This window comes from Enterococcus sp. XAF26B05_ASV22 (assembly GCF_056727285.1).
Genome location: NZ_CM161538.1, coordinates 2649257 through 2706662, shown reverse-complemented (window position 1 = coordinate 2706662; position 57406 = coordinate 2649257). Strand labels below are relative to the sequence as shown.

The 57406-nt window shown below is 36.4% G+C and carries 60 protein-coding genes, 1 tRNA gene, 5 pseudogenes and 1 other annotated feature (2 of these 67 cut by a window edge); of the genes and pseudogenes, 57 read left to right on the top strand and 9 right to left on the bottom strand.

Annotated features, from left to right (window positions below; all coding sequences use genetic code 11):
* The 3 genes from AC1PU0_RS13445 to AC1PU0_RS13435 all read left to right on the top strand — a co-directional run.
* Nucleotides 1–821, top strand: partial view of a putative ABC transporter permease gene (locus AC1PU0_RS13445; RefSeq protein WP_206849631.1) — the 3' portion only. Its footprint begins 25 nt before the window's first position; 821 of the gene's 846 nt are visible here — the last part of the coding sequence; its start codon lies off the left edge, out of view; the stop codon is at nt 819–821.
* Between the two features lie 228 nt (nt 822–1049).
* Complete coding sequence (locus tag AC1PU0_RS13440; protein ID WP_422851507.1) at nt 1050–2213, top strand: 3D domain-containing protein; 1164 nt, start codon at nt 1050–1052, stop codon at nt 2211–2213.
* A gap of 123 nt (nt 2214–2336) precedes the next feature.
* Nucleotides 2337–2906: a GNAT family N-acetyltransferase gene (locus tag AC1PU0_RS13435; protein WP_069654441.1), complete on the top strand. Its 570-nt coding sequence runs from the start codon at nt 2337–2339 to the stop codon at nt 2904–2906.
* A 23-nt stretch (nt 2907–2929) separates the two neighbouring features.
* On the opposite strand, the gene AC1PU0_RS13430 is transcribed toward AC1PU0_RS13435, so the two are convergent.
* Together AC1PU0_RS13430 and AC1PU0_RS13425 are read right to left on the bottom strand one after the other, a co-directional pair.
* Complete coding sequence (locus AC1PU0_RS13430) at nt 2930–3445, bottom strand: LURP-one-related/scramblase family protein (RefSeq protein WP_069654440.1); 516 nt, start codon at nt 3443–3445, stop codon at nt 2930–2932.
* 39 nt (nt 3446–3484) lie between these two features.
* On the bottom strand, nt 3485–4354 hold the full coding sequence (locus AC1PU0_RS13425; RefSeq protein WP_111248590.1) for a Cof-type HAD-IIB family hydrolase: 870 nt from the start codon (nt 4352–4354) through the stop codon (nt 3485–3487).
* A 197-nt stretch (nt 4355–4551) separates the two neighbouring features.
* Here AC1PU0_RS13425 and AC1PU0_RS13420 point away from each other — a divergent pair, with 197 nt between their 5' ends.
* The 5 genes from AC1PU0_RS13420 to AC1PU0_RS13400 all read left to right on the top strand — a co-directional run bounded on the left by AC1PU0_RS13420 (nt 4552) and on the right by AC1PU0_RS13400 (nt 9177).
* Nucleotides 4552–5235: a uracil-DNA glycosylase gene (locus tag AC1PU0_RS13420; protein WP_206849632.1), complete on the top strand. Its 684-nt coding sequence runs from the start codon at nt 4552–4554 to the stop codon at nt 5233–5235.
* 153 nt (nt 5236–5388) lie between these two features.
* Entirely contained in the window at nt 5389–6369 is a 981-nt protein-coding gene (gene pta, locus AC1PU0_RS13415; protein WP_069654437.1) for a phosphate acetyltransferase, read from the top strand.
* Between the two features lie 122 nt (nt 6370–6491).
* A complete protein-coding gene (tsaE, locus tag AC1PU0_RS13410; RefSeq protein ID WP_111248592.1) occupies nt 6492–6965 on the top strand; it encodes a tRNA (adenosine(37)-N6)-threonylcarbamoyltransferase complex ATPase subunit type 1 TsaE in 474 nt (157 codons plus the stop codon).
* On the top strand, nt 6962–7483 hold the full coding sequence (locus AC1PU0_RS13405) for a GNAT family N-acetyltransferase (RefSeq protein WP_206835765.1): 522 nt from the start codon (nt 6962–6964) through the stop codon (nt 7481–7483). Before tsaE ends, AC1PU0_RS13405 begins: the two co-directional genes overlap by 4 nt.
* A 374-nt stretch (nt 7484–7857) precedes the next feature.
* A complete protein-coding gene (locus AC1PU0_RS13400) occupies nt 7858–9177 on the top strand; it encodes a 6-phospho-beta-glucosidase (RefSeq protein ID WP_206849633.1) in 1320 nt (439 codons plus the stop codon).
* Nucleotides 9178–9200: 23 nt separating this feature from the next.
* Here AC1PU0_RS13400 and AC1PU0_RS13395 read toward each other — a convergent pair whose 3' ends face one another.
* Both AC1PU0_RS13395 and AC1PU0_RS13390 read right to left on the bottom strand, forming a co-directional pair.
* A complete protein-coding gene (locus tag AC1PU0_RS13395) occupies nt 9201–9953 on the bottom strand; it encodes a MurR/RpiR family transcriptional regulator (protein WP_479998482.1) in 753 nt (250 codons plus the stop codon).
* 8 nt (nt 9954–9961) lie between these two features.
* Nucleotides 9962–10504 carry a GNAT family N-acetyltransferase gene (locus tag AC1PU0_RS13390; protein WP_206849634.1) on the bottom strand — a complete coding sequence of 181 codons (543 nt, stop codon included), beginning with the start codon at nt 10502–10504 and terminating at the stop codon, nt 9962–9964.
* 410 nt (nt 10505–10914) lie between these two features.
* On the opposite strand from AC1PU0_RS13390, the gene AC1PU0_RS13385 reads away from it, so the two are divergent.
* From AC1PU0_RS13385 to AC1PU0_RS13320, 14 genes are all read left to right on the top strand, one after another.
* Nucleotides 10915–11109 (top strand): hypothetical protein, encoded by a 195-nt coding sequence (locus AC1PU0_RS13385; protein ID WP_069655424.1) that lies wholly within the window; start codon nt 10915–10917, stop codon nt 11107–11109.
* On the top strand, nt 11106–11615 hold the full coding sequence (locus tag AC1PU0_RS13380; RefSeq protein ID WP_069655256.1) for a phage major tail protein, TP901-1 family: 510 nt from the start codon (nt 11106–11108) through the stop codon (nt 11613–11615). The genes AC1PU0_RS13385 and AC1PU0_RS13380 overlap by 4 nt, the downstream gene beginning before the upstream one ends.
* A 98-nt stretch (nt 11616–11713) precedes the next feature.
* The gene (locus tag AC1PU0_RS13375; protein ID WP_069655257.1) at nt 11714–12055 is read left to right on the top strand and encodes a tail assembly chaperone; all 342 of its coding nucleotides are present in this window, start codon (nt 11714–11716) and stop codon (nt 12053–12055) included.
* A gap of 56 nt (nt 12056–12111) precedes the next feature.
* Nucleotides 12112–12396 (top strand): hypothetical protein, encoded by a 285-nt coding sequence (locus tag AC1PU0_RS13370; RefSeq protein WP_206835774.1) that lies wholly within the window; start codon nt 12112–12114, stop codon nt 12394–12396.
* A gap of 15 nt (nt 12397–12411) precedes the next feature.
* On the top strand, nt 12412–14712 hold the full coding sequence (locus AC1PU0_RS13365) for a phage tail protein (protein WP_206849635.1): 2301 nt from the start codon (nt 12412–12414) through the stop codon (nt 14710–14712).
* Nucleotides 14713–14725: 13 nt separating this feature from the next.
* Nucleotides 14726–15493 carry a distal tail protein Dit gene (locus AC1PU0_RS13360; protein ID WP_206849637.1) on the top strand — a complete coding sequence of 256 codons (768 nt, stop codon included), beginning with the start codon at nt 14726–14728 and terminating at the stop codon, nt 15491–15493.
* Nucleotides 15490–18249: a phage tail spike protein gene (locus AC1PU0_RS13355; RefSeq protein WP_206849639.1), complete on the top strand. Its 2760-nt coding sequence runs from the start codon at nt 15490–15492 to the stop codon at nt 18247–18249. Before AC1PU0_RS13360 ends, AC1PU0_RS13355 begins: the two co-directional genes overlap by 4 nt.
* Nucleotides 18250–18274: 25 nt before the next feature.
* A complete protein-coding gene (locus tag AC1PU0_RS13350; RefSeq protein ID WP_069655261.1) occupies nt 18275–19150 on the top strand; it encodes a phage baseplate upper protein in 876 nt (291 codons plus the stop codon).
* On the top strand, nt 19150–19380 hold the full coding sequence (locus tag AC1PU0_RS13345) for a hypothetical protein (RefSeq protein ID WP_111248601.1): 231 nt from the start codon (nt 19150–19152) through the stop codon (nt 19378–19380). The genes AC1PU0_RS13350 and AC1PU0_RS13345 overlap by 1 nt, the downstream gene beginning before the upstream one ends.
* Nucleotides 19377–19643, top strand: coding sequence for a collagen-like protein (locus AC1PU0_RS13340; protein WP_111248602.1), 267 nt, complete (start codon nt 19377–19379; stop codon nt 19641–19643). Before AC1PU0_RS13345 ends, AC1PU0_RS13340 begins: the two co-directional genes overlap by 4 nt.
* On the top strand, nt 19643–20161 hold the full coding sequence (locus AC1PU0_RS13335; RefSeq protein ID WP_111248603.1) for a hypothetical protein: 519 nt from the start codon (nt 19643–19645) through the stop codon (nt 20159–20161). Before AC1PU0_RS13340 ends, AC1PU0_RS13335 begins: the two co-directional genes overlap by 1 nt.
* A gap of 165 nt (nt 20162–20326) precedes the next feature.
* Nucleotides 20327–20791: a MarR family winged helix-turn-helix transcriptional regulator gene (locus tag AC1PU0_RS13330; RefSeq protein WP_111248604.1), complete on the top strand. Its 465-nt coding sequence runs from the start codon at nt 20327–20329 to the stop codon at nt 20789–20791.
* On the top strand, nt 20788–22524 hold the full coding sequence (locus tag AC1PU0_RS13325; protein WP_206849641.1) for an ABC transporter ATP-binding protein: 1737 nt from the start codon (nt 20788–20790) through the stop codon (nt 22522–22524). Before AC1PU0_RS13330 ends, AC1PU0_RS13325 begins: the two co-directional genes overlap by 4 nt.
* On the top strand, nt 22517–24406 hold the full coding sequence (locus AC1PU0_RS13320; protein ID WP_069655268.1) for an ABC transporter ATP-binding protein: 1890 nt from the start codon (nt 22517–22519) through the stop codon (nt 24404–24406). Before AC1PU0_RS13325 ends, AC1PU0_RS13320 begins: the two co-directional genes overlap by 8 nt.
* 62 nt (nt 24407–24468) lie before the next feature.
* On the opposite strand, the gene AC1PU0_RS13315 is transcribed toward AC1PU0_RS13320, so the two are convergent.
* Nucleotides 24469–24542: transfer RNA gene (locus AC1PU0_RS13315), tRNA-Arg, on the bottom strand.
* A 171-nt stretch (nt 24543–24713) separates the two neighbouring features.
* Nucleotides 24714–24791: a sequence feature (ribosomal protein L21 leader region), on the top strand.
* Nucleotides 24792–24810: 19 nt separating this feature from the next.
* On the opposite strand from AC1PU0_RS13315, the gene rplU reads away from it, so the two are divergent.
* The 5 genes from rplU (at nt 24811) to AC1PU0_RS13290 (ending at nt 26977) form a co-directional block, all read left to right on the top strand.
* The gene (rplU, locus tag AC1PU0_RS13310) at nt 24811–25119 is read left to right on the top strand and encodes a 50S ribosomal protein L21 (RefSeq protein WP_010762829.1); all 309 of its coding nucleotides are present in this window, start codon (nt 24811–24813) and stop codon (nt 25117–25119) included.
* A 34-nt stretch (nt 25120–25153) separates the two neighbouring features.
* Nucleotides 25154–25498 carry a ribosomal-processing cysteine protease Prp gene (locus AC1PU0_RS13305; RefSeq protein WP_025873320.1) on the top strand — a complete coding sequence of 115 codons (345 nt, stop codon included), beginning with the start codon at nt 25154–25156 and terminating at the stop codon, nt 25496–25498.
* A 12-nt stretch (nt 25499–25510) separates the two neighbouring features.
* Nucleotides 25511–25798 carry a 50S ribosomal protein L27 gene (rpmA, locus tag AC1PU0_RS13300; protein ID WP_010762831.1) on the top strand — a complete coding sequence of 96 codons (288 nt, stop codon included), beginning with the start codon at nt 25511–25513 and terminating at the stop codon, nt 25796–25798.
* Nucleotides 25799–26107: 309 nt separating this feature from the next.
* Entirely contained in the window at nt 26108–26746 is a 639-nt protein-coding gene (locus AC1PU0_RS13295; protein ID WP_206835800.1) for a hypothetical protein, read from the top strand.
* A 12-nt stretch (nt 26747–26758) separates the two neighbouring features.
* Nucleotides 26759–26977, top strand: a complete 219-nt coding sequence (locus AC1PU0_RS13290) for a hypothetical protein (protein WP_240485888.1) — start codon at nt 26759–26761, stop codon at nt 26975–26977.
* 453 nt (nt 26978–27430) lie between these two features.
* Here the strand turns inward: AC1PU0_RS13290 and AC1PU0_RS13285 are convergent, their stop codons facing one another.
* Entirely contained in the window at nt 27431–28024 is a 594-nt protein-coding gene (locus tag AC1PU0_RS13285; RefSeq protein ID WP_206849643.1) for a DUF5067 domain-containing protein, read from the bottom strand.
* Nucleotides 28025–28251: 227 nt separating this feature from the next.
* Between AC1PU0_RS13285 and AC1PU0_RS13280 the strand changes: the two genes are divergently transcribed.
* The 3 genes from AC1PU0_RS13280 to AC1PU0_RS13270 all read left to right on the top strand — a co-directional run bounded on the left by AC1PU0_RS13280 (nt 28252) and on the right by AC1PU0_RS13270 (nt 29694).
* A complete protein-coding gene (locus AC1PU0_RS13280) occupies nt 28252–28719 on the top strand; it encodes a DUF2798 domain-containing protein (protein WP_206835804.1) in 468 nt (155 codons plus the stop codon).
* A gap of 160 nt (nt 28720–28879) precedes the next feature.
* Nucleotides 28880–29284: a pyridoxamine 5'-phosphate oxidase family protein gene (locus tag AC1PU0_RS13275; RefSeq protein ID WP_069655271.1), complete on the top strand. Its 405-nt coding sequence runs from the start codon at nt 28880–28882 to the stop codon at nt 29282–29284.
* Nucleotides 29285–29547: 263 nt separating this feature from the next.
* A complete protein-coding gene (locus tag AC1PU0_RS13270; RefSeq protein ID WP_167351535.1) occupies nt 29548–29694 on the top strand; it encodes a hypothetical protein in 147 nt (48 codons plus the stop codon).
* A gap of 68 nt (nt 29695–29762) precedes the next feature.
* Here the strand turns inward: AC1PU0_RS13270 and AC1PU0_RS13265 are convergent, their stop codons facing one another.
* The gene (locus tag AC1PU0_RS13265; RefSeq protein ID WP_069655272.1) at nt 29763–30572 is read right to left on the bottom strand and encodes a metallophosphoesterase; all 810 of its coding nucleotides are present in this window, start codon (nt 30570–30572) and stop codon (nt 29763–29765) included.
* Between the two features lie 171 nt (nt 30573–30743).
* Between AC1PU0_RS13265 and AC1PU0_RS13260 the strand changes: the two genes are divergently transcribed.
* The 10 genes and pseudogenes from AC1PU0_RS13260 (at nt 30744) to recN (ending at nt 39689) form a co-directional block, all read left to right on the top strand.
* The gene (locus AC1PU0_RS13260) at nt 30744–31808 is read left to right on the top strand and encodes a M24 family metallopeptidase (RefSeq protein WP_111248610.1); all 1065 of its coding nucleotides are present in this window, start codon (nt 30744–30746) and stop codon (nt 31806–31808) included.
* A 315-nt stretch (nt 31809–32123) separates the two neighbouring features.
* On the top strand, nt 32124–32549 hold the full coding sequence (locus tag AC1PU0_RS13255; protein ID WP_010771224.1) for an Asp23/Gls24 family envelope stress response protein: 426 nt from the start codon (nt 32124–32126) through the stop codon (nt 32547–32549).
* The gene (gene nusB, locus AC1PU0_RS13250) at nt 32542–32991 is read left to right on the top strand and encodes a transcription antitermination factor NusB (RefSeq protein ID WP_069655274.1); all 450 of its coding nucleotides are present in this window, start codon (nt 32542–32544) and stop codon (nt 32989–32991) included. Before AC1PU0_RS13255 ends, nusB begins: the two co-directional genes overlap by 8 nt.
* 99 nt (nt 32992–33090) lie before the next feature.
* Nucleotides 33091–33936 (top strand): bifunctional methylenetetrahydrofolate dehydrogenase/methenyltetrahydrofolate cyclohydrolase, encoded by an 846-nt coding sequence (locus AC1PU0_RS13245; protein ID WP_111248612.1) that lies wholly within the window; start codon nt 33091–33093, stop codon nt 33934–33936.
* 9 nt (nt 33937–33945) lie between these two features.
* Nucleotides 33946–35289 (top strand): exodeoxyribonuclease VII large subunit, encoded by a 1344-nt coding sequence (xseA, locus tag AC1PU0_RS13240; RefSeq protein WP_479998481.1) that lies wholly within the window; start codon nt 33946–33948, stop codon nt 35287–35289.
* Between the two features lie 4 nt (nt 35290–35293).
* Nucleotides 35294–35533 carry an exodeoxyribonuclease VII small subunit gene (locus tag AC1PU0_RS13235; protein ID WP_069655277.1) on the top strand — a complete coding sequence of 80 codons (240 nt, stop codon included), beginning with the start codon at nt 35294–35296 and terminating at the stop codon, nt 35531–35533.
* Nucleotides 35533–36420: a polyprenyl synthetase family protein gene (locus AC1PU0_RS13230; RefSeq protein WP_069655278.1), complete on the top strand. Its 888-nt coding sequence runs from the start codon at nt 35533–35535 to the stop codon at nt 36418–36420. The genes AC1PU0_RS13235 and AC1PU0_RS13230 overlap by 1 nt, the downstream gene beginning before the upstream one ends.
* A gap of 16 nt (nt 36421–36436) precedes the next feature.
* A complete protein-coding gene (locus AC1PU0_RS13225) occupies nt 36437–37252 on the top strand; it encodes a TlyA family RNA methyltransferase (RefSeq protein WP_206835815.1) in 816 nt (271 codons plus the stop codon).
* A gap of 277 nt (nt 37253–37529) precedes the next feature.
* A pseudogene (locus AC1PU0_RS13220) lies at nt 37530–37979 on the top strand (arginine repressor).
* A gap of 17 nt (nt 37980–37996) precedes the next feature.
* A pseudogene (gene recN, locus AC1PU0_RS13215) lies at nt 37997–39689 on the top strand (DNA repair protein RecN).
* 228 nt (nt 39690–39917) lie between these two features.
* On the opposite strand, the gene AC1PU0_RS13210 reads toward recN, so the two are convergent.
* Both AC1PU0_RS13210 and AC1PU0_RS13205 read right to left on the bottom strand, forming a co-directional pair.
* Nucleotides 39918–40031, bottom strand: coding sequence for a DUF4044 domain-containing protein (locus tag AC1PU0_RS13210; RefSeq protein WP_071868151.1), 114 nt, complete (start codon nt 40029–40031; stop codon nt 39918–39920).
* Nucleotides 40032–40101: 70 nt separating this feature from the next.
* Nucleotides 40102–41059 (bottom strand): annotated as a pseudogene (locus tag AC1PU0_RS13205) (magnesium transporter CorA family protein).
* A 184-nt stretch (nt 41060–41243) separates the two neighbouring features.
* Between AC1PU0_RS13205 and AC1PU0_RS13200 the strand changes: the two are divergent.
* The 17 genes and pseudogenes from AC1PU0_RS13200 to ileS all read left to right on the top strand — a co-directional run.
* Nucleotides 41244–41615, top strand: coding sequence for a DUF3397 domain-containing protein (locus AC1PU0_RS13200; protein WP_069655283.1), 372 nt, complete (start codon nt 41244–41246; stop codon nt 41613–41615).
* Between the two features lie 278 nt (nt 41616–41893).
* Nucleotides 41894–42325, top strand: a complete 432-nt coding sequence (gene mraZ, locus AC1PU0_RS13195; RefSeq protein ID WP_069655284.1) for a division/cell wall cluster transcriptional repressor MraZ — start codon at nt 41894–41896, stop codon at nt 42323–42325.
* A 13-nt stretch (nt 42326–42338) separates the two neighbouring features.
* A complete protein-coding gene (gene rsmH / locus AC1PU0_RS13190; RefSeq protein ID WP_069655285.1) occupies nt 42339–43298 on the top strand; it encodes a 16S rRNA (cytosine(1402)-N(4))-methyltransferase RsmH in 960 nt (319 codons plus the stop codon).
* A gap of 16 nt (nt 43299–43314) precedes the next feature.
* The gene (gene ftsL, locus AC1PU0_RS13185; protein ID WP_069655286.1) at nt 43315–43716 is read left to right on the top strand and encodes a cell division protein FtsL; all 402 of its coding nucleotides are present in this window, start codon (nt 43315–43317) and stop codon (nt 43714–43716) included.
* Between the two features lie 24 nt (nt 43717–43740).
* Entirely contained in the window at nt 43741–45606 is a 1866-nt protein-coding gene (locus tag AC1PU0_RS13180) for a peptidoglycan D,D-transpeptidase FtsI family protein (RefSeq protein WP_069655287.1), read from the top strand.
* 45 nt (nt 45607–45651) lie between these two features.
* Nucleotides 45652–46617 carry a phospho-N-acetylmuramoyl-pentapeptide-transferase gene (gene mraY, locus AC1PU0_RS13175; protein WP_069655288.1) on the top strand — a complete coding sequence of 322 codons (966 nt, stop codon included), beginning with the start codon at nt 45652–45654 and terminating at the stop codon, nt 46615–46617.
* 76 nt (nt 46618–46693) lie between these two features.
* Nucleotides 46694–48064 (top strand): UDP-N-acetylmuramoyl-L-alanine--D-glutamate ligase, encoded by a 1371-nt coding sequence (murD, locus tag AC1PU0_RS13170; RefSeq protein WP_206849648.1) that lies wholly within the window; start codon nt 46694–46696, stop codon nt 48062–48064.
* Between the two features lie 7 nt (nt 48065–48071).
* Nucleotides 48072–49165: pseudogene (gene murG, locus AC1PU0_RS13165) on the top strand (undecaprenyldiphospho-muramoylpentapeptide beta-N-acetylglucosaminyltransferase).
* Between the two features lie 93 nt (nt 49166–49258).
* A complete protein-coding gene (locus AC1PU0_RS13160; RefSeq protein WP_069655291.1) occupies nt 49259–50212 on the top strand; it encodes a cell division protein FtsQ/DivIB in 954 nt (317 codons plus the stop codon).
* Between the two features lie 161 nt (nt 50213–50373).
* Nucleotides 50374–51696 (top strand): cell division protein FtsA, encoded by a 1323-nt coding sequence (ftsA, locus tag AC1PU0_RS13155; RefSeq protein ID WP_111248622.1) that lies wholly within the window; start codon nt 50374–50376, stop codon nt 51694–51696.
* Between the two features lie 26 nt (nt 51697–51722).
* Nucleotides 51723–52973 carry a cell division protein FtsZ gene (gene ftsZ, locus AC1PU0_RS13150; protein WP_069655293.1) on the top strand — a complete coding sequence of 417 codons (1251 nt, stop codon included), beginning with the start codon at nt 51723–51725 and terminating at the stop codon, nt 52971–52973.
* 15 nt (nt 52974–52988) lie between these two features.
* Nucleotides 52989–53666: a YggS family pyridoxal phosphate-dependent enzyme gene (locus tag AC1PU0_RS13145; RefSeq protein ID WP_069655294.1), complete on the top strand. Its 678-nt coding sequence runs from the start codon at nt 52989–52991 to the stop codon at nt 53664–53666.
* A gap of 13 nt (nt 53667–53679) precedes the next feature.
* Entirely contained in the window at nt 53680–54291 is a 612-nt protein-coding gene (locus AC1PU0_RS13140; RefSeq protein ID WP_206849650.1) for a cell division protein SepF, read from the top strand.
* Nucleotides 54292–54301: 10 nt separating this feature from the next.
* Nucleotides 54302–54574, top strand: coding sequence for a YggT family protein (locus AC1PU0_RS13135; protein ID WP_069655296.1), 273 nt, complete (start codon nt 54302–54304; stop codon nt 54572–54574).
* Between the two features lie 22 nt (nt 54575–54596).
* On the top strand, nt 54597–55379 hold the full coding sequence (locus tag AC1PU0_RS13130) for a YlmH family RNA-binding protein (protein WP_111248623.1): 783 nt from the start codon (nt 54597–54599) through the stop codon (nt 55377–55379).
* 19 nt (nt 55380–55398) lie between these two features.
* A complete protein-coding gene (locus tag AC1PU0_RS13125) occupies nt 55399–56103 on the top strand; it encodes a DivIVA domain-containing protein (protein ID WP_206849652.1) in 705 nt (234 codons plus the stop codon).
* A gap of 420 nt (nt 56104–56523) precedes the next feature.
* A pseudogene (gene ileS / locus AC1PU0_RS13120) lies at nt 56524–57406 on the top strand (isoleucine--tRNA ligase); it runs 1906 nt beyond the window's last position.

The window sequence follows — 57406 nt, the reverse complement described above, 5'->3', positions numbered from 1 at the left end:
TATTATTTTTCATCTACTCATTTATCGGTTGGCTGTGGGAGACAGTTTACTGTTCATTGAAAGCTAGAAAATTTGTATATCGAGGATTTTTAGTAGGCCCTTATTGTCCCATTTATGGTTTTGGTATTTTGGGGGTTCTCTACTTTTTAGAGCCGCTCAAACAAAATATCGTTATTTTGTACTTATTATCGACAGTTTTAGTAACGATTCTTGAATACATCACAAGTTATGGCCTAGAAAAAATGTTCCATGCTTCTTGGTGGGACTATAAAGATGTACCGCTGAATATAAATGGTCGGGTCGCTTTACCTGTTTCTCTCTTTTGGGGAATTAGTTGTGTCCTGATTGTACGCGTCATTCATCCCAAGGTAATGCTATTCGAAGACTTTTTATCTGAAAAATTTGGTATCCTATTGCCAATAATCTTATTGCTTCTGATCATGACAGATTTGATTTACACATTGGGTAACATGCAGGCATTCAAAAAAGTTACAGCTCAAATCAGTACAGCTATTGAAGAACGCAAACAAGAACTAGAAACTGTATTGACTGAAAAACGTGATGAGCTTTCTTCCAACCTTTCTGAACTAAAAGAGACTGTTTCAGAAGGAATTAATGAACGAAAACAAGCAAAAACGACGGAAAGAAATTCTTTGATGGAAGAGTTTAAAGAAACACCAGCAATTAAAAAATTAGTAACACATCTGAACTACAATCAAAAACGCTGGGTGAGAAATTATCCCAAGTTAAAGCTGAAAAATGTGAAAAATCCTTCTGAAGTCCAACAAGTTATTAATAAAAACAAAAAAAAGTCTAAATAATTTTTCTTTAGTATAACAGTCTATTTTTGTGTTTCATACTTAAGGGAAATGCTGATAGATAGAGGTTTTAACAGGGGGACTAGCACTAAAACAAGTAAGAGAAAAAGGCTTAATGTTACAGAAAAACGGGCATTTTCGCAAAAATGTAATAAATTGTAACGATACTGCAACAAAATAACCCTTATAGATTAGTATAATAGGTGGAGTTGGATTTAGTTAGGAAAGGTGTTGGATTCAGTGAAAGTAAAAAAATTGATACCATTTTTAGCTGCTATCATGCTAGTAAATGTTGCTCTTCCAATCGGTGCCGCAGCAGAGTCATTAGATGAGCTGAAGGATAAAGAAGCACAAGCCGCACAAACGGGAGAATCACTTAGCCAAGATATCAATACAGCTTTAAATGATGTTAATGAAAAATACGCTGAAATTGAAAAACTTAAAGCAGATATTTCAAAAGCTGAAGAAACAATCAAGAACTCTGAAGCCGAAATAGCAGCAACAGAGCAAAGTATTGCACGCCGTAAAGAAGTCGTTGGAAATCGTATGAAAGATGTCCAGCTAAGTGGGGAACAGCGTACATGGCAAGTATTATTAGATGCTGAAAGTGTATCTGATTTCTTTAATAAAGCGTATGCGATGACTATCTTACAAAACGCAGAAAAAGAAAAGATTGATCGTCTATCTAAAGATAAAGAGAAATTGTCTGAACTTCAAGAAACTGTAAAAAACAAACAAAACGAATTACAAACCAACGAATCAAAATTACAGGACGAAGCCTCTGCAATGGACGAACAAGTTGTCACATTAAAAGAGCAATTATCTAATAATCAAGCAGCGTTACAACAAATCGCCAGCGAAAAACAGACAGAACAAAAACGTATCACAGATGAAAAGAAAGCTAGCGAAGCTCGTCAAAAGCAAGCTGCATTAGAAGAAGCAAAAAGAAAAACTAATGCTAGTTCTCAAGAAAGCTCAAGTAGCAGTTCATCATCAAGCATTGATTCAAGTAGCAGTAGCTCAAGCAGTGAAGAACAACCTGTTGTTACACCACCAATACCACCGGTAGAGGTACCAAGCACTGGTGAAGAAAATAACGGTGAATCAAACGGTCGAGTACTGTACATGCAATCAACAGCTTATTCATGGAAAGAAGCTGGTTCAGGATTCATTACTGCAACTGGAATTGATTTACGTTCACAAAGCAATGTGATCGCAGTTGACCCAAGTGTGATTCCATTAGGCTCTTTTGTTGAAGTCGAAGGATATGGTTTTGCTGTTGCTGGAGATACTGGTGGCGCAATTAACGGCAACATTATTGATGTACATTTCCCATCTGTTGAACAATGTTTAAACTGGGGTCGTAGAAATAACGTTAAAGTGACAATTCAATAAAAATAGGCACTCGTTTGAGTGTCTTTTTTTTGAGCAATTATTAAAACAAATTAAAAAACAATTGAATGTAATGCGTGAACAAAAAATAAATGATACACTCAATAAAGAAAGTGAGGAATAACAATGATTCGTTTTGCCACAAAAGAAGACGGAGAGGCTATTGCTCCGTTAATATTAGTTATTTTAAAAGATATGGAATTGCCTTTATTAGAGATTGTTCCAGAAGAAACACTGTTAGCAGTTTTAGCTGAGGCAGTGGCAGACCCAACATATCGTTATGGTTACCAACGAGGTTTAGTCTACGAAGAAGACGGCCGAGTAGCTGGAATAGCATTTGGTTATCCTAATGAAGATGAGCCGATAATTGATGAACCACTAAAAAAAATCCTAAAAAATTATAATTTGGATGAAGAAATAAGACTATTTATTGATCCAGAGACCTTACCAGGTGAGTGGTATTTAGATTCAATTTCTGTTGATGAAAAGCATCGTGGATCAGGAATCGGATCCGCGTTATTGGATGCTCTGCCAAAGATGGCTAAAAGAGATGGAAAAGACATTATTGGACTAAGCGTGGATAAAGGAAATCCTAATGCTAAAAAGCTGTATAGTCGTAAAGGGTTTAAAGATGTTTCGGAGATGATGATCAGCGGCCATTTATACGATCATATGCAAAAAAAAATCAGCGAATAATTTTCGCTGATTTTTTAGTTATCTTAACAAGTTCCCCAACCGATGATTGGTTTACGAGTGGCATTCTTTTTTTTATTGTACAACCAATAATCTAGTACTGCTGCTACGCATATACATAACGGAGCATCTTCGTCATTTGAGACATTTAAGCTAAAATAGTCACCTGAAAAAAGAGTCGCTTTGTTCATGTCCATAACTTTATGGTTGACTTGATAAATGGAGTATTGGTGGTTTTTAATGTCGCCTAAAACAGTCCAATGCAAATGTTGGATGTAATAAAAGTCAGCATTTAAATGTAAAATTTTTCGTAATACCCCAACTTTTTCAAACCCTTTATAGAGTTCAAATCTTGTACCAAAGGCAAATGAGGTTTGTTTGATGCTAGCGACCAATTCACCACTCATCGCGTATAGAGTAAGTGCATCACCACGAGTTCCCCAACGTCCAACAAGTAAGAAAAGAGACTTGCCATCTTCATCTTTGACAATGGTTCTTGTGATATTGCTTAATTGTTGTTCTTGAATAAAAAACTCAGACACCTTATCTCACCTCTTTTCTTTGTTGGTTCGCTTGTTCTATTATAAATTTTCTCGAATTGCTCGTAAGATTGCTTCGCCTACCCCATTTTCTAAGTTAGTAGAAGTGAGGTATTTTGCATGGTCTTTGACTTCTAATTCAGCATTTCCCATGGCAAAGCTAACATCAGCCCATTGAAGCATACTAACATCGTTGAAATTATCCCCAATCGTCATAACGTCTTTTGCAGAAATGCCACGGTCTTTTGCAACATGAGCGACTGCGATTCCTTTTTGTGCATTTTTATGATTGACTTCAATATTATTTTGAGCAGATGAAGTGACTGCTAAATCATTCAATTGGCGAATTTGACTACTTGCAGGGCCTAACACTTTTGGACCGTCCATACTAAAACCGATTATTTTGAGCACTTCGATATCATTTTGAGCAATCAAAGCGCGCATATCGTTTATATAGGTAATATCGAGTAAAGACAAGTGAGCTGCGGCCATGGCAATCGCTACTTTGTATGTCAAATGTGGCATTGTTGTTGCGATATGAGAAGCGAAGTTCTCGATTCTTTTTTCTTGTTGTTCAGAATAAATGCCTTTGTTGGTAGAGACTTCAAAATAGATATTGTGTGCATCTAAAATGTCTAAGATTTCAGCTGTCGTCTTCTTGTCTATTCCAGCAGTAAAAAGTGAATTTCCAGCTTTATCAAATACTTGAGCACCATTTAGAGTAATCATTGCACATTTAATACCGGCTTCATCTAGAGCTGGTTTTGCCTCTGTATAAGCTCGGCCTGTAGCAACCATAAACTCAATACCTAAACGCTCAGCTTCTCTAATAGCAGAAGCATTGTCTTTTGAAATACCCATTTTTGAATCTAATAATGTTCCATCCATGTCTGAAGCAATCAATTTAATCATGAAATTTTCTACACCTCGTTTATTTAACTTATCTATAGTTTACCATGTTTTTTCTTTTTCAGTGTAGAAAAAATTTCCTTGTCACCTCATACAAAATCAGATATCCTTAAAGTGTAAAAGAAAGCATCCAGAATAGAAGTTTTAATTAGTAAGAATAGAAAAATACCGTACTGCAAAAAAATGAAGGAGGCTGGCAAATGAAAGCAATCATTCATAATAGTTGGCAAGATATTTTAGAAGAAGAGTTCACCAAGGAATATTATTTGAAATTACGAGATTTTTTAAAGCAGGAATATAGCGAGCAAACGATTTATCCAGATATGTATCACATATACTCAGCGTTAGAACTGACGTCTTATGAAGAGGTTAAAGTAGTAATATTAGGGCAAGATCCTTATCATGGTCCTAATCAGGCGCATGGATTGAGCTTCTCTGTACAACCTGGTGTTCGAACACCGCCTTCTTTAAAGAATATTTACAAAGAATTACAAGAAGATCTGGGGTATCCTCCTGTGTCCCATGGATTTTTAGAAAGTTGGGCAAAACAAGGTGTTCTCTTATTAAATACAGTTTTAACGGTTCGAAATGGTCAAGCATATTCTCATCGAGGTCAAGGGTGGGAAAAGTTGACGGATTCGATCATTAAAAAATTAAGTGAACGTGAGAAACCGATTGTATTTATTTTATGGGGCAAACCAGCGCAAGAAAAAATTAAAATGATTGATACAAACAAGCATATTATTATTCAATCGCCACATCCAAGTCCCTTGGCTGCTCATCGCGGCTTCTTTGGCTCAAAGCCATTTTCGAAAACAAATCAGGCTTTAGAGCAGTTAGGGGAGACCCCAATCAACTGGCAATTACCTGATATAGTGTCTTAAAACAGCTCTATCTGTTATAGTGCAGAAAGGCGAGTTTGTGAAAATAATATCAGAATCAGCATTTTTTACACTAATACAGCTATAAATAACTGTTATTTTCTTGAAGAATGGTGTATGATAAGTTTGTATAAATAATCAGTTGGAGGGTATATCGTGGAATTATTCGATAGCTTAAAATTTAAAGTGATTCGCCGTAACATCAAAATTGTTTTCCCAGAAGCAACAGATCCTCGTATTTTAGGGGCTGCAGCTCGTTTGAAAGCAGAAGAATTAATGGAGCCAATCTTGATTGGTAAACAAGAAGCGATTGTTGAAGCAGCACATGCTCGTGGAATCAAAACGTCTAACTTTACGATTATTGATCCAGATAATTATGATGGATGGGAAGAAATGGTCACAGCGTTTGTTGAACGCCGTAATGGAAAAGTCACAGATGAAGATGCTCGTAAGATCTTAAAAGATGTCAACTATTTCGGTACAATGCTTACTTACATGGGTCTTGCTGATGGAATGGTGAGTGGTGCGATCCACTCAACTGGCGATACAGTTCGTCCAGCCCTACAAATCATCAAAACAAAACCAGGCGTTAGCCGTACAAGTGGTGCAATGATCATGGTTCGTGGTCGCGATCAAGAGAAATACATTTTTGCCGATTGTGCAATCAATGTCAATCCAACAGCCCAAGAATTAGCTGAGATTGCTGTTGATAGTGCAAAAACAGCTGAATTATTTGATATCGAGCCAAAAGTAGCAATGATGAGCTTCTCAACAAAAGGTTCTGCAAAAGCACCTGAAGTTGATAAAGTAGTTGAAGCAACAAAAATTGCGAAAAGCTTAGCTCCTGAACTTGAAATCGATGGTGAATTACAATTTGATGCTTCTTACGTAGCATCTGTTGCTCAATTGAAAGCACCGAATTCATCTGTTGCAGGACAAGCGACAGTCTTTGTTTTCCCAGAGTTACAATCAGGAAATATTGGGTATAAAATCGCTCAACGTTTAGGTAACTTTGAAGCAATTGGTCCAATCTTACAAGGATTGAACAAACCTGTATCTGACTTGTCTCGTGGAGCAAATGAAGAAGATATTTACAAGTTATCAATCATCACTGCCGCTCAAACATTAATGAACTAATTAAATTGACTAGGGAATCAGGACAAGACGTCTAGCGTTTTGCTTTGACTCCCTAGTTTTTTTTTCAATAATTCGGTATACTACATTACATACAAATAGGGAAAGTTTAGGTAGGTGAAAGAATGGATATTGCAATCAACAATCCTAAAGAAACGGAATCTTTAGCAAAAATTATCGGGCTGGTAGCTGAACCAAGCGATACAATTATTCTTTCCGGAGATTTAGGTGCTGGCAAAACTACGATGACTAAAGGAATCGCTTTAGGCTTAGGCATTGATCAGATGATTAAAAGTCCCACTTATACAATTATTCGTGAGTATCAACAAGGACGTATGCCTTTGTATCATATGGATGTATACCGCATAGAAAATGGTGCGGATGATCTCGGTTTGGACGAATATTTTGAAGGCGATGGATTATCTGTTGTTGAATGGGGCAAATTATTGGGTGAATTCTTACCGACAGACTATTTAGATATTACGATCACTAAAGATCCGCAAGTGTTAGAAAAAAGAGTCTTGTCATTCCAAGCTTTTGGAACACGAGCGGAAAACTATTTAGATCGTATTCAGAAAAAAATGGAGGACGTTATATGACAGAGGTTGAATTTACGATTCGGGAGGCAATTCCAGACGATGCAGTAGAGATTTTGCGTGCGCTAAAAATAGCTGGCAGTGAGACTCCTTTTTTAGTAATGGATGAAAAAGGTTTAGAAATGACACCAGTTGAGATGAGTGAGAACTTAGCCAATCTTTATGAATCCCCAAATAATCTATTGATGGTTGCTTTAGCAGATGAGCAAGTCATTGGGACAGCATCTATCAAAGCATCATCAAAAAAACGGATAGAGCATATTGGTGAAATTGGGATCAGCATTTTAAAGGATTATTGGGGCTTTGGCTTAGGGACTTTGATGATGGAAGAATTGATCGAATGGGCAAAAGAAAGTGGTGTGATTCGCCGTTTAGAATTAACGGTACAACATCGAAACCAGCGGGCGGTTCATGTATATGAAAAAATAGGCTTTAAAACGGAAACAATCATGGCTCGAGGTGCTAAAACAGATGAGGATGAATTTTTAGATGTACATTTAATGAGTAGGATGATTGATTAAAAATAAAAGAGGAGGTTGGGACAGAAGCGTTTAATCCCGAGAACTAAGAAGGAATTTACGAAAATTGTTTTTCAAATTTTTGTGCCCAAGTAGGTACTGTGCACCATCAACTCGTTCTTTGTTGTGTTTTACAGCAATTTCAGCTTATTTCCGAAAGGATTGCTTCTCCTCCCACCGTTTATTCGCATTTAGGGTGTGAAACAAAAGTGATGTTTACTTTTGTCCCACACCGCTCTTTTTTTGTAACACCTTGATACACCAATGTCACATTTTACATCTTCTTTTTTATGTAACCACTTTCTTTTTTTCTATATATTCTCTCTCAGTAAAAGGCTATACTAGGGTCAGATAAAACGCTTAAGGAGCTGAACGAGATGTCAGAGGGAATTAAAATCGTTACCATCGGTGGAGGATCAAGTTATACACCAGAATTAGTGGAAGGGTTTATTAAACGATACGATGAACTGCCAGTACGCGAGTTATGGCTAGTCGACATTGAAGCTGGAAAAGAAAAACTAGAAATCGTTGGCGCAATGGCGAAACGTATGGTTAAAGCCGCAGGTGTTGACTGTGAAGTACATTTAACATTAGACCGTCGTGAAGCATTGAAAGATGCTGATTTCGTGACAACACAATTACGTGTGGGACTTTTAGATGCACGTATCTTAGATGAACGCATTCCATTAAGTCATGGCTTAATCGGTCAAGAAACCAATGGTGCTGGTGGTATTTTCAAAGCGTTGAGAACTGTTCCTGTGATTTTAGATATCGTAGAAGATATGAAAGAACTTTGTCCAAATGCTTGGTTAATTAACTTTACCAACCCAGCTGGTATGGTAACAGAAGCTGTTTTACGTTATGGTAATTGGGATAAAGTTGTTGGTTTATGCAACATTCCAGTTAATGCTGTATTTGAAGAAGCAGAATTATTAGGTGAAAACAATCGTGATCTATTCTTCCAGTTTGCAGGAATCAATCATTTACATTGGCATACAATTACAGATAAAAATGGAAAAGATCGTACGGATGAATTAATTAAGGTAATGTATGGTCAAGATGATGCTAAATCAATCGTAGCGAATATCAAAGACAACAACCTAATCTGGGAACAAGTTGAAAATCTACACATGGTTCCATGTCCCTACCACAATTATTATTACTATACAGATAAAATGTTAGCTGAAGAATTAGAAGACTTCAAAAACAATGGCACGCGTGCTGAAAAAGTGAAAGAAATCGAGCATGAATTATTTGAATTATACAAAGATCCTAATTTAGACTACAAGCCAAAACAATTAGCAGAACGTGGTGGCGCTCGTTACAGTGACGCAGCGTGTGAAATCATCAACTCGATTCACAATGACAAACGTACAACAATGACTGTCAGCACTAGAAATAACGGGACGATTACAGATTTACCGGCTGAAAGTGCCGTAGAAGTAACGTGTACGATTACTGGAAAAGGTCCAGTTCCCTATAACTTCGGCAGCTTTAAACCGCAAGAACGTGGGTTGTTACAAGTGATGAAATCAATGGAAGAATTGACAATCGAAGCAGCTGTTACGGGAGATTACGGTACATTATTACAAGCATTCACCATGAATCCTTTGATAACAAGTGGTGATGTTGCCAAAGAAGTGATGGATGAGTTGTTGGAAGCGCACAAACACTATTTACCAGCTTTCTTTAAATAAGGTAAAAAGCAAGGCAACTCGTTTTATGAGTTGTCTTGCTTTTGTTTTTGTACTTCTTTTGCCAAATATTCTACCGTATAAAGTGCTGGCACCTGGGATGTAATATCGCTATCCCCAATTCTTTCAGTTGAAATATAATAAGGGATATTTATATCTGAAAGAGCGGCTATTGTTGATTTTTCACTGTTAGTAATCGAAATAATGGAACAGTCATTCGTAATAAAATGATTCAAATAATCGATAATTGCATCGTTTTCACCACTTACAGACAAGGCAATCACACAAACATTTTTTGCCATACTTTTATTAAAAAAGTTTACCGGATGATTAATTGGGTCTTCTATATGGAAGGCCATACTGAAAATAGATGAAAAATATAAGGCACCATATTCAGCAATGATTTTTGATGAGCCGGTTCCAATAAAAACGACAAGCTCTCTTTTAGCTAACATTTTTGTCTGAACCTGCATTCGTTCTTGATAAAAAGCTTCTGTGGAACGCTGGATGAAATTGGTAAAAGATGTTTCATCTACAGCATGTGTTGTAACGGGTTCAGCTAAAGATTTTCGATACAAATTTAATTTAACTTTAAATTCTGAGAACCCTTCACAGCCAAATTTTCGGCAAAATCGCAAAATACTGGCGGTACTACTATGGGTTTCTTTGGCTAATTCACGAATCCGCATATATACTACTTCATCGATATGAGAGGCAATATATTTATAGATTTCTAAATCAATGGGACTAAGATCAGGACTATAATCTAAAAATAACAAGATATTCCCTACTTTCTTTGTTCATATTCGTTCGTTAAATCAAGACTATACACAAAATGACGAACGGGCAGACCAGAATAATTTTTATCAAATTGTTTGACGATGGTCATACCATTTTTCTCAGCAACTTTTCGAGAGGAGAGATTCGTATCTCGAATGATAGAACAAATTTTTTTCGCTTTTAATCCATTTTTAGCATAGGCAATGCATAGTTGGCTAGCTGAAGTTGCATAACCTTGATTCCAATAGTGTTTATTGACTAGGAAGCCAATTTCTAATAAGGATTCATCTTCGACCTTTGAATAGACAATTCCACATTGACCGACAAAAACTTTACTTTTTTGATCGATGATCGCCCAGAGACCAAAACCATTTTCTTGATAGCTTTTTATATTCCAACGCAACCAATCGTTTACTTTTTCTTCTGTGAAGGCTGCTTCATACGCATACATCGTTTCTTCATCTTGTAGAATCAAACTTAGATCCTCAAAATCCTCGGATGTGAAATTTCTTAAATAGAGCTTTTCATTTTCAACTATTTTTTTATTCATACGAAACTTCCTTTAATTTAGACATAAATTCATGACGCACAAAGGAGCATATTCCCCTTTAAACAGAAATTGTTCCTTATCTAACTGGTATTGCTGGATTATTTTTGAAAAGTCATTGGTGTATTTCTGTAAGATCATCTGTAGTATATTTTCTCTTACTCTTATTTCAGTTATAAGACAAAATGACTTTTCTTTATTTTACCATAGTAAATAGGCAAGGCTATAAAAAACACGATTTAAAAATCCAAACAGTGAAAGAAAAGTAACAGAATCTTGGGATAATTTTAACAGAATTCTGGGAGTTTAGAATCACTATTTCTTTGTATACTAGGTTCATCAAGTACGAATGGCTGTGACTATTTGATAAAGAGTCGCCCGTGACTTTAAATGAGAGGGGATGCCAAGTAGGATTGAGTACTATTTTTGTGAGAGAAAGTCAGCATATAACTTTTGAGCAGCAAGATCAGGCAATCAAAAAACAATTGAAAGTGATCGGAAAGCTGCAAAAAAGGGTGAAAGCAGAACAACGACGAAAAAATCAGCTTGCTTCTCAACTAAAAGAACTAAAACAGCAACAAAACACTAAGGAGGAAATAAACAGATGACAGCATTAAGTGGAGTAGATGTGGTTTGGCGTTTTCGTTTAGCCGAAGACGAAGGAAACGAAAGTGCTTGGGGATTAGCCTATAGTACAGAAAATGGGTATTCAAAATCAAAAGAAAGTGAATCAACTGTGACCAAAGATGGCAGCGTAGTGACACCAGGCGCTACTGAAACAACAGTAACTGCCACAACATTGTACAAAATCGGTTCGACACAAATTGATAAATTAGAAACGGCGATGGATGAGAACAAACGTGTTCAAATTTGGCGTATCAATACCAAAGAAATCGGCACTGGCAACGACGAAGGGAAATTTAAAGCGAAATATTTTGAAGGCTATTTTACGTCATTTGAAGAAACTGATTCAGCAGAGAATAAAGTTGAATATTCTTTAGAATGGGCAATCGAAGGTGCTGGGAAGAATGGTTTTGCAGCATTAGAGTTAGATACATCAGAAGGCGGCGATTATGAATTTAAAGACACTGTAAAAGTGGAACCAAAAGCATAAGCACTTCATTCTATAAAATACTTGAAAGAGGTTAAATTTTTAGCCTCTTTCACATAGTTTAGTGTAGCTAGACAACTTTTCATTAGGAGGAAAATAATATGGAATTAACGATGAACGAAAAAACATTCGATTGTAGATTTGGTTATGGATTCTTAAAAGAAATCAACAAACGGTACTCAATAGAACGCGGTGGTATGCAGTTGAAATTAGGTGTAGGCGCAATTGTTTCAAACCTGATTTTATCTGATGTGGATACTCTTTTTGAAGTCCTATTGATTGCAAATATGACAGAGAAACCTCGTATGACGGTTAAATTTTTAGAAGATTATGTTGAACAAAATGGTACAAAAAATTTGTTTGAAGAAGTGATTGATGAATTAAAAAAGTCGGAATATACCGGGACGATGACCAGCAAGATGTTGGAAGAAGCACAAGCGTAACCAACATACATTTTGATGAAGTCTATGAGCAAGTTCGCTTAAACTGTTTACGTTTTTTGCAGATTGAAAATTTTAATGAAATTGCAAGACTGACGATTCCAGATTACGAATTACGGATGAAGGCCTATCAATTAAAACAGTTAGATCGACAATACGAAATCCATCTGCAAGCTTGGGCAACGGTTATGGCAGGACAAACACGCAAGGGCAAACCGATTTTCAGAACCTTTGATAAGTTCTTCGATTATCGCAAGGCAGAAGAGAAAATACTTGGTAGACAAAAAAGAACTACTCTTGATAAAGAAAAACTTCAAAATTGGATCGCTAATTTTAATTCATAGGAAAGGAGGGGGAAAATGGAGAAAAAACAAAATGTAACGACAGTCTTATCAGCTATAGACAATAATTTTTTTAAAACATTAGCTAGTGCTGAGGGGGCGCTTAACAGTACTAAAGGAACATCAGATCGTTTATATGAATCTTTTACTAAATTAGCATCATATAATATCCCTACTCAGAGTTTCGAGGTATTCAAGCAAAGTGCACAAGATGCTTCAACTATGGTGGATAACCTTGGGGAAAAGCTAAAAAAAAGATTTACTCCAGTTATTGAAAAGCCAAATTTGACTGAAATGATAGATACTGTTGATAAAACAATTGATGATATCAACAGCAAGCTGGAACAATTTCATATGCCTAGTTTGGGAAAAATGATGAGTGGGGACGACTCTGTTTTTGGGAAAATCAACGGTAATATAGATAAAGTAACGCAGTCTTTTGGCGGAATGACTCAAAGCTTTGGTGATAAACAGAAACAAATGATTTCAGGTATGTCGAATTGGAAACAAAATCTTACTGGATTTACAGAAAATACTAAATACCAAATGAAGTTGTTTACGATGGCCATGAGAACTGAGGGGTCTCCTATCGATAAGTTAGGTACAGCGTTTGATGCAGTTTCTACTAAAGTTTCATCAGGTTTTTCAAAAATGTATCAAAGCTCTGGAATGATGGGCTCAGCATTTAGACAAGTTGGTGAAGGATTTAACGGTGTAAAAGATTATATGAGTGGACTACCTGAAAGTGCAAGATATCAAATGAAGCTTTTAGGGATGCATATAAGAAGTGAGCATCCAGCGTTGGTTGAATTAGGAACCAAGTTTTCAGATATGTCTTCTCAAGTAGGTGGAACGATTTCTACTGTTACTTCTAAATTTGGTGCTTTAGGAGGGAAATTTGCTGATACAATTACAAATTCTAAACTGTTAAAATCTACCTTCAGCGGAATAGGAACAACCTTACAAGGTTCTGCTAATGTGGGAACAACAGCTATGACTTCCATGGTTCAAGGATTATCTTCTGTTTTTGGTTTTGCACTAAAAGCTTTAGGACCAGCGGCTATTTTAGGTGTTGCATTAGCTGGTTTTGGTTTATTAGATAGTCAGTTTGATGGACAAATCGGTAAGATGATAGAAACAGCAACTACAAAAGGACCAGCTATTATTGCAGGTTTTGTTCAGGGAATCATAGATAAGCTTCCAGCATTGATGGAAACAGGCACACAATTAATAGCGGGCTTGGCACAGGCAATCACAGGAAATCTACCTGTGATCATGCAAAGTGCAGTTAACCTAATTAATGCTCTAGTTAGTGGGGTAATTGAAAGTTTACCAACGTTGATTCCAGCAGCTTTAATGTTAATTGAATCCTTGGCTACGAGTTTATTATCTGCAGCTCCTAAGTTGTTAATGACAGGATTAGATTTATTAATGGCTTTGGTTAGTGGAATTGTAGATAACAAAGATCAAATCGTTGCAACAGTCACAAGAATCATTGAATCATTTACTACTAATATTACAGGACAACTACCTGAAATCATTAAAAAAGGTATTGAAATATTAACAAAACTTGCAGAGGGAATTGCTTCGATATTGCCTGTTTTAATTCCAGTCGCAATTGAGGCTATTGCTACGTTAGTAAGAACTTTGTCTGAACAGTTACCAACAATCATTTCTGCTGCAGTAAAAATTATCTCCACTCTTGTTGCTGGTTTACTCAAGGAGCTTCCAAGTATTTTAGTAGCAGCAGGAAAGTTGATATGGGAACTAGTCAAAGGAATTCTAGGTGCGTTACCATCCATCGCAACAGTTGGCTATCAGATTATTAATGAACTTTCTAAGGCTCTATTTGACATTGATCTATTTGAAATTGGAGGGAATATCATCCAAGGATTTATTGATGGTATTACAGAAAAGGCAAAAAAAATATGGAAAGTTCTTGAAAATATTGGGAACGGGATTAAAGACTTTTTTACAGGAAACTTTAAAATCCACTCACCATCCCGTTGGATGCGAGATGAAATCGGCGCAATGCTGCCAGCAGGGCTTGCCATTGGGATCGAAAGAAATGCTCATGTAGTAGATCAACCAATGGACAAACTAGCTTCACAAATCATGCTACCAAGCCTAGACAGTTTAGATCAGCATTTGGCAACAGTCCAAGATGTATCCGTCCAATCCAGTAGTAAACAAATGCAAGTTCAAACTAAACAACCAGCAACATTCAACATCAAACTCGGCAATCAACAATTCAAAGCCTTTGTTTCAGATATCTCAGAAGCAATGGGGCAAGATTCTGCTATTAACTTAGCATTTTAGAAGGAGGGAAAACATGTATTATTTTGAAGATACAACGAAAAAAGTCCACAAAGATGAGTTGATCCTTCCTTCTTCAGCCATGATGTATGACGGTGTGTATCTAGAAAAAAGGATTGATGGCTACCGTACGTTAGCTGTAACAGGCAGAGAAATGCTATCACTAAATATTGAAACACAAGAAACACAAGTAGGAAGCATCAAACTAAATCAAAAATTACCAGCTCGAACAATCAAAGTAACCTATCAATTGATTGGGAAAGATGCAAACGATGTACAGAAGAAATACCATCAATTGATGCGTTTACTTTATAAAGAGTCAGATGTCGAGATTCGTTTCAAAGACGAATTGGACTACCATTATCATGGACAATATATAACGACAGATGATGTTCGGGGAGATACAAATAGTATTATTGCAAGTTTTGAAATACTTTGTACAGATCCAAAAAAATATTCTGTTTTGTTGAAAACAGACGGAATCATTACGACGTATTTACCTTATCAAACAACGCCTGAACAAATTAAAGTAACAGTTGCAGTATTTGGTTCTTTGATGATTACAAATGGAGCAAAGACGATTAAAATCACAAGTTATAATTTAAGTGCTGGTGACCAGGTTGTTTTTGATTTCTTAAAGGGAAAAGTCTTTGTCAATGAGCTAGATCAAACTTTTTTACTAGATTTAGAAAGTGATTTCGAAAATTTTACTATTAAAGAAGGCCAAATTATTCAATGCAACAATGGCAAAATGACTATTTCCTACCGGGAGGTACAATTATGAATAAGAATGTTTATTTCTTTGATGAACGTCAGCACTTACTCCGAATCGTTAAAGAAAATGAATTGATAGAAGCCATTCAAGAAAAAGAAATTACGTCAAGTAAAAATGAATTGATGAACGATACTTTAAATGTATCCACTATATATGATGAAGAGTTGAAACAAGCGGCATACATGGCTGTAAAAGAAGAAGGATCTTTTTATAGTTTATACAGAATTATTTTAGACAGTGAAGAGGAAAATAGTCTATCCTTTGTCGGCATTAGCTTTGCACCAGATGAGTTAGATTCTTACGTTATCAAAAATGTACAAGTAAAAAATGAATCAATCAAAAATACTCTAAAGAAATTGTTAGTTGAAACAGAATGGCGTGTAGGCGAAGTAAACGCAAATTTACCTGCAATAACAGACGATTTTAGTTTTCTATCTGTGCGAGATGCATTAAAAAATATTCAAACACAAGGCTGTGAAATTCTTTTTAAATATAAGATAGATGGCATTGGAATCACAGATAAATGGATAGAAGTTTATCGTGAAATCGGTGAAAAAAGCAAACAGCGTTTTACTTATGGTGACAAAGCATTGAGCATTGTGAAAGAACAAGATCGTAATCAAGTATACACAAGCTTGATCGGTCGTGGTCGTGGCGAAGACGTTGGGGATGGAAAAGGCAAGCGAATCGAGTTCACAACTATAGAATGGAAAAAAGCAAAAGGGAAACCGTTGAATAAACCAAAGGGACAAAATTGGTTGGAATTTCCTGAAATGACCCAACAATATGGTATTCCACTAAAAAATGGTGGGATGAGAAGACGAGAAAAAGTCATTACATTTGATGAAGAAGAGAATCCAGAAAAATTACTACAAAAAACATACGATTCACTCATTGAATATTCTCGTCCACTCGTTCAATTTAAAACTGAAATTTTAGGTGGAGATGCGATTGGAAATACTGTAACAATTCATCGCCATGATCGTAATTATCACTATCAAACACGAATTTTTAAAGTCAAAATCGATCGTTTAACAGGAAAAGTCGAAGCGGGTTTAGGAGATAATATTACGAAAAGTATTTCAAAAGCAACCTCTGATTTAAAAGGAAATGTTGATACTTTGGAAGAAAAGAAGATGACTTTCTATGATTCAGAAGAGATTTCTAAGTGGCAAGATGATATTATTCGTGGAGCCAAGGGTGGTTCTATCAAATTGATGAACGGTATTGAAACTGGGAAGTCTAACAGTCGTGAACCTTATCAAATGGTATGGATGAACAAGGATTCGCTAGAGACAAGTGACCATTTTCTAGTAGCAAATAGTGAAGGCATAGGTTTTATCGATGGGGATTTTAATAAAGGTAAATACAAAACAGCATGGACGATCGATGGGAAATTTAATGCAGATTTTATCCAAGCAGGTACGATTCGAGGTAGAACAATTGAAGGTTGTGAGTTTAAAACTTTAGATGACACATTCCAAATAAAGATTTTAAACGGCAATATTATTTTCAGTGATAAGAAAATGAGTAAAAAACTAGGATCAATTAGTGCAACACGAGGTGCTAACGGAGTAAATGGATTTGCCGTTATTCAACAACCGGGTTTTATTTTTTCTTTAAATTCTGGGAGTAAAGACAAAAATGGTACATCTAACTATGTGATCCAAATTCCCAAAGAAAGTACGATGGAAGAACCTAAACTCAATTCACAAGCGATATGGAAGCATAACGGTGATTTGCATATTACAGGGAAACTATTTATTAATGGAAAAGAAATCACAGGTAACGGCAGCGGCGGCTCTGGTGGAGGCGGCGAAATACCCCCAGAACTGACAACAGATCAAGAAAAAAATGCTTGGGGAATTTGGCAATTCTTTAAAAATAAAGGCTGGACGGAGCAATCTATCGCTGGAATGCTTGGAAATATCCAATCAGAATCGGGAATCATGCCTGATATTGACGAATTAAGTGGTGGAGGTGGTTATGGGTTAACCCAATGGACTCCTAAATTTAAGCTTGTTGATTGGTGTAACGAACATGGATTAGATCACCGAACACTTGATACTCAATGCCAACGGATTCAATGGGAAATGGAAAATAATGTGCAATGGTTTTACAACCCTTCACGTCCAGATATTTCTTATATACCTTTTAGAGACTTTACGAAACTTACGAATCTGAAACATGCAGCCGAATGTTTTATCGCATTGTATGAGCATCCGGGAGATCCCTATCAGCCAGCCAGAGCACAGCAAGCTCAGTATTGGTATGACAAATTAAGAAATTTAAAACCTGGAGCTGCTACTGGAGCAGCAGGCTTGGCTCATTTAGAAACATTGTACAAACAGCCTTTAGGAAATGGACAATGTTATGCAGTCTCAGCAGAGTATTCTGGATTTTTAGGAGGCTGTGGTTTAGGTGCAAATACGGGCTATCCATTAAGTCACGTAATTGGAAATTCAGAAGCAGCAGCTGAAATTGGGAGTGGTTATGATTGGGCAGCGGTTGGTTGGAAAGTCATTTTTAATCCAACCTATGAACAGTTAGTACCAGGAGCCATTATCAACTGGAAACGCGGTGGCAATATTGGAGGCTTTAACGTGGACTATACTTATGGCCATACAGGCGTCATCCGAGGTTTAACAAACGGCGGCTTCCAAACCTATGAACAAAATATCGGTTTAGGACAAGTTGTCGGAAAATACGACAGAGCTTGGGTCGGATCAAGCGAAATCAGCTCAATTGTCATCCCGCCAAAATAATCAATTTATAGAAAGGAGTGAGTAAATGTCAATCGTCTATCCAATTTTTTTATCAATCACACAACCAAACGATAACATTCCAACAATCATGATTCGTCAATATGATGAAGGAACCCAAGTCTTGGATGTGACAGTAACAGAACATGGAAAACCAAAAGACATTTCAAATGTAACCCCATTTTTCTGCGTCAAACAAGGACATCATGCTGGACTCGGTTTGTCTGAGCAAAAAGTTACTAAAATCATCGATGCAAAAAAAGGGAAACTGCAATACACATTAACAAATTACGATATGCAAAATATCGGAGAAAACACTGCTTATTTCAGTTTTAGAGAACTTCAAAAAGATTTAAGTTGGCGACAACAATTTTCCACACGAGATTTTACTTATCAAGTGAAAGAAAGTATGTACAGTGAGGGGATTAAAGACAGCAACTATATCTGGACGTTTGAAGAAATTTTACGCTATTTTACTGAATGGGTGAAAACGTGTCAGGAGATTTATGATGACTGGTATATAGTGGCACAAGAAGAGTTGCAGCGGATTATTGCAGAGTTTCAAGGTTGGATCACAACAAATCAAGAACGATATGATCAATGGACGACAGTTAAAAGAGCAGAATTCGATAAATGGTTTGCTACGATCAAAGAAATTTTAGATGAAAATGTTGCTGGTAATCTTTTAAATCTAATCGAAGAATTAAAGCAAGCTCATTTTACTTTGAAGAGTGGCGAAACAGGGATTCTTAGAACGATTCGAGACGATAAATTCAGCTTGAATCATAGTGTGACTAAGGTAGGAACAATCACACACCAAAAAGAAGCTGCAGCTTTAGTTGTCGCTGAAATCGATAGTGAAAAACAAAATACTTTCTTCATAAGAAAGGTAGGTTCAGTTTAATGGCGAATGAAGTAGAAATCAAAAAAGTTATGGAAACCGAGGAATCAGGTGTACAACGTCAAGTTTTTCCTGAAACCCATGTTAGTGCAGTTCTTGGTTTAGATCAAATCGCAACAGCAGGAATTGGTGTTAGATCGATCAACGGAAAAACAGGCGACATCACCTTAACAGCTAAAGATTTAGGTGTTGAGGGAACAGGAATAACAATAGATAAGGTGGGAACAGTATGACGGATATCGTTGAATTAAAAAGTGATGGATTCGTTGTTTATCCTAAAACCCATGTCAGTGCGATTGAAGGAATGACAACGATCAAAGGTGAAAAAGGGGATACAGGGCCTCAAGGTATACCTGGATTACAAGGACCAGCAGGAATAAACGCAACAACGACAGCTGATGCAACGCAAACAGTTAAAGGATTGATGAGTGCAGCTGATAAGAAAAAATTAGATACATTACCAACAATAACATTCAGTAAGGTGGGAGCGGTATAATGGCAGATATTGTACAATTAGAAGAAAAAGGGAATTTACTTTATCCTAAAACACACGTAAGTGCGATTGATAATTTTGATGAAACAGTTGTCAAGAAAAGTGGAGATGAAGAAATTGCTGGGGTTAAGAATTTTAAGGACGGTATTCAGCAAAACGGTAAAGCAGTATTAACAGAAACAGAGTCAAGAGCACTTTGGACGGGAGGTTGGGTCATGAACACCACACAGACCGTAACTCCCAAGAAAAAATTGACTGAATGTAGAACTGGCTGGGTTCTTAGATGGCAAAGAATCCTAGGTGGTGAAGTGAAGTTCCAAGATTATAATTACACGTACGTACCTAAACAACATGCATTAGATGCTGCAGGTATGGGAGTATCATGTATGATGGATTCAGGAGCTGGTGATGCTAAGTCTGTCAAATATATCTATGTGAGAGATGAAAACATAAAGGGGCATGGCAACAATAGTACAAATCCATCTGGTTCATTTGTTCTGACTGCAGTATTTGAATTCTAGCTCGATATTAATAGAGTGGTTGAAAATATATTATTAAGATGAAAAAGATACTCGTTTCGGGTGTCTTTTTCTTTGTATAATTGAGATAAGGAAATTTCCTTGACCGTTCCGTAGTACTTATCGTAATATAGTTAGGAGCCGAACTATTGAAAGAGGAGGTAAATAATGGACAGAAAAATCGGTCTAAAAATCAGAATTTTAGCGAATGAAATCAATCGAAAGTCAGCAGAAATTTTAAAAGAAGAAGACGGCGAAGCCTCTTCAAGTATCCAAATGCGCATTCTAAACTTCATTCACCGCCGTAATAGCCAACAAGTACCAGTCTATCAAAAAGACATCGAACAAGAATTTGACATTCGACGTTCCACTGCGACGGGCGTTTTGCAAACAATGGAGAAACGCTTGTTTATCGAAAGACGATGTTTGGAAAAAGATAATCGTTACAAAACGATAATGTTAACTGAATTAGGCGAACAGAAAGTCAAAGAAAACATCGTAAAGCTACATAAATTCGATGAGTTACTTGTGCGAGGAATTCCAGAAGAAGAACTAGCAATCTTTTTCAAATTATTGGAAAAATTATCAGAAAACAGCAAAAAAATAAATAAGGAAGGTGAACTAGTTACATGATAAAAAAACTAATCGCCAACATAGGTGTCTATAAAAAAGAAAGTATCATTACGCCGCTTTATGTAACTGGAGAAGTAATTTTAGATATTATCATCCCCTTGGTTATGGCAATGATGATCGATAATGGCATCGAAAAGGGAAATACAAACGCTATTTTAATGTATGGGGCTATTTTATTTATTTGTGCAATTATTGCGTTATTTTTTGGAGCGATGTCAGGTCGTTATGCTGCAGTTGCTTCAGCTGGATTTGCGAAAAATTTACGCGATCAATTATTTGTTCGTATTCAAGGATTTTCATTCTCAAACATTGATCGTTTTTCTACATCTAGTTTGATCACACGGATGACAACAGACGTGACCAATGTTCAAAATGCGTACCAAATGATTATTCGGCTGTTAGTTCGAAGTCCACTGATCATGATTTTTTCATTAGCCATGGCTTATAGTATCAACAAGGATCTGTCCTTGATTTATTTAGGCGTCGTGCCATTTTTGATGATTGGTTTAGCAGCAGTTATTTATTTTGCTCACCCTAATTTTAATAAAGTTTTTCGTATTTATGACAAATTAAATAACGTCGTTCAAGAAAATTTACAAGGGATTCGTGTCGTTAAATCTTATGTAAGAGAAGAACATGAAGACGAGAAATTCAAAACGGTTTCTAAAGATATCTACAAAACATTCTCGAAAGCACAAAGCATTGTTGCCTTCAATAATCCGATTTTACAGTTTGCTGTCTATACGTGTATGTTGTTGATTTCATGGTTAGGGGCAAAATTTGTAGTAGGGAGTACGTTGACTACTGGGGAACTGGTCAGTATGTTTACATATACAATGCAGATTTTAATGAGTTTAAATATGCTGTCAATGGTTTTTGTCATCGTACTGATTGCACGGACATCTGCTGAACGGATTACTGAAGTTTTATCAGAGGAAAGTGATTTAAAAAATAATCCAGATCCACTCTATGACATTCCAAATGGTTCTGTTCGTTTTAACGATGTATGTTTCAGTTATGCGAATAATCTTGAAAAATTGGCGCTGATGCATGCGAATATGGAAATCAAGTCAGGTGAAGTGATTGGGATTGTTGGTGGGACTGGTAGTTCAAAATCAACATTGGTTCAATTGATCCCGAGATTGTATGATGTAACACAGGGGTCAGTAGAAGTTGGTGGACATGATGTTCGGCACTATGATTTGAAATCATTGCGTGACCAAGTCAGCGTAGTTCTACAAAACAATGTATTATTTACTGGAACAATTAAAGAAAACCTTCGTTGGGGAAATGAAGAGGCGACGGATGAAGATTTGATCCGAGTGTGCAAGATTGCTCAGGCAGATGGTTTTATTGAAGAATTCCCTGATAAGTATGATACGATGCTTTCTCAAGGCGGAAATAATGTTTCAGGTGGGCAAAAACAACGGTTGTGTATTGCACGTGCATTATTGAAAGAACCTAAAATTTTGATTTTAGATGATTCGACTAGTGCTGTGGATACAAAAACAGATCGTTTGATCCGTGAAGGAATGCGACAAGAAATTCCAGGGACTACAACATTCATTATCGGACAACGGGTTTCCTCTGTTCAAGATTCTGATCGTATCATCGTGATGGATAAAGGGGCAATCAATGCTATTGGAACCCATGACGAATTATTAGCGACTAATCAGATTTATCAAGAAGTTTATGAGTCTCAACAGAAAGGATTTGGTGAAGAAGATGCGTGATGAACAAGCAAAAGGGATTCGCAAAAGTCAAGATCCTTTGAAAACGTTGAAACGACTATTCTCATATATGTTTAAAAACTACAAGTTCCAGCTTCTATTTGTTCTTATTCTCATTTTATTAAGCACCTTTGCGAATGTTCGGGGCTCGTTATTTTTACAAGTGGTGATCGATGATTACATTACACCGTTACTTGGTCAAAGTGACCCTGATTTTTCTGGGTTATTAAAGGCAATTACAACGATGGCACTGATTTATGGCGTTGGAATCATTTCAAACTTAGGGTTTAACTTGATCATGGTACGTATCAGTGAAGGAACGCAAAAAACAATTCGAGATGAAATGTTTACTCATCTTGAAACATTGCCGATTCGCTATTTTGATTCAAATTCTGATGGGGATATTATGAGCCATTTTACGAATGATACGGATACATTACGTCAGATGATCTCTCAAAGTATCCCTAATCTGGTTGCTGCTGTGGTCAGTTTTATTAGTGTATTTATCGCGATGTTTACGATCAGTGTTCCATTGACCTTAGTTGTGTTAGTTTCTGTTTCGATAATGATTGTGACGATTCGGATGATTGCAGGACGCAGTAGTCGCCATTTTGGTAAGCAGCAACGTGATTTAGGAAGCGTAAACGGTTATATTGAAGAAATCATGCATGGCCAAAAAGTGGTGAAAATTTTTAACCATGAGCCGCAAACGATCAAACAATTTAAAAAAATCAATGAAGAATTACGACAAAGTGCTACTCAAGCGAATAAATACGCAAATAGCTTAATGCCGATCATGATGAATTTGTTAAATATTCAATATGTACTCTTGGCAGTCATTGGAGGAATCTTTTCAGTGTATGGTGTTTCTGGTTTGACGATTGGGATGATTGCTTCGTTTCTACAATTGAGCCGTTCGTTGAACATGCCAATCAGTCAAGTGTCACAACAAATCAATTTTGTGATTATGGCTTTAGCGGGCGCTGACCGTATTTTTATGTTGATTGATGAAAAATCAGAAATAGATGATGGCTATGTAACGTTAGTTAATGTAAATCGTGCGTCAGGTGCTCTTGTCGAAAGTGAAGCTAGAACAGGAATTTGGGCCTGGAAACACCCACATGCGGATGGAACTGTTACGTATACTGAATTGACTGGAGATGTTCGTTTTGAAGATGTATCCTTTGGGTATACAGATAAAAATCGCGTATTAAAAGATATCAATCTTTATGCGGAACCAGGTCAAAAAGTGGCCTTCGTTGGGGCAACAGGTGCAGGTAAAACGACCATCACAAATTTGATCAATCGTTTCTATGATATTCAAGAGGGAAAAATTCGTTATGATGGAATCAACGTAAAAAAAATCAAAAAAAGTTCCCTAAGAAGATCATTAGGGATTGTTTTGCAAGATACTCATTTATTTACAGGGACGATTCGTGAGAATATTCGATATGGGAAATTGAATGCTTCTGATGAAGATGTACTCAAAGCCGCACAGTTAGCAAATGCAGAGGATTTTATCAATAATTTACCCGATAAATATGATACAGTGATCACTGGTGACGGCGAAGGATTATCGCAAGGACAACGCCAATTGTTATCGATCGCTCGAGCAGCGATTGCGGATCCTCCTGTAATGATTTTGGACGAAGCAACATCTAGTATCGATACTAGAACAGAAAAGCATGTACAAGCTGGTATGGATCGCCTCATGAAAGGCAGAACAGTATTTGTCATCGCACATCGATTATCAACGATTCAAAATTCGGATGCAATCATGGTCATGGATCATGGTCGAATTATTGAACGAGGCAGTCATGAAGATTTACTTGAAGAAAAAGGAATCTACCATCAGTTATATACAGGGAAAGTGGAACTTTCATGAGAACAATAAAAAACACCAATCACTTAGTGATTGGTGTTTTTTGATATGAACGTTTAAAATAATACGCCAAGAGAGATTCGAACTCCCGACCGCTCGCTTAGAAGGCGAGTGCTCTATCCAGCTGAGCTATTGGCGCAAAATGTTAACGCAACAAAATTTATTATAATGAAGATACATAACAAAGTCAATCATAAATTAGAAATAACAACGAAAAAAATTGAAAAAGAGTTTGTAGGAGAGAAAAGTCAAGTTTTCATTGACTCAGTATTCTTATTTTGATACAATGTTAATGTTGTAATTGTGGACTCCACAGCTACAACCGCACAGAACAAGTTTTTAAGCATGACACTAGTCATCACTTGGGATGGCGAGTCTAAGTCTAGAAGAAGGAGGTGCTGTAAAGCATGTACGCAATTATCAAAACTGGTGGTAAACAAGTAAAAGTTGAGGTAGGTCAAGCGATTTACGTTGAAAAATTAGACGTAGAAGCTGGCGAAAAAGTTGTTTTTGACGAAGTTATCTTAGTGGGTGGCGAATCTACGAAAGTAGGAGCTCCAACCGTAGCAGGTGCAACTGTCGAAGGAACTGTAGAAAAACACGGCAAACAAAAGAAAGTCGTGACTTTCAAATACAAACCTAAAAAACACACTCACCGTAAACAAGGTCACCGTCAACCATATACAAAAGTTGTAATCAACGCAATCAACGCATAATTCTTTTAAGTTGCATAGGAAAGAAGGCCTATCAATGATTAAAAGTTCTTTTAAACGAAATGGCGCTGGCCAAATCGTTTCTTTTGAAGTCTCAGGGCATGCTGAGTCTGGTCCATATGGTAGTGATATCGTTTGTGCAGCTGTGTCTGCTTTAACGATTAGTACGGTCAATGGTATCGATGCTTTAGCTGGGTTTGAACCGATTGTTGAAACCAACGAAGATGAAGGTGGTTACCTTTATGTCGAGATGATTTCAAATGCAAATCAGGAACAAACAAACATTGCCCAGATTCTCTTGGAAAATCTTTTACTAGGTTTACAAGCAATTGAGCAAGAAAGTCTTGAATTTATTCAAGTCAAAACCATAAACGAAAAATAGGAGGTGCAGACTATGTTATTAAATATGAATTTACAATTATTCGCCCACAAAAAAGGTGGAGGTTCTACTTCCAACGGACGTGATTCAGAATCTAAACGCCTAGGCGCTAAAAGTGCTGATGGACAAACTGTTACTGGTGGATCAATTTTATACCGTCAACGCGGAACTAAAATTTACCCAGGAGCAAACGTAGGTATCGGCGGAGACGACACTTTATTTGCTAAAGTTGACGGCGTAGTACGTTTCGAACGTAAAGGCCGCGACAAAAAACAAGTGTCTGTTTACCCAGTAGCTCAATAATAGTTGAACTAAACGGCTCTATCCTTTTATCAAGTAAAGGGATAGGGCTTTTTTGTTTAGGGTCAAAAGACTCTTGGATACTGAATAGAATAATTGTTTAACCGACTCCGACCTGTCGGTTTTTAATACCTAAGTTCGCTTCTATTCACATATATAATGATATTGACAAAACACCCTATAACAAAACGTTTTCGTTTTACCTTCGGGTAACAACTCCTTAAACTTCTACTTATTATAAAAAATCTTATTGACAAAAATATATTCTATAAAGTATTATTATTCCACTTAAAAGAAAACGGAGTGTTATGTATGAAAAAGGTTTTGATTCATGTTCTGAGTTGTAGTCTTTTGATAGGATCAGCGGTAATTCCAATTGCAAATGTAGCGCTCGCCAACGAAAAAGAAGTAATACAAGAGATACGTCCGGATTCTGATGCATCAATCTTATCCGATGAAGGAGCAGGCTATTTAGATGTTCCGGAAATAAATTTAGATGACGACTTCAAAGAATATGAAACAGATGTTTCGTCTCCTCAAGCTAGAGCAGCTTTCCTCATAACTTGGAAGATAGAATCGAAAAAATCATCTGGAACATCGTATGGTCCGTGGAGAAAAGGTCCGTCTGGAAAAGGAAAAGCGACGCTATCTGCTAATAATTCAAATACAAGTAGCAGGTCAGTTTCATCGAGTATATCTGGAGACTATCCTATCGGCAAAGGGAAAATAGGTGCATCGTTAGGAATAACGATAGGGCAATCAAAGACATATGGTGTATCATACTCTAGATTGATACCAGCTGGGAAAAGGGAGCAAATAATTTTTAGACCAGTCTATAAGCTAACCAAGATTAAACAAAGAAAATATCTAGCAGGTACTAAAACAAACACTACTCAAACGGCTATGGTGAAATCGTTTAGTCATTGGGATTATTCATTCAAATCTATCTAAGGAGTACAATAAGTGATTAAAACAAAGTATCTAGTAAGTCTTGTTATAGGCTTAATTATGGTGTTCATCTTACAGACTATGAGTTATTTAAACTGGATATTAGTTGATCAAGATGTGATTAATGGGGTACGTGATCAATATTTATTTTTAAAAACACCGTTAATGATAATTCCGGTTTTGTTTATCTCTTACTTTGTTTATGGGGTGAACAGCAAGGGAACTAAAGAGTAAATAACTATACTATTTTTAATTATTGATAGAAAAAATTTTGTGTCTTTAGGTTTTTTTTTTTTAAAATGATTGAAACGATATAATGTGGTTGCGAAATAGAAAGAAAATTGAAGAATAGTTGTAAAAAATAAAAAAACCCGCCTAATTTGACATAGAATCAAAGTAGTGCAGGAATTTATATAATTAAAATTGACCATACTTTATCAAATATAGTAGAAAATAAGCTAAATAGCTTTTTCTGTAACAATAGAAATCTTTAGTGTAAAAGTGCATCTTTATCCATTAGCTCGGTAATACTAGTAAAAATTTTGTCCACTACTTGTCAAACAAGAGTAGAGAAACTTTTTTATTCCAGTAAATTTTGTAAGAAAATAAGCTTCAAAAGAGAAGGTTAATTAAATTAGTTTCCATCTAAATACTTAAATGCAAGTTTAGCTGGAAGTGTGAGGGATGCTATTTTAATGGAAAATCGGCTTTTCCATATTCAGTACCTATAATGCTTTTAGCAATCAATGTAACAGGAGTTTCATTATCAGTCAATTCGTAAGCGGTAGCATTTGAAACGGTTCCGCCAGGCTTGATTTCTGCTATTTGAGATTCCAAATATTGAGAATCAGGTAATGAAGCTACTCGTAGTTCATTAACTTTATTTGGATCATTATCTTGAACAGCTTTAAAATTCGTGATCCAAGAGGTATTAGGATTTATTGCAATATCATCTTTGTAGTCAGGTGAAACAATAGTATCATACCAGAATGCTATTACTGGCTTATCACCGTATTCATTGCCAGCTTCACCAGGTTGAATAACTTTTGTGTTTGTAATTTTTACACTATATGAATTTCCTTTTAGCATTTTGCCGTCAAAAGTAGTATCTTTTGCAGTTTTAACAAAATCTCCACTGGTTTCATCTTTTTTTTCTTCTGTATATTTAGACGTACTGCTTTGCGAGGGCTTTGTGGATCCCTCTTTACTTTCAGGATTTCCGCATGATGCTAAGACGATACTTGATAGTGCGACCAAACTTAAAACAACTGTCTTCTTCATTTCAATTCCCCACTTCTCTATTACTATTTTTAATTCATTTAATTATAGCATAATTGATTATTACTTTTAAAAAAATGATATTTTTTATTATTTTATTATTTTATTTTTAATAATAAGCATGTTCGTTTCAAAGGATAGCCTTAGAAAATGATTTGAAAATTTTAACTTACGAGAAAATTTTTTTTATGGTAGCATAAACTCTGTTATTAAAAAAGAGGAGTGTATGTATGCCACAAAACAAAAAAGAAGGAATATTCTTCACAACAATTGTCTGTTTTTCGATGGTGCTTTCAATGAGTGCTTACAATCTTTTATTACACGGACAATTTTCATTAAGCAATTTATTGGGTGGATTAGTGCCAGGATTTATTGTAGCGTTTATATTTGACGTCTTGATTGTTTCATTACCAGCTAAGAAAATTGCATTTGCTCTGCCTATCAATAAAGAGAAAAAAATCCAGATGATCATTGCTGTTTCAAGCTGTATGGTTTTAGGAATGGTCTTTTTTATGTCGATGTATGGAGTTATTATGCAATTTGGCTTTACAGAGAATTTTTTGAGCTATTATATCGGCGCGTTTTTTAAAAACCTGATTATGGCATTGCCGTTGCAATTATTGATTGTAGGACCGATTTGTAGAAGGATTTTGAGCATGAGTCGTCAAAGTAGCTGGCTAAAAGAAACAAATAATTAAACGAATCAAAACGAGTAAAGTAAGCCAATTAACAGGAGTTTACTTTATTCGTTTTTTTGGTGAAGTAAAAGGAGTGGGATAAAAAGAGGGTCGAGCTTTCCAAAATCGATAAAAAGTTGTTATAATTAATAGAAACTTGATAAATAGGGGGCCTTCAACAATGGAGATACATGAGCGAATTGTCAGGTTATTAAATTCAAGTACCGTATTTTTAATTTCAACCATTGATAAACGAGATTTTCCAACCGTTATTGCTGTTTCTAAACCGTTGTGGAGAGAAGGGTTGTTAAAGTTACAATTTTATTTGGATGGAAATGGAGAAACGGTTAAGAATATTGAAAGTAATCCGAATGGATCTGTTTGTTGTTATGAGGAAATTCAACATGAAAGCTTGCTTTTAAAAGGGAAGTTGACAATCGAACACATTGAGTCTGTTCAATCGATCGAGCCTAAATTGTCAAGCTACCAAAAAGAATTAAATCACTCGGACCCTGTATTGGTTACTTTTGAAACGTGGACCGCTAGGATACATATGGATAAAAAAACAAAAGATATCATTGTTTAGCATAGATAGAAAGCTGATATTTTTTTAAAATAGGAGTATGAAGAGTTGAGATGATGAACGATCTCTGCTCTTTTTATGTTTGTAGTATAATTTAGCGTTCTTAATAAAACGTGATCGATCTTCATTTTTTCTTAAGAAGTGTTCATCATTTATTCGAAGATTTTTATGTTTGAGTTAAGTTTTTGGGGTTATAGTGAATTATCAACAAATAATGGTAATGGATTTTAAAGCTATTAACCATATGAAAGAAAGGGGGGATGACGATGTACGCTGTAAAAGTATTACATGGGTATATTGGTAAAGACGGACACCGTACAAGAGATAAAAACCATGTTCGAATCTTTCAAACAAAAAATTACGCAGAAAAATTCGCTGACAAAATTGGCGGACGTGTTAAAGTACTAGGATAACGTTATATATACAGGAAACGAGCAGCCTAAACGATAATTAGTTTGGGCTGCTCGTTTGTAAAAATATATTAAATGTAAAGATCAAAAACAGCAATTTCTGGTGGAACTCTAAAGCGAGCAGGAATTTTTGTGGTACCTAAACCGGTATTAACGTATAAAGTGGTGTCGTTCGCTAACGTATAAAAACCTTCAAAGTATTTTTCCGCCAATACATTTTTGATTGTAACAAAGGGCAACTTTACTTGCCCGCCATGACTATGACCTGATACAATCAGCTGAATATCGTGATCAATTAGTTCATCTGCCTTATCGGGTTCGTGGCTTAATAAAATAGTGTAGTCACTCTGACGAGCGGCTAAGGTCTCATCAATCGATGAATTTCCCAACAAAGAGTCATCTAAACCACCAATGTAGACTGATTTTCCATCAGGAAGTGAAACATTAGCACCGGAGTTTTCCAGTAGTTGGAAGTCTGCTGCTGCTAAAATGTCAGGATAAACACGAGTAGCGCCGCCACCATAATCATGATTTCCCCAAACTGCATATTTTCCTAAAGGGGCAGACAAACGACTCAGTGCAGCAATCACTTCATCAATTGGTCCATATTTTGCATAATGATCAAATAAATCGCCTGTAAATAAAATAATATCTGGTTGTTCGTTATTGACTTTCGTGACGATTTTTTCTAGTTGTGCAACTGGATATTTTTCTTGAATATGAATATCTGAAAGTTGCACTACTTTGACTGGTTTTTGGCCATCATTATTTCCTAGTGTGTAGTGATGAGTGACAATTCTTTTTGGTTCTATAAAGAAGGCGTAAAGAGCTATGCCGATAAAAACGAATATAACGCAATAGAAAACGTATCTTTTTTTCATGAGTAACCTCACTTTCACTATTTACTATAACGAAAAGAAATTAAAAAATGATAAAATGAGACTTGTAGCATAGAAACTTTAGAATAATTTAGAGGTTGTAGGTCTTCGGTGTTTTTCAAAATCATTATTTGCTATAATAGAGAAGAACTTATTAGAAAGAAGGATGAAACAATGATGGTAAGAGTAAATAAATTAAGAGCGTTAATGAAACAAAATGATCTTTCAAGTTTTTTAATTACAAGTCCGTACAATTTACGTTATCTAACCAATTTTACAGGAACAACTGGACTTGCGCTGATCACGTTAGATAAGGCTTTTTTTGTAACGGATTTTCGTTATACAGAACAAGCAGCGGAGCAAGCACAAGGTTTTGAGATCATTCAAAATGCTGGTCCAATCTATGATGAAGTGGTAGCTATCGCAGAAAGAGAAGAGTTGACTAATTTAGCTTTTGAAGAAACTTTTGTTAGTTTTGCAGAATATAGTTTGTTAGAAGAAATCACGCCATGTGATCTAATTCCGGTAGCGGGGTTAATTGAAGAATTGCGTGAAGTTAAAGATGAAGAAGAAATTGCGATTATCGAAAAAGCTTGCGGTATTGCCGACCTTGGATTTAAACATATTTTAACTGTGATCAAACCTGGTATGACGGAAATTGAAATCGCCAATCAATTAGATTTTTATATGCGTTCTTTAGGTGCTTCTGGTGTCTCTTTTGAAACAATCGTAGCCAGTGGTTTGCGCTCCGCGATGCCGCATGGTGTTGCCAGCGAAAAAGTTATCGAAAAAGGGGATCTAATCACATTAGATTTTGGTTGTTACTATCAAGGCTACGTTTCGGATATGACGAGAACTTTTGCAATTGGTGAGCCAGATAGTCAATTGAAAGATATTTACCAAATCGTTTTAGAAGCACAGTTAAAAGTCTTAGATGAAGCAAAACCAGGACTGACTGGCATTCAACTAGATGCGATTGCTCGAGATCACATTGCATCTTACGGCTACGGTGAGGCGTTTGGGCATAGCACTGGGCATGGTATCGGCTTGGAAATACATGAAGGTCCAAATGTTTCCTTTAGAGCAGACAAACAATTTGTTGCTGGAAATGTGATCACAGATGAGCCGGGAATTTATATTCCTGGTCTTGGCGGTGTTCGGATCGAAGATGACCTATTGATTACTAATGAGGGGAATCGTGTTTTAACACACTCACCTAAAGAATTGATCATTTTATAAAATAAGTAGACCATCGATGAGGAAAGAACTAATAGATAGTCTAATAGATGCTATTTTATTTAAATAAACCCTTTTCAACTCATTTTCTCATAGTTTTTTTGGTAGCGAAATGAGCGGATTAATGATAAACTATGAGGGAATAGAAACATAGATAGGTAATTGAATATAAACGAAAAAACGTTATTCTCTTATTTTCTTGTCAGGGCTATACGTTATGACCGTTCTATCATCTAGCTTCGCAGGCTGTCTCTTGAAATGTTACAACCAAAGAGACATTCGTGAGCCTGTTGCGATTTTATTATAAGGAGGATTAAAATGACTGAAGAAAAAAATCTAGTGATCAATACAAAAGATTCTTTAGGTGAAATTGTTATCGCACCAGAAGTAATTGAAGTCATTATTGGTATTGCTGCATCTAAAGTGGATGGCGTTTATGGCATGCGTGGAACATTTGCTAATAATGTAACGGAATTTCTTGGCCGTGCTGCTCACGGTAAAGGTGTTTATTTAAGAGCGGAAGAAGAAGGGCTGAAGGTGGATATTTACTGTTACTTGAATTATGGTATTTCTGTACCTAAAGTAGCATTAGAAATGCAAGATCGTGTCAAACAGCAAGTGTTGTTCATGACAGATATCGATTTAGTGGAAGTCAATATCCATGTTGTAGCAGTAGTTCCAGAAAAACTACCTGAACCAGATTTCGATGAATTATTCCCGGAAGATGAGGGAGAAAATGAGTAAGCCAAGTTTCACTCGTCATGAGATTCGTGAAAAAGCGCTCCAAGCGTTGTTTCCTTTAGATTTTAATGTTGACTTAACAAAGCAAGATGCGATTTCATATGCATTAGAGTTAGACAATCAAGAAATCATTAGTGAAGATGGGGAAGAATTTGTCCCAACTTATTTAGATTTATTGGTAGGCGGCGTTTGTGATCGAAAAGCAGAACTTGATGAGATTATCAAAAAACATTTAGGGAATAACTGGTCGATCACTCGTATTGCTAAGATGGATTTAATCATTTTGCGTATGGCGATTTTTGAAATGCTGTATGTTGGAGATGTTCCCAACACGGTTGCTTTAGATGAGGCAATTGAGCTTGCTAAAAAATATAGCGATGATCGTTCTAGAAAATTCGTTAACGGTGTTTTAGCGAATGTAATGAAAGAAATTGATTCAAAGTAGAGATGCTTTGAATCTTTTTTCATTTAGAAATCATAGAGTGTTAAGACTAGCCGAATTATGCTAAAATAAAAGAATATCGACAAAACGAGGAGTGTGCATATGGGAGAGTTAATCAATGGCCGCGAATTAGCAGATAAGATGCAAGCGCAAATCAAAGAAGAAGTGCAAGAACTTGAAAAAAAAGACATTCGTCCAGGGTTAGTTGTATTGTTAGTTGGTGAAAATTCAGCCAGTCAGACCTATGTGAAAAATAAAGACATTGCAGCAGCTAAAATCGGAATCCATTCAAAAATTGAACGTTTACCTGAAACAATTTCTGAAACTGAACTACTTTCTGTTATCGAACATTATAATCAAGACCCAGAATACCATGGAATCTTAGTTCAGTTACCGTTACCAAAGCATATCGATGAAGAAAAAGTCTTATTAGCTGTGGATCCTAAAAAAGACGTCGATGGGTTCCATCCGATGAACATGGGACACTTATTTATTGGGGAGCCCACGATGATACCTTGTACACCCTACGGCATCATGAAAATGTTTGAAGCTTATAATATTGATTTAGAGGGCAAGCGAGCAGTTGTGATCGGACGAAGCAATATTGTTGGAAAACCAATGGCGCAACTTATGATGATGAAAAATGCTACGGTTACGATTGCACACTCAAGAACCGTTGATTTGCCAGCTATAGCTAGAGAAGCAGATATTTTAGTTGTTGCGATTGGCCGTGGTCATTTCGTGACAAAAGAATTTGTAAAACCTGGTGCAGTCGTGATCGATGTCGGGATGAATCGAGACGAGAATGGAAAATTGATCGGCGATGTAAAATTTGATGAAGTGTCACCTGTTGCAAGCTTTATCACGCCAGTTCCAAAAGGTGTTGGACCTATGACGATCACAATGTTGATGTATCAAACGGTCGAAGCCGCGAAAAAACAAAAGTAAGGTGAGAAGATGGAGCAGCAATATTTAACAGTTACAGCCTTAACAAAATATTTAAAACGTAAATTTGATGCTGATCCATACTTGGAACGGGTTTATTTAACGGGAGAAATATCCAATTTCCGTCTTCGCCCCAATGCTCATCAGTATTTTAGCCTAAAAGATGATGGTGCGAAGATTTCCGCGATCATGTTTAAGTCGGCCTTTCAAAAGTTGAAATTTCAACCAAAAGAAGGGATGAAGGTTCTTCTAGTTGGTCGTATTTCATTATATGAGAGTGGCGGCTCTTATCAAATTTATGTAGAGCATATGGAACCAGATGGCGTTGGTGCTTTATATCAAGCTTTGGCAGAATTGCGTGAGAAGTTAGGCAAAGAAGGCTTATTTGAAGGACCCAAAAAAATATTGCCGAGATATCCTAAACGAATTGCGGTCGTTACAAGTCCAAGTGGTGCGGTCATCCGAGATATTATTACGACAGTCAAACGAAGATATCCGATTGCACAGCTGGTGTTATTTCCCACATTAGTTCAAGGCAATCAAGCAGCTGATGATATTGTTCGCAATATTCAGCGCATTGAAGAATTAGGTACTTTTGACACGATGATCATTGGTCGTGGTGGTGGCTCGATCGAGGATTTGTGGCCGTTTAATGAAGAACGAGTAGCTAGAGCAATTTATCAGGCAAACACACCTGTTATTTCATCAGTAGGTCATGAGACAGATGTAACGATTGCCGACATGGTAGCGGATGTCAGAGCTGCAACACCGACCGCTCCAGCAGAATTAGCCGTTCCGGTACTGAATGAAGAATTACTAAGAATCAAAGACCGACAAACTCGTTTAGAGCAAAGTTTCCTCTATCAATTACAACAAAAAAATGAACGGTATCAACGGTTAAGAAATTCATATGTATTCAAACAACCAGATCGTTTGTATGAAGGTCAAACAATCAAATTAGATCGAATCACACAACGGTTGATTCAATCAATGGAAACTGTTTACCATCAGAAACAACGGACAGCACAAGAGATTATTGGACAATTTAGACAGCAAACGCCTCTTGGGCAAATTAGAGAAGGGCAACAGCAACTAAAGTTTTTGAACCAATCACTTCATGATCGGATGGCGCAATACATGAAGGATAGGGAAAAACAATTTACTTCTGCTGTTCAGCAATTGGATTTGTTGAGTCCATTAAAAATCATGGGTCGAGGCTATAGTTATACAACGAAAGAACAGCAAGTAATCAAATCAGTTAACGAACTGAAACCAAAAGAAAAAATTCAAATCCATTATATGGATGGCATAGTAGATACGGTGATTGAAAAAATAACACCCGCTGAAGAGGAGTAAAAAAATGGCCAAAGAAAAAGCAGTTGAAAAAACATTTGAAGAATCATTAACTGAATTAGAAGGAATCGTCCAACGTTTAGAACGTGGAGATGTACCTTTAGAAGAAGCATTAGCCGCTTTTCAAGAAGGTATGATTTTGAGTAAACAGTGCCAAGATACGTTGCAAAAAGCTGAAAAGACATTGACAAAAGTCATGACCGAAAATAATGAAGAAATTTCGTTTGAAGAGAGTGAGGGTAATTGATGGAAGCTTTCAGTGATTTTCGTAAGCAAAGTTTACCGCTTATTGAAAAGGAAATGGAAAATTTTATCAATGAATACACTGCAAATGACCAGTTGAAAGAAGCTATGCTGTATTCGATTCATGCTGGAGGTAAAAGATTTCGCCCGCTTTTAGTGTTAGCCACCATTCGTTCGTTTAATAAAAAAGCGCAAACGCATGATTATCAAGTTGCAGCAGCTCTGGAAATGATTCATACGTACTCATTGATTCACGACGACCTGCCAGCGATGGATGATGACGATTTGCGTCGTGGAAAACCAACAAATCATAAAGTGTTTGGTGAAGCCCAGGCAATTTTAGCCGGCGATGGCTTACTTACTGCGGCTTTTCAACTCGTAGCCCTCAGTCAAATAGAGTCAAATCAAAAAATATTGTTGATTCAGATACTAAGTAAGGCTGCTGGAACTCAAGGAATGGTCGCAGGGCAAGCAGGTGATCTACAAGGAGAAAAACGCTCATTGTCATTGTCCGAGTTAGCTAATGTTCATGAAAAGAAAACGGGAGCTTTGATTGAATTTGCTCTCTTAGCAGGTGGGATTTTGGCGGAGCAGCCAGAAGAAATAGTTGATTTACTGGGTATTTTTGCTCAACATTTAGGGTTAGCTTTTCAGATCAAAGACGACTTGCTGGATGCGACAAGTACAGAAGAAGAATTAGGCAAGCAAGTTGGGCGAGATGAAGCACTAAACAAAAGTACTTATCCAAATTTACTTGGATTAGAAGGTGCTAAAGAAGCCTTGAACGAACAATTAACTAAGGGCAGTAATACGTTAAAAGCAATAAAAGAAACAAGCTCGGAGTTTCATTCAGAATTATTACAAGAATTATTAGAACAATTGCAGTTATAATAGAAAGAAGGCACTTATGAAAAAAGAGCGCGTCGATACTTTAGCGTTTACTCAAGGATTATTTGAAACAAGAGAAAAGGCCAAACGTGCAGTGATGGCTGGGCTCGTGTACAATGATAAAAACGAACGATTAGATAAACCGGGGGAGAAGATTTTGAGTGAAACCCCCTTGCAAGTAAAAGGTCAAACTCTGCCGTATGTATCCCGCGGGGGATTGAAACTAGAAAAAGCGTTGGACGTATTTGAATTAGATGTGACAGATAAGACCATGTTGGACATTGGTGCTTCGACTGGAGGGTTCACGGATGTAGCGTTGCAAAATGGTGCTCGCTTGAGTTACGCCTTGGATGTCGGATATAACCAATTAGCATGGAAAATTCGTCAAGATGAACGAGTTGTTGTGATGGAACGGACCAATTTTCGTTATAGTACACCAGAAGATTTTCATGAAGGTGTTCCTGATATTGCTACGATCGACGTATCCTTTATTTCGCTGAAGTTGATTTTACCTCCATTGCATAAAATTTTGAAACCAGGTGGTAAAGTAGTCGCTTTGATTAAACCTCAATTTGAGGCTGGCAAAGAGCTTGTAGGGAAAAAAGGGATTGTTCGTGAACCAGAAACACACACACTTGTTTTAAATGATATTCTTTCATTTGCGCAAGAACATGGATACTCTGTTAGCGGATTAGATTACTCACCAATCACTGGTGGAGAAGGAAATATCGAATTTTTAGCCTATTTAACCTCTAAAGAAACATCAGAGCCTAAAGATCTTTCGGCAGAAACTACGGCAGTTGTTGAAGCTGCGCATAAAAAGTTGAAAGGCTAGGTTATAAAATTAGACGAAAGAACGATTAGTTGCTCGTTAAACACAAGATCTTATTGATAAGACTGAGATAAAACCTTCAGTGTTTTATTTTCAGCCTTATTTTTTATCCTTTCAAAATGAATAAAAATACGCTATTATAAAATGGAAATGAATCGAAAAAGAAGTGTGCCTATTTAGTACGTTATAATGGTAGAAAAAAATAACACTAGCTTTTATTTCTAAGTGCTGAAAAGCGATGTTTGGAAAGACGAATCATTAGGAAAGGGAGCATATTAGTATGAGAAAAAAAGATCGGCATCGTTTGATTACTCGCTTATTAGCTGAAAAAAATATTCAAAAACAAGAAGACTTTGTGACATATCTAGAAGAAAAAGGGATCGAGGTGACACAAGCAACCATTTCTCGTGACATTAAAGAAATGAAATTAATCAAAGTACCTTCCGTAGATGGCGGCTATCGATACAGTATTCCGGCAGAAACAAAGGAAGATACGTCGGTCAAACTAGAAAAATTGATGAAAGATGCATTTGTTTCAGTCGATCAAATGGAAAAGCAAGTTATTTTGCGTACTATACCAGGGAACGCTTAGCAGGCATCTAAATTAATAGAAAAGCATTACAAAGACATTGTTTTTGCAACACTTAATGATGATGCCAGTGTCTTGATCATTGCACGAACTGAAAAAGATGCTGAATTTTTAAAAAATGAGTTTTTCCGATATTTATAAAATCGAGGTGAATAAACATGCTGCAAGAGCTTTCTGTAAAGAATTTTGCGATCATATCCTCCTTACAATTAGAATTTCAAATGGGAATGACCGTTTTGACTGGGGAAACAGGTGCGGGAAAATCAATCATTATTGATGCGATGGGATTGTTGACAGGTGGTCGAGGATCAAGTGATTATATACGCCAAGGCGCTACTAAATGTACGCTTGAAGGCCTATTTACAATGCCAAAAAATCAAGAATTAGTGACCCTTTTAGAAGAATTGGGGATTGAGACCGATGAAGAATCAATCGTAATCCAAAGAGATATTTCAACTTCGGGGAAAAATGTTTGTCGTGTGAATGGCCGAATCATCAATATTTCAAATCTACGAAAAATTGGTGAATTTTTAGTCGATATTCATGGTCAGAATGAACACCAAGAATTGATGCAAAGTGAAAAACATTTAGGCATGTTGGATGACTTTGGCGGCAAAGAATTATTCAAGATAAAAGAGCAATATCAAGAAATTTACTCAGAGTACCGCATGATCGAAAAAAAAGTCAGAAACAGACAAAAGAACGAAAAAGAATTTGCACAACGGATGGATATGTTACAATTTCAAAGTGATGAAATAGCTGCGAGCACAACTTGTTTTAGGTGAAGAAGAACAATTGATCGAAGAACGAAATAAGCTAGGGAATTTCCAAAAAATAGCAGACGCTTTAGCTGCCAGTTATGAAGCAGTCAATGGGGACGGGGATAGCAGTTTAGATAAGATCGGCTATGCGATGAATGAATTACTCTCGATCGAGATGCTGGATCCAGAGTATAAAGCTATTTCTGAAGCAGTTCAAAACAGTTATTATCTTTTACAAGAAGCTAGCGGCGATTTGTCTCGCCATATCGATAGCTTAGAATTAGATGAAAACCGATTGAACGAAGTAGAAACGAGGCTTGAACTTATTCGTCAGATGAAAAGAAAATATGGCGAATCAATTGAATCGATCCTTGCTTATTATCAAGAGATCACACAAGAATTGGCAGATGCTGATTTTCTAGAAGGACGGACTGGCGAGTTGGAAACACTTCTGGTCGAAAAGAAAAATCAGGTAATCTCAAATGGGTTGAAATTGCGGGATATTCGAAAAAAAATTGCAAAAAAACTTGAAAAAAATATCCTGAGGGAACTAAAAGAATTGTATATGGAACGAACGGTTTTTGATATTCGTTTTACTGAATTATCGGAAGAGCAGTTCACGGAAGAAGGACTGGATCAAGTGGAGTTTTATATCACTACGAATCCGGGAGAGCCGTTAAAACCTTTAGTAAGAGTTGCTTCTGGTGGTGAATTGTCCCGTGTGATGTTAGCATTAAAAACAATTTTTTCTAAATCTCAAGGAATTACGAGTATTGTCTTTGACGAGGTCGATACAGGTGTCAGTGGTCGTGTCGCACAAGCAATTGCGGATAAAATTTATCAGATATCTGAAAATTCTCAAGTATTGTGTATCACGCATTTGCCGCAAGTGGCTGCCGTAGCAGATTACCAATATTTCATCGAAAAAGAAATCATTGGGGAACGAACTGAAACAAAAGTTAGGAAATTGAAGCAATCTGAACGAGTAGCTGAAATTGCTCGCATGCTTTCAGGAAGTGAAATCACTAAGTTGACAACAGAACACGCCAAAGAATTGTTGAATATGGCTGATAAAGAACGCAAAGGCTAAAAGGGGTTTGCTTTTTGGGTAAGAAGGCTTTAATTTAAAAGCGAAAGAAATCAAGAAAACATATAGGCTAGCTATCTGCGTTTAATCAGATTTAGAGTATGGAGCAAAACTATTTTTGGGTTTTGCCTCATGCTCGTTTTTATATAAGTTTAACGTTACTCAAAAAAATAGAGAAGAAAAGCGATGCAAGGCATCTATCTTCTTCTCTGTTAAAGTCTATTTAGTTGATTATCGTAAACTCATTATTGCAGTCAATATTGTTGAGCCAGCAATGGCAATTAGCATCAACCAAACAACGACTTTAGTGACTTTAGAAAATGTACTAGTCTTTTTATCGTTCATTGATTCTACACATCCTTATTCTTTACTTTCTTTAGTTTACATCGTTTTACAAAAATCAGCAACTAAAATTTTACAAAAGGTTTCGTTTTTTAAGCCGTCGAATGACAAAAATACATGTTACTGTTGTGACAACTGTAATCCAAAAAAAGGCATCTGCTCGGTTGGCGAAGGGTAATTTCACATTCATACCGAAGATTCCACCGATAATTGTGGGGATTGTCAAGACGATCGTTAAAGAAGTCAAAATCTTCATTACGTTATTTAGATTGTTTGAAACAATTGCTGAGAATGTATCGCTAACTTTATCTACAAGTTTAAGTTGAATACTAGTAGTTGTTGCAAGCTTGCTTTGTTTCCACTAGAATATCATGGAGCCGCGGTAAGTGAGCTCTAGGATCAGTAAATATTCTAGCATTATAGAGCATATTCAAAACCTCTAAATTGGAATTTATAGCAGATTCAAAATAAACTAAACTTTTTTGAATGTCCATCATTTGATATAGTTGACTGTTTTCGGTTGACACTTTTAATTCACCTTCAAGCATGTTTGTTTGTCGGATCAATTCTTTTAAAAAACGGTTATAACAAATCGATATTTGCCATGATAAGTGTAGAATCAAGGTTTCATGAATAGGTAATTCACTACTAGGGACTGGGGTAGAAAATGTTTGTTTTAAAAAATCAGCTGAATTATTGATCACGGTGATTACTTTTCCTTCAGTCGTCAAAATAATTGCGAAAGGGAAAGTATCTAATTGCGTGTACCCACTAGGACTGATTGTTTCATGGGGATATTGAAGCAACATCAAAGCAGGCTCTTCTAAAGTATTTTGATGTAACCCTTCAAACCGAGAATTTTCGTTATCATCTAGCACGCCTGTGATATAATCTTTAGGGAGTTTATAAGTTGTGACTAATTGGTCGATTTCTTCTTCCGTAGGTTTTTCAACAGCAAGCCAAATGGTTTCATCTGTATCGGAATGAGAAGGAATCAGTTGACCATCTTCTATCTTTAAATAATTAATCAAAATGCCACCTCTTTTTTTGTGAAACTACTATAGCTCCATTATAATAGAAGTAGTGTATTTTTAGGAAACAAAGCTCTCTTAATTTAGTATTATTTAGGCATGAACTTTTAAACGAAATGAAACATCTGTGTAAAGAAAATAAAGTATAGTTAATAAAGCGTGTTACGAAAGGAATTGTTAGTAAATGGTGTCTTTTTCAATCATTATGCTTTTTTGGTATGTTTTCCCAGTAATTGTCTTATTTGCGAGTAATTTTATTATTTCAACGTTCTCATTGACAGAGCGTTTTAAAGTAAAAGCGCCGGATATTTCAATTCCATTTTTATTCATAGGATTAAACGAATTATCAAAAGATAGTTACGGACAAACAATTGTGCCTTATATGATCATTTCAGTTTTGCTATTGGGGATTTGCGTGGCTGTTTTCCAAGCATACTACTATGGAGAGATTCTTTATGGCAGATATTTTAAAATGTTTTGGCGCTTAGTCTTTCTTTTAAGCTTAGTCTTATATGCAGTGCTTATTTTGCTGAACATCGTTCATTATTTTTCATAAATTTAAAAGGGTGGCAGACATCTCACCACTTGTCCCCACCCTTTTTATTTGAAATATTTTTATGAGAAATCTCACTTGAAAATTGGAAGATAAAATCCTTATAAAATCCGTTGTATAAGAATTGGTACCGCTTTTTCATGTAGTTGTTCTACACACTTGAATATTACAAATTTTTTAAATAACCATTAAAAGGTGGAAGATTTCTTGTTTTTGGTGGTAGAAAGTGGTGGGATGTGGTAGACTGTTTCTATCAAGTGGAAAAGTGGGGAAAATTGGCTATGTTTATGGGTGAATTTCAACATAATATAGATGCCAAAGGCCGACTCATCGTACCAGCTAAATTTCGAGACCAATTAGGTGAGAAATTTGTGGTAACTAGGGGAATGGATGGCTGTTTATTTGGTTATCCAATGTCCGAATGGGAGCAATTAGAGGAGAAGTTAAAAGAAATGCCTCTAGCCAAGAAGGATGCCCGTACATTTGTCCGCTTTTTTTACTCGGCTGCTACAGAATGTGAAATCGATAAGCAAGGTAGGATTAATATCCCAGCTACTTTGAGAACGCATGGTAGTTTGGAAAAAGCTTGCGTGATTATCGGTGTTTCAAATCGAATTGAGATTTGGGATGAAGCACGTTGGCAAGAATTTTCTACAGAAGCTGAAGAGAATTTTGATGAAATTGCAGAATCGATGATTGATTTTGGTTTTTAGAAAGAGGAGCATTATGACAGAAGATTTTCAGCATTATACTGTTTTATTAAAAGAGACAGTTGACGGCTTACATGTGAAAGAAGATGGCATCTATGTCGATTGCACATTGGGCGGCGCAGGTCATAGTGAGTACTTACTCTCACAACTAAGCGAGCAAGGGCATTTATATGCGTTTGATCAAGATCAAAAAGCATTGGATTTTGCAGCACAACGATTAAAAAAATATGTTGATCTAGGGATGGTAACCTTTATCAAGTCGAATTTCCGATATTTAAAAGAAGAGTTAGCGAATCAGGAGATTTATCATGTCGATGGTATTTTATACGATTTAGGTGTTTCTTCTCCTCAGTTGGATGAAGCTGAGCGTGGATTTAGCTATCACCAAGATGCACCGTTAGATATGCGGATGGATCAAGAAGCAGAGTTATCTGCTTACCAAGTCGTTAACGACTATACTTATCATGAATTAGTGAAGATTTTTTTCCGTTACGGCGAAGAAAAATTTTCTAAACAAGTTGCTCGAGAGATCGAAAGAGTACGTGCGAAAGCACCGATTGAAACGACTGGCGAACTAGTAGAAATTATAAAATCTGCCATTCCAGCACCTGCTAGACGCAAAGGTGGACATCCAGCAAAACGAATCTTTCAAGCAATTCGAATTGCGGTCAACGATGAACTGGGAGTCGTAGAAGAGTCTTTGGAACAAGCGATTGCTTTATTAAACAAAAACGGTCGGATCAGCGTGATTACATTTCACTCCTTAGAAGACCGGATTGTAAAAAGCATGTTTAAAGAATATAGCACAATGCAGGATTTACCACCTGGGCTACCAGTAGTTCCAGAAGAATTTCAACCAGAATTAAATGTAATAACTAGAAAGCCGATTTTACCAGGTGAGACTGAATTGGCTGAAAATAATCGCTCACGAAGTGCTAAATTAAGAATTGCCGAAAAAGTTAAATTAAACTTATAAAGAAAGGGGTACTGACATGGCTGAGTTAAAAAAAATGGAAGATTTTCAATATGATATTCCAGTGATGGATGAACCAGTCAAAGGTCCAAATAATGAACCTAAAGTTCAAAAAAATGTAGACCTACCCCAATCACCGAAAAGGAAGTTGAGAAATATCTCACTTTTAGAAAAGGCAATCGGCTTTTTATTGTTAGTAGCGATTATTGGAATAGCAATTCTCACCATTCAAGTACGTACATCTATTACACAAATGACGAACCAAATCACTGAAACACAAGCAACGATCCAAGAAAAAGAAGAATCAGCTTTGAAATTAGAGCAACAAAAAAATGAATTATCAAAAGCAGATCGTATTAAGGAAGTTGCAAAAAGCAAAGGTCTTTCTGATAATATTGAGAATATTAAGAAAGTAAAATAAGGAAATATAAGGAAAGTGAAATAGATGAGCACAAAAAATAAAATAAAGAATTTTGTCAAAAAGAAGAACTTAAATCCAATGAACAATCGTAAAAAAGTAGGCATTATTTTATTTGCTACGAGTATTGGATTGTTCTTTTTATTTGCCTTTAGATTAACGTATATTGTGGCTGTTGGTAAAGTCGCTGGTGTTTCTTTGCCAGAAAAAACAGCGGACCTTTATCAAGGTAGTAAAGTTGTTAAAGCCAAAAGAGGTGCGATATTAGATCGTAACGGCGAAGTAATCGCAGAAGATGCTACTTCATATTCCGTCTACGCTATTTTATCAGAAACCTATCTTGGCGAAGATAATAAAAAACTTTATGCACAGAAAAAAGATTTTGATGCTTTAGCTGAAATCTTAGATAGAAACACAGAATTATCTAAAGATGAAGCACTAAATTACTTAAATAAAGGTGTCAACGAAGATGGTACCGTGAAGTTTCAAGTTGAATTTGGAAGCAAAGGAAAAAACATCACGTTAGAAACTAGACAAAAAATTGAAGATGAATTAAAACAGAAAAAACTTGCTGGACTTTATTTTGAAGGACATCCAGCTAGAATTTATCCTAATGGTGTCTTTGCTTCTCACTTTATCGGGTATACAGATTCTGTCGATGCTGAAGACGATTCAAAAGGGTTAGTAGGGAAAATGGGCTTAGAAGAGTCTTACAATGATATTTTAAAAGGGCAAGATGGCAAAATCGAATATGAAAAAGATGTATATGGAAATCCTTTACCTGGTACAGTTGCTAGTAAAAAAGAAGCTGTAGATGGCAAAGATATCTATACAACGATCGACAGTCGTATACAGAGCCAATTGGAATCATTATTAGATCCAGTTGTTGAAGAATACAAACCAGAAGATATGACAGCAATGCTGATGAAAGCAAAAACTGGTGAAATACTTGCCATGTCACAACGACCTTCATTCAATCCTGAAACAAAAGAAGGAATAAAAGAATGGCGTAACTTGTTAGTAGAAGATAGGTTCGAACCAGGTTCCACTATGAAACTTTTCACTACAGCCGCAGCAATGCAAGAAGGGAAGTTTAACCCCAATACAACATTTGCTTATCCAGCTGGCGGTTATAAATTAGATGACAGAACTGTAAACGATCATGATTTTGGTGCAGTGGGGCCTTTGACGTTCCGTCAGGCTATTTCTTGGTCTAGTAACGTAGGGATGCTTACTTTAGAGCAAATGATTGGTGGCGACAAGTGGAAAGAGTATCTGGAAAAATTTGGATTTGGTAAATCAACGAATTCAGATCTAGCAGGGGAGTCAGCAGGGGAACTTCCAGGAGATAACTGGGTCGATCAAGCGATGTCTTCATTTGGTCAAGCAATCTCTGTTACAAACTTCCAAATGATGCAAGCTTATACAGCAATTGCCAATGACGGTTCAATGTTGAAGCCGCAGTATATCAGTAAAATTGTAGATAAAAATACTGGAGAAGAAAAAGTTACTCAACCAGAAAAAGTAGGGCAACCGGTCATTACACCACAAGCTGCAAGTGATATTCGAACATATATGATCGATACAGTAGAAGATCCTAATTATGGTATTGCTTATGACGTTTACAAAGTTCCAGGATATCATGTAGCGGCTAAAACAGGTACAGCTCAAATCACTGGAAAAAATGGATACATGGCTGGTTTAACAGATTATACCTATTCTGTTGTAGAAATGGTACCAGCAGATAATCCAGAATATATTTTGTATCTTACAATGAAAAAACCTCAAACCTACACTAGAGATGCACTTGCTAAAATTGCTAATCCGTTGATGAAAGTTGTAATGGATTCGATGGATAGTGACTCAGCTGCAACTGAAGATGTGGCGAAATAAATGAAAAAGTAAACCAATACGAGTTGAATAATTAGGAGAGATATCATGGAGTGGACACAAATTTTTATTCCCATAGTATGTAGTTTTGCGATAACAGTGGCGGTAATGCCGATGTTTATCGGTTACTTCCAAATGAAGAAACAAGGACAAACAACACGTGAAGACGGTCCGACTTGGCATAACGTAAAAACAGGCACGCCAACGATGGGTGGTTTAGTATTCTTAGTTGCAAGTTTTATCACGTCATTATTAGTGGGATTATGGAAACAAGAACTCACTCCTTCTTTACTGATTATTTTATTCATCTTAGTTCTTTATGGTTTATTGGGATTTTTAGATGATTTTATTAAAGTATTTAAAAAAAGAAACATGGGGTTAAATTCCCGTCAAAAATTGATTGGTCAAATCATTGGCGGGTTAGTATTTTATTTTGTTTACCGTTCAGAAGGATTACCTGATACGTTAGATTTATTTGGTGTTATGACGTTGCCTTTAGGTATTTTTTATGGCGTATTCGTCATTTTTTGGTTGGTTGGTTTTTCCAACGCTGTGAACTTAACTGATGGGATCGATGGATTGGTCGCAGGTTTAGGGACGATTTCCTTTGGTACATATGCCATCATTGCTTGGAAGCAGCAACAATTTGATGTTGTGATCATATGTTTAAGTGTGATCGGTGGGCTATTAGGTTTCTTCCCATATAATAGAAAACCAGCTAAAATTTTTATGGGTGATGTTGGTTCACTTGCCTTAGGCGGCTTGTTGGCGGCGATTTCAATTATATTGCGTCAAGAGTGGACATTATTGTTGATCGGATTGGTTTATGTATGTGAAACAGCGAGTGTTATTTTACAAGTTGCTTCATTTAAGCTGTTTGGTAGACGAATCTTTAAAATGTCGCCGATTCATCATCATTTTGAAATGTGTGGTTGGTCTGAATGGAAAATTGATATTGTCTTCTGGTTAACCGGCGCTATTTGTTCAGCTATCACATTATGGATTATTTTTTAGAGAGTCCTAGATAAAAAAAGTCTAGCATCAAGAAGCAACACTTCATTCAGCTTTTCTAAGATAAGGGGAAATTATAATGAAAAAAATTACAGAGTATGAAAATAAAAAAGTCCTTGTTCTTGGACTTGCTAAAAGTGGTGTTAGTGCGGCTAAGTTGTTGCATGAGCTAGGTGCATTAGTAACGGTAAATGACTTTAAACAATTTGATCAAAACCCTGAAGCCCAAGATTTATTAACCTTGGGTATTCGTGTTGTTACAGGGGGGCATCCAATTGAACTTTTAGATGAAGATTTTTCTTTGATCGTAAAGAATCCAGGGATTCCTTATTCAAATCCTTTGGTAGCAAAAGCAATAAGCATACAATTACCTGTGCTTACAGAAGTAGAGCTTGCTTATCAAATCGCAGAATGTCCTATTATTGGGATTACGGGAACAAATGGGAAAACAACAACCACTACAATGATTGGGTTGCTGCTGAATGCTGAGCGTAAAAATGGCACTGCTCGTTTAGCTGGGAATATTGGCTATCCAGCAAGCGAAGTTGCTGAAAAAGCTAGTGCAGCAGATGATATTGTTATGGAATTATCAAGCTTTCAATTGATGGGAATCCAAACTTTTCGTCCACAAATAGCTGTAATCACAAATATTTACGAAGCACATTTAGATTATCATGGGTCAAGAGAAGAGTATGTAAAAGCCAAATGGGCAATACAAAAAAATATGCAAGAAAATGATTTTCTTGTTTTAAATTGGAACCAGCAAGAATTACAAGAGTTAAGCAAGCAAACAAAAGCTGAAATTATTCCATTTTCAACGAAAGAAAAAGTTGCCGGTGCTTATCTTGTAGACGGGAAAATTTACTTCAAAGAAGAATATATCATGCTGGCAGCAGAACTTGGTGTACCAGGCAGTCATAATATTGAGAATGCATTGGCTGCGATTTCTGTTGCTAAATTAAAAGATACTCCAACAGAGGTGATCAGAAAAACTTTAATGGTGTTTACTGGAGTACCTCATCGCACGCAATATGTTGGCGAAATCTCAGGACGAAAATTTTACAATGATTCAAAAGCGACTAATATCTTGGCTACGGAGATGGCTTTAAGCGGGTTTGATCACTCTTCGCTTGTCCTATTAGCCGGTGGCCTAGATCGAGGAAATAGCTTTGATGAGTTGGTTCCCTCACTAAAAGGAATCAAGGCAATTATTCTTTTCGGTGAAACAAAAGATAAACTGCACAAAGCAGCAGTCGAAGCCGGAATCAAAACAATCTATTTGACAGAAAACGTTCAAACGGCTGTACAAGAAGCCTATGATTTTTCTGAAAAAAATGATACTATTCTATTATCGCCTGCGTGCGCAAGTTGGGATCAGTATCCTAATTTTGAACTGCGCGGAGAGGCGTTTATCCAAGCGATGCACCAGCTAAAAGACATAGAAAAGTGAGATAATTATGAAGATATTAATAACCGGCGGCGGAACAGGTGGACACATTTATCCAGCTTTAGCCTTTGTGAACTATATGAAACAAATAAATCCTGATACTGAGTTCATGTACGTTGGAACACAAATAGGCCTAGAGAGCAAAATTGTGCCAAAATACAATATTCCGTTTGAAACGATCAGAATCCAAGGGTTTCGTCGTTCGCTCAGTCCTCAGAATATTAAAACAGTCTATCTTTTCCTAAACAGTATCGGAAAAGCTAAAAAAATTATTAAAGAGTTTCAACCTGATGTTGTCATTGGAACAGGTGGCTATGTCTCAGGTTCGGTGGTCTATGCTTGGCAAAGCAGTTAAACATCCCAACCATCATACATGAGCAAAATAGTATACCTGGAATGACAAACAAGTTTTTAAGTAAATATGCGACTAAAGTAGCCATTTGTTTTCCTGATGTTGCTGAATATTTTCCTAAAGATAAGGTCGTTTTGACAGGGAATCCAAGAGCTCAAGAAGTCGTGATGATCGAGAAAACGGATGTTTTAAAAGAATATGGACTAGACCCTAACAAAAAAACAGTCGTAATTTTTGGTGGAAGCCGTGGTGCATTGAAAATAAATCAAGCGTTCATTGAAGCCTTCTCTCTATTTGAACAGCGTGAGTATCAAGTTCTATACGCATCAGGCGAGCGATATTATAAAGAATTACAAGAAACATTAAAACTTTCAGAAAAAAAATTGACAAACATCAGTATTCAGCCTTATATTGATAAAATGGCTGAGGTTTTAGCCGCAGCAGATTTAATGGTTGGACGGGCTGGAGCGACCTCTATCGCAGAATTTACAGCGTTAGGATTACCTGCGATTTTAGTACCAAGTCCATACGTCACAAATGATCATCAAACAAAGAATGCCCAAAGTTTAGTCAAATCTGGAGCAGTTGAGATGATCGCGGACAAAGAACTTACTGGTTCTAATCTAGCAACAACAATCGATGAAATTTTGTTAAATGAATCCCGCCATCAATCTATGGCTAAGGCTTCTAAAAAAGAAGGAATTCCAGATGCCGGTGAAAGACTGTACAAAGTGGTGAAAGAGATAACTTGATAGGAGGTGTAAAAGATTAGTAAGAAAAAAGACAATTCAGGGGGTCAAGAAGACCAAAAATTAGATAATTCTGAACAAATAGATGAGCAAAATCTGACCCCATGGCAAAAAGAAAATCTAGAATATTTAAAAAAGCAAGGCGACAAGCCAGTATGGAACCCTTCTGTGGTTTCAGATGAAAAAGAAGAAGAGCCTGTTGAAGATGAAAACACTGAAACAGACGACGAAACGCCTTCAGAGGAGTCGGAAGTAAAACAAAAGAAAACTTACGAATCTTTTGCAGACCGCTTACCAAAAATAAAAAAAGTACGAAATACACGATTGTTTCGTAGATTGACATTGATCGTTTCAGTCTTTTTGATAGCAATTCTCATTGTACTTTATTTTGTTTCGCCACTTAGTAAGTTAGGTAAGATTAGTGTGACAGGAACTAAAGATGTTAATAGTCAAGAGATCATTGCTCAGTCTAAATTAGAGAAGGACCAAAGTTTGTGGGAACAGTTTGGGGATAGAAAAATTTATGAAGATAAGATCAAGCGTCAAATCCCCCGTGTAAAAAAAGCAACGATTTCATTAAGTGGGATCAATTCATTCAATATAAAAATTGAAGAATATAAAGTAGTTGCTTTAGAATCTGTTCATCCTAATTATCATCCGATTTTAGAAAATGGGAAAATTTTACCAGAAGAGATGAAAGCACCTATAAGTGGTATGCCCATTTTTCTAAACTTCAAAGATCAGTCGATCATAAAAAATTTAATGAATTCTTATAACAAACTGCCTGAGGAATTGAAACAAAATATCTCGGAAATTCGGTATGCTCCATCAAAAGCAAACAAAGAGTTGATTAATATTAATATGAAAGATGCCAATGAAGTAATCGTAAATATCTCTCAATTAGATGAGAAAATGGCGTATTATAGCAAGGTAGCAAGCCAAATGGAGAAACCAGGAATCATCGATATGGAAGTGGGAATCTTCTCATATCCATTTAAGAATGAGGAGACAGAAGAAAGTGTGGAAGAATCTTCACAGGTCTTAGAATAATATAAAAAAAAATAAAACAACAAATTAGTAGAATCTACTTTCTAAAAAGCCTATGTTTATGGTAAAATTGAAAGAAGTGAGTATTCATAAAAAATATATATGTAAACAGGTGTTTTTTGCCCGCTTACATATTGGAATTAATAGGAGGAGGAACCCCATTCATGGCAAAGACAGGAATGTATGTAGGCCTTGATATCGGTACAACATCAGTGAAAGTTGTAGTTGCTGAGTTTATCGAAGGTCAAATGAATATCATCGGCGTAGGAAACGCAAAATCTGATGGATTAAATCGAGGGATCATTGTCGATATAGATAAAACAGTTAATGCGATTCAAAGAGCAGTAAAACAAGCAGAAGAAAAAGCGGGAATTCAAATTAAAAGTGTGAATGTGGGGTTACCAGCAAACTTACTTGAAGTTGAAAATTGCCAAGGAATGATCGCTGTAAGTAGTGAGTCAAAAGAAATCACTGATGAAGATGTAAGAAACGTAGCATCTGCAGCTCTGGTTCGTTCAACTCCTCCTGAACGTCAAATCGTAGCAATCTTGCCTCAAGAATTCACGGTGGATGGATTCGAAGGGATTAAAGATCCACGGGGAATGATTGGCGTTCGCTTAGAAATGTTCGGAGTGGTCTTTACAGGTCCGAAAACAATTATTCACAATACTAGAAAATGCGTTGAAAAAGCAGGCTTAATAGTTAATGAATTAGTGATAATGCCATTAGCCCTAACTGAAACAGTTCTTTCTGATGGTGAAAAAGATTTTGGTACTATTGTGATTGACATGGGTGGCGGACAAACAACAACATCTGTGATGCATGATAAACAATTGAAATTTACTCATGTAAACCAAGAAGGTGGAGAGTTTGTCACTAAAGATGTTTCGATCGTATTGAATACATCATTTAATAACGCGGAAGCACTAAAAATCAATTATGGTGATGCTTATCCTGAACGAACATCAGTAAGTGAAGAATTTCCAGTAGATGTGATTGGTAAGTCTGAACCTGTAAAAGTTGATGAACGTTACCTTTCCGAAGTGATTGAAGCGAGAGTTGAACAAATCTTTAAGAAATCTAAAGAAGTATTAGACGAAATCGATGCTTTAGAACTTCCTGGTGGAGTAATTTTAACTGGCGGTGGCGCAAGCCTTCCGGGTGTCGTTGATTTAGCACAAGAAATTTTTGATGCAAGTGTGAAACTATATGTACCGAACCATATGGGATTACGTAACCCAGTCTTTACAAATGTGATCAGTATTGTAGAATATTCTGCTCAGCTGAATGACATTTATCATATTGCCAAGGGTGCGATTCCAGGCGAAAAGATCAAGTCATCACAGCCAATTGCAGTTCAACAAGAAGTACAATATGATACTTATACAGATATAACTCAAGATGATTACGACGATTCTGAAATTCACGAATCTGGTGAAAAAGTTACAGGTAAAATAAAAGACTTCTTCTCAAACATTTTTGACTAACAATTCAAACAGGAGGAAACGATACTATGGAATTTTCTTTAGACAATAACATTAACAATGGCGCTGTCATTAAAGTTATCGGTGTAGGCGGCGGTGGCGGCAATGCTGTTAATCGCATGATCGATGAAAACGTCAAAGGCGTTGAATTTATCGCTGCAAATACAGATGTACAAGCTCTCAAAAACTCAAAAGCAGAAACAGTGATCCAACTTGGACCTAAGTATACACGTGGTTTAGGTGCTGGATCTCAACCCGAAGTTGGCCAAAAATCAGCAGAAGAAAGTGAACAAGTAATCTCAGATGCCTTACAAGGTGCTGACATGATCTTTATCACTGCTGGAATGGGCGGCGGAACAGGAACAGGAGCTGCTCCTGTTGTTGCTAAAATCGCAAAAGAATTAGGTGCATTAACAGTTGGTGTTGTCACAAGACCATTTAGCTTTGAAGGACCAAAACGCGGACGCTACGCAGCTGAAGGAATTGCTCTTTTAAAAGAAAATGTCGATACATTATTGATTATCTCAAACAATCGTCTATTAGAAGTTGTAGATAAAAAGACACCAATGCTTGAAGCATTCCGTGAAGCAGATAATGTATTACGCCAAGGCGTACAAGGTATTTCAGATTTAATTACAGCTCCAGGCTATGTTAACTTGGACTTTGCTGATGTGAAGACTGTAATGGAAAACCAAGGCACTGCTTTAATGGGAATCGGTGTTGCTAGCGGTGAAGACCGTGTTATCGAAGCAACTAAAAAAGCTATTTCTTCTCCATTATTAGAAACATCTATTGATGGCGCTGAACAAGTATTGCTAAATATCACGGGTGGTTTAGATATGACATTATTTGAAGCACAAGATGCTTCTGATATCGTGACAAGTGCCGCAACTGGTGATGTAAATATTATTCTAGGTACGTCAATCAATGAAGATCTAGGCGACGAAATTCGTGTTACTGTTATTGCGACAGGAATCGATCCTTCAAAAAAAGATCGTAAATCACAACGTCAAAGCAGACCTACACAAATCCAAACAGTGCAACAAGCACCCGTTTTGGATATGGAACAATCAAAACCGTCACAACCGCAACCTCAAGAAGAGACAAGTGCTTTTGGTGATTGGGATATCCGACGTGAGCAAAACGTACGACCAAAAGTTGAAGATACAACATTTGAAAATGTTGAGAAAAAAGATTTTGAAACATTTCATCGTGAAGAGCCATCACAAAATAATGACGATGAATTAAATACACCACCATTTTTCCGCAGAAAAAGATAGGAGCGATTTTTAAGCATGCTTGTTGATAACATAGAAAAAATAAATCAAGACATTCAGCTTGCATGCCAAAAAGCAGCTCGTTCAGACAATGATATAACAATGATTGCCGTAACCAAATCAGTGGAAAAAGACATTGCCAAGGAGCTTGCTGAACTTGGTATTGAGAATATGGCTGAGAACCGAGTCGATAAGTTACTAGAGAAAAAAATAGCACTTAAAAACTTTCCATCTATTAAGTGGCATTTGATTGGTAATTTACAGCGTAGGAAGGTAAAATCAATAATAAATGAGATAGATTATTTTCACGCTTTGGACAGTTTGAAATTAGCCGAAGAAATCCAAAAACGAGCTGAGAAGCAACTTGCCTGTTTCGTTGAGGTGAATGTTACTGGCGAAGAAAGTAAGCACGGATTAAATTCAGATGATGTTATCGCGTTTATTCAGCAATTAGCAGCATTTGATAAAATCAAAGTCGTAGGGTTAATGACTATGGCGCCGTTGAATGCTTCAGAGCAAGTTCTTCACGAAGTGTTTTCTAAGTTGAAAAAATTGCAACTAGCAGTAAATAATCAGCATCTGTCATATGCACCATGTACAGAGCTTAGCATGGGAATGAGTAATGATTTCTCAATTGCTATTGAAGAAGGTGCAACTTTTGTACGAATCGGAACAGCAATTTTCAGAGGTGCGTAAAGGAGGGGAATCTATGTCAATTTTTAGTAAAAATGCGTTATCGAGCTTTTTTGGATTATCTGGTGAAGATGAATATGATAATTATGATGAATACGAAGAGCAAAAGGTTGTGAATGAACAGCCCAGACAGGCGGTTCGACAATCACAAGCACAAGCACAGGTACAAAGACCGACTGTAACTGAGCCTTTAACCGAAAAACCATCTGCTCGTTATCGTTCAACAGAAACACAACAAGATAAGAAAGAAAGCCGTCAGGAAACAGCATTTAATGAGCAAAAGGTTGTCTCCATGCGTAGTTCTAATAACTCAAATTCTAAACGTTCGCAAGAAACACATAGTTCAGTTAAACCAGGAAAAATCACGATTATTGAACCAAGAGTTTATTCTGAAGCAATGAATATCGCTAAACATATTATTGCAAGTGACGCTGTGTTGATTAATTTTCATTTAGTGGAAGAAAATCAAGCAAGAAGAATTGTGGACTTTCTTACAGGAACTGTTTATGCATTAGATGGAGACATTCAACGAGTAGGCGATGAAATTTTTCTTTGTACGCCGTCAAACATAGAAATCGATAGTGCTACCGCACAATCGTTAGCTAAGAAACAAATGTTTGATTTTTAGTTAGGAGGTAATGAGTATCGCTCTATTTATATTTCTATTATACAAAGGTGTTCAAATCTATTCAGGCGTTTTAATCATATATGCATTATTATCTTGGTTTCCAGGAGCTTATGATTCTACGTTTGGTCGTTTGATTTCAAGAATTTCCGAACCTTACTTAAGCTTATTTGATCGATTAAATTTGAGAATAGGTATGGTTGGTTTTAATGTAATGATTGCAATCATTGTGTTGAATTTAGCCGCGAGTGGACTGGGACGAATTTTACAACTAATCTTGTATTAATAAAAGAAAGGATGATTTATCTATGAACGCAAATGTGTATCAACATTTTCGCAAAGATGAGCATCCTTTTATTGATTCCGTTGGTGATTGGTTGGAGCAAGTTGAAAGTCAGTACGCTCCTTACTTATCGGATTTCTTAGATCCGAGGCAAGCATACATCTTAGAGACGTTGATTCGTCAAAATAGTGAACTTGAATTTCAGTTTTATGGTGGATATGAACAAGCTGAACGAAGACGCTGTTTGATTTTTCCTGATTATTACGAACCAAAGGAAGAAGATTTCGAAGTAGAATTATTAGAAATTGTTTATCCTGTAAAGTTTTCCACATTATCCCACGGTAAGGTATTGGGTACCTTAGTCAACACTGGGATCAAACGGGATTATTTTGGCGATATTATTTCTGATGGCAATCAATGGCAAGTTTTTATTGCTAAAGAAATAGCAAATTTCGTTGAAAATCAGGTAGAAAAAATCGGGAAAATATCAGTAAGAGTAGAAAAAAGAAAATATACAGAGATGATTCTTCCTAAAGATGATTGGATGCATGAGCGGACAACAATAAGTTCGTTACGTCTGGATAATTTGATCTCTAGCGTATATAATATATCTAGACAGAGATCAAAACAATTGATCGAATCTGGAAAAGTCAAAGTGAATTGGACAGAAAATACAAGACCAGATTTTTTAGTAGATTTATTAGATATTGTATCTATTAGAGGGTTTGGGCGAATCCAAATTCAAGAGTTAGAGGGGAAGACGAAAAAGGACAAGTTTCGTTTGTTACTGGGAGTTCTACGAAAATAATCCAAAGAGGTGAAGGAATATGGCATTAACTCCATTAGATATTCAAAATAAGAACTTCTCTACAAAAATGAGAGGGTACAACCAAGATGATGTCGATGATTTCTTAGATCAAGTAACGAAAGATTATGAAGATTCTCTTCAAAAAACACGTGAGCTTGAAAAATCATTAAAACACGCAGAAGAAAAATTACAATATTTCAATGAATTAAAAGACGCATTGAATCAATCTATTATTGTAGCACAAGACACTGCTGATAAAGTAAAAACGAGTGCGAACAAAGAGTCAGAAGTAATCGTTACTTCTGCTGAAAATACAGCAAATGAAATGATTTCTTCTGCTGAAAAACGTTCAAGCAATCTTATTACGTCTGCAGAAGAAAAAGCAAAAGAAATTCTAACTGACGCAACGGACCGTGCACGTCAATTAGCTGCTGAAACCGATGATTTGAAGAAGAAAACACGTGTCTTCCATCAACGTTTAAGCTTAATGTTAGAAGCACAACTGGAACAGGTGAAGAGTGAAGAATGGAATGAACTATTAAAACCCTTCTCAAGTTACGTAAGTGACTCACATACTGTTATTAAAGAAGTTTTAGCACAAGAACTTGATAAGAGCGATGATGTTGCTACAGAACCGATTGTAACAGAAGAACAACCTACACTTGAAAAAGCTGCAATTGATCCAAAAGCAATGCTTGATTTATTAAATCAAGATCTTAAATAATTCTGTAGATAAATAGAACAGAAAAGTCAATAACCATTCTTTTAGCGAGTCAATGATAGTGAAAGTTTGACAGACCCTGGTATTGAAAAGATCCTCTATTTTACTTCAAGTTTGAATAAAGTAAAACTTGACGAGTGATTTCGTTACCAATTAACAGAGGAAATAATTGAGTTGATCGATTATTTTAAATTTGGGTGGTAACGCGAGTACTTTCGTCCCTTGGGATGAAGGTGCTTTTTATTTTGCTAAGAATCACTACACTTCGTTTCGATCTCATCAATTTCTAAGCGCTAAAACACTAAAAATTGAAAGACTACGATTGGTTCTGCCAGAGTAGATGATTTGGGCTACACAATAATTAATTTATCCACAATCAATATTTTATAAATAATAGCAATAAACGAAAGTGAGGAAATAAAAATGAAAATGAAAGAAACATTACAGTTGGGAAAAACAGCTTTTCCAATGCGTGGGAATTTGCCAAATCGTGAAGTAGAATGGCAAAAAGAGTGGGAAGAAAAAAAATCTACGAAAAACGTCAAGAATTAAACGAAGGCAAACCAACATTTGTTTTACATGATGGACCGCCATATGCCAATGGAAATATCCATCTAGGTCATTCGTTAAATAAAATTAGTAAAGATATCATTATCCGTTCAAAATCTATGTCAGGATTCCGCTCACCTTACGTTCCTGGTTGGGATACACATGGATTGCCGATCGAACAAGTATTGACAAATAAAGGGATTAAAAGAAAAGAAATGACCTTAGCTGAATATCGCGAAAAATGTGAAGAGTATGCTCGTTCGCAAGTTGATACTCAACGTGCTGATTTTAAACGTTTGGGGGTTGCGGGAGATTGGGAAAATCCTTATATCACACTGGATCCAACTTATGAGGCAGCTGAAATTCGTGTGTTTGGTAAAATGGCGGAAAAAGGCTATATCTATAAAGGATTGAAACCAATTTACTGGTCTCCATCAAGTGAGTCGTCACTAGCGGAAGCAGAAATCGAATATAAAGATGTTAAATCAGCTTCTATTTATGTTGCTTTTAAAGTAGTAGATGGCAAAGGAATTTTAGATACAGATACGTCATTTGTAATCTGGACGACAACACCTTGGACACTTCCAGCAAACTTAGGAATTTCCGTGAATCCAGCGTATCAATATGTTGTTGTCAAAGCCTATGGTAAAAAATACGTTGTTGCTAAAGATCTTTTAGAGACAGTCAAAGAAGCAATCGGTTGGGATGACGTTGAGGTTCTTGAAACAATTGCTGGCAAAGACATGGAATACATGAC

Bases quoted from the DNA above. Each gene is read 5' to 3' on its own strand.
- AC1PU0_RS13225 (WP_206835815.1), top strand. From the start codon at position 36,437: ATGAAAAAAGAGCGCGTCGATACTTTAGCGTTTACTCAAGGATTATTT.
- nusB (WP_069655274.1), top strand. From the start codon at position 32,542: ATGAGTAAGCCAAGTTTCACTCGTCATGAGATTCGTGAAAAAGCGCTC.
- AC1PU0_RS13210 (WP_071868151.1), bottom strand. From the start codon at position 40,031: ATGAACGATAAAAAGACTAGTACATTTTCTAAAGTCACTAAAGTCGTT.
- AC1PU0_RS13400 (WP_206849633.1), top strand. From the start codon at position 7,858: ATGTCAGAGGGAATTAAAATCGTTACCATCGGTGGAGGATCAAGTTAT.
- AC1PU0_RS13200 (WP_069655283.1), top strand. From the start codon at position 41,244: ATGGTGTCTTTTTCAATCATTATGCTTTTTTGGTATGTTTTCCCAGTA.
- AC1PU0_RS13375 (WP_069655257.1), top strand. From the start codon at position 11,714: ATGGAATTAACGATGAACGAAAAAACATTCGATTGTAGATTTGGTTAT.
- AC1PU0_RS13420 (WP_206849632.1), top strand. From the start codon at position 4,552: ATGAAAGCAATCATTCATAATAGTTGGCAAGATATTTTAGAAGAAGAG.
- AC1PU0_RS13265 (WP_069655272.1), bottom strand. From the start codon at position 30,572: ATGAAAAAAAGATACGTTTTCTATTGCGTTATATTCGTTTTTATCGGC.
- AC1PU0_RS13325 (WP_206849641.1), top strand. From the start codon at position 20,788: ATGATAAAAAAACTAATCGCCAACATAGGTGTCTATAAAAAAGAAAGT.
- rpmA (WP_010762831.1), top strand. From the start codon at position 25,511: ATGTTATTAAATATGAATTTACAATTATTCGCCCACAAAAAAGGTGGA.
- AC1PU0_RS13180 (WP_069655287.1), top strand. From the start codon at position 43,741: ATGAGCACAAAAAATAAAATAAAGAATTTTGTCAAAAAGAAGAACTTA.
- AC1PU0_RS13345 (WP_111248601.1), top strand. From the start codon at position 19,150: ATGGCGAATGAAGTAGAAATCAAAAAAGTTATGGAAACCGAGGAATCA.
- rplU (WP_010762829.1), top strand. From the start codon at position 24,811: ATGTACGCAATTATCAAAACTGGTGGTAAACAAGTAAAAGTTGAGGTA.
- AC1PU0_RS13280 (WP_206835804.1), top strand. From the start codon at position 28,252: ATGCCACAAAACAAAAAAGAAGGAATATTCTTCACAACAATTGTCTGT.
- AC1PU0_RS13285 (WP_206849643.1), bottom strand. From the start codon at position 28,024: ATGAAGAAGACAGTTGTTTTAAGTTTGGTCGCACTATCAAGTATCGTC.
- AC1PU0_RS13140 (WP_206849650.1), top strand. From the start codon at position 53,680: ATGTCAATTTTTAGTAAAAATGCGTTATCGAGCTTTTTTGGATTATCT.
- AC1PU0_RS13125 (WP_206849652.1), top strand. From the start codon at position 55,399: ATGGCATTAACTCCATTAGATATTCAAAATAAGAACTTCTCTACAAAA.
- AC1PU0_RS13255 (WP_010771224.1), top strand. From the start codon at position 32,124: ATGACTGAAGAAAAAAATCTAGTGATCAATACAAAAGATTCTTTAGGT.
- AC1PU0_RS13380 (WP_069655256.1), top strand. From the start codon at position 11,106: ATGACAGCATTAAGTGGAGTAGATGTGGTTTGGCGTTTTCGTTTAGCC.
- AC1PU0_RS13340 (WP_111248602.1), top strand. From the start codon at position 19,377: ATGACGGATATCGTTGAATTAAAAAGTGATGGATTCGTTGTTTATCCT.
- AC1PU0_RS13260 (WP_111248610.1), top strand. From the start codon at position 30,744: ATGATGGTAAGAGTAAATAAATTAAGAGCGTTAATGAAACAAAATGAT.
- AC1PU0_RS13350 (WP_069655261.1), top strand. From the start codon at position 18,275: ATGTCAATCGTCTATCCAATTTTTTTATCAATCACACAACCAAACGAT.
- rsmH (WP_069655285.1), top strand. From the start codon at position 42,339: ATGACAGAAGATTTTCAGCATTATACTGTTTTATTAAAAGAGACAGTT.
- AC1PU0_RS13320 (WP_069655268.1), top strand. From the start codon at position 22,517: ATGCGTGATGAACAAGCAAAAGGGATTCGCAAAAGTCAAGATCCTTTG.
- AC1PU0_RS13405 (WP_206835765.1), top strand. From the start codon at position 6,962: ATGACAGAGGTTGAATTTACGATTCGGGAGGCAATTCCAGACGATGCA.
- AC1PU0_RS13390 (WP_206849634.1), bottom strand. From the start codon at position 10,504: ATGAATAAAAAAATAGTTGAAAATGAAAAGCTCTATTTAAGAAATTTC.
- murD (WP_206849648.1), top strand. From the start codon at position 46,694: ATGAAAAAAATTACAGAGTATGAAAATAAAAAAGTCCTTGTTCTTGGA.
- AC1PU0_RS13435 (WP_069654441.1), top strand. From the start codon at position 2,337: ATGATTCGTTTTGCCACAAAAGAAGACGGAGAGGCTATTGCTCCGTTA.
- xseA (WP_479998481.1), top strand. From the start codon at position 33,946: ATGGAGCAGCAATATTTAACAGTTACAGCCTTAACAAAATATTTAAAA.
- AC1PU0_RS13365 (WP_206849635.1), top strand. From the start codon at position 12,412: ATGGAGAAAAAACAAAATGTAACGACAGTCTTATCAGCTATAGACAAT.
- AC1PU0_RS13245 (WP_111248612.1), top strand. From the start codon at position 33,091: ATGGGAGAGTTAATCAATGGCCGCGAATTAGCAGATAAGATGCAAGCG.
- tsaE (WP_111248592.1), top strand. From the start codon at position 6,492: ATGGATATTGCAATCAACAATCCTAAAGAAACGGAATCTTTAGCAAAA.
- AC1PU0_RS13135 (WP_069655296.1), top strand. From the start codon at position 54,302: ATGAGTATCGCTCTATTTATATTTCTATTATACAAAGGTGTTCAAATC.
- AC1PU0_RS13335 (WP_111248603.1), top strand. From the start codon at position 19,643: ATGGCAGATATTGTACAATTAGAAGAAAAAGGGAATTTACTTTATCCT.
- AC1PU0_RS13145 (WP_069655294.1), top strand. From the start codon at position 52,989: ATGCTTGTTGATAACATAGAAAAAATAAATCAAGACATTCAGCTTGCA.
- mraZ (WP_069655284.1), top strand. From the start codon at position 41,894: ATGTTTATGGGTGAATTTCAACATAATATAGATGCCAAAGGCCGACTC.
- AC1PU0_RS13355 (WP_206849639.1), top strand. From the start codon at position 15,490: ATGAATAAGAATGTTTATTTCTTTGATGAACGTCAGCACTTACTCCGA.
- AC1PU0_RS13230 (WP_069655278.1), top strand. From the start codon at position 35,533: ATGGAAGCTTTCAGTGATTTTCGTAAGCAAAGTTTACCGCTTATTGAA.
- AC1PU0_RS13275 (WP_069655271.1), top strand. From the start codon at position 28,880: ATGGAGATACATGAGCGAATTGTCAGGTTATTAAATTCAAGTACCGTA.
- AC1PU0_RS13330 (WP_111248604.1), top strand. From the start codon at position 20,327: ATGGACAGAAAAATCGGTCTAAAAATCAGAATTTTAGCGAATGAAATC.
- AC1PU0_RS13295 (WP_206835800.1), top strand. From the start codon at position 26,108: ATGAAAAAGGTTTTGATTCATGTTCTGAGTTGTAGTCTTTTGATAGGA.
- ftsZ (WP_069655293.1), top strand. From the start codon at position 51,723: ATGGAATTTTCTTTAGACAATAACATTAACAATGGCGCTGTCATTAAA.
- ftsL (WP_069655286.1), top strand. From the start codon at position 43,315: ATGGCTGAGTTAAAAAAAATGGAAGATTTTCAATATGATATTCCAGTG.
- mraY (WP_069655288.1), top strand. From the start codon at position 45,652: ATGGAGTGGACACAAATTTTTATTCCCATAGTATGTAGTTTTGCGATA.
- AC1PU0_RS13130 (WP_111248623.1), top strand. From the start codon at position 54,597: ATGAACGCAAATGTGTATCAACATTTTCGCAAAGATGAGCATCCTTTT.
- AC1PU0_RS13360 (WP_206849637.1), top strand. From the start codon at position 14,726: ATGTATTATTTTGAAGATACAACGAAAAAAGTCCACAAAGATGAGTTG.
- AC1PU0_RS13305 (WP_025873320.1), top strand. From the start codon at position 25,154: ATGATTAAAAGTTCTTTTAAACGAAATGGCGCTGGCCAAATCGTTTCT.
- ftsA (WP_111248622.1), top strand. From the start codon at position 50,374: ATGGCAAAGACAGGAATGTATGTAGGCCTTGATATCGGTACAACATCA.
- AC1PU0_RS13235 (WP_069655277.1), top strand. From the start codon at position 35,294: ATGGCCAAAGAAAAAGCAGTTGAAAAAACATTTGAAGAATCATTAACT.
- AC1PU0_RS13270 (WP_167351535.1), top strand. From the start codon at position 29,548: ATGTACGCTGTAAAAGTATTACATGGGTATATTGGTAAAGACGGACAC.
- AC1PU0_RS13425 (WP_111248590.1), bottom strand. From the start codon at position 4,354: ATGATTAAATTGATTGCTTCAGACATGGATGGAACATTATTAGATTCA.